Annotated in this window: 57 protein-coding genes (2 of these 57 cut by a window edge); 34 read left to right on the top strand and 23 right to left on the bottom strand. The window is 59.2% G+C overall.

All coding sequences use genetic code 11. From position 1 onward, the window contains the following. Window positions 1–745: the start of a BatD family protein gene (locus tag J4D99_RS08945; protein ID WP_208131352.1), read on the bottom strand. The gene continues 752 nt to the left of window position 1, outside the view; only the first 745 of its 1,497 coding nucleotides appear in the window; its start codon is at window positions 743–745; its stop codon lies off the left edge, out of view. Window positions 746–1,232: 487 nt separating this feature from the next. Between J4D99_RS08945 and J4D99_RS08940 the strand changes: the two genes are divergently transcribed. The 4 genes from J4D99_RS08940 (at window position 1,233) to J4D99_RS08925 (ending at window position 5,014) form a co-directional block, all read left to right on the top strand. Next, window positions 1,233–2,051 carry a ferritin-like domain-containing protein gene (locus tag J4D99_RS08940; RefSeq protein ID WP_236018586.1) on the top strand — a complete coding sequence of 273 codons (819 nt, stop codon included), beginning with the start codon at window positions 1,233–1,235 and terminating at the stop codon, window positions 2,049–2,051. A gap of 39 nt (window positions 2,052–2,090) precedes the next feature. Further along, complete coding sequence (locus J4D99_RS08935) at window positions 2,091–3,101, top strand: ferritin-like domain-containing protein (protein ID WP_208131351.1); 1,011 nt, start codon at window positions 2,091–2,093, stop codon at window positions 3,099–3,101. A gap of 302 nt (window positions 3,102–3,403) precedes the next feature. Beyond that, window positions 3,404–4,138: a ferritin-like domain-containing protein gene (locus J4D99_RS08930; protein ID WP_208131350.1), complete on the top strand. Its 735-nt coding sequence runs from the start codon at window positions 3,404–3,406 to the stop codon at window positions 4,136–4,138. Window positions 4,139–4,168: 30 nt separating this feature from the next. Continuing rightward, window positions 4,169–5,014, top strand: a complete 846-nt coding sequence (locus tag J4D99_RS08925) for a ferritin-like domain-containing protein (RefSeq protein WP_208131349.1) — start codon at window positions 4,169–4,171, stop codon at window positions 5,012–5,014. A gap of 131 nt (window positions 5,015–5,145) precedes the next feature. On the opposite strand, the gene J4D99_RS08920 is transcribed toward J4D99_RS08925, so the two are convergent. Beyond that, entirely contained in the window at window positions 5,146–6,807 is a 1,662-nt protein-coding gene (locus J4D99_RS08920) for a hypothetical protein (protein ID WP_208131348.1), read from the bottom strand. Between the two features lie 387 nt (window positions 6,808–7,194). On the opposite strand from J4D99_RS08920, the gene J4D99_RS08915 reads away from it, so the two are divergent. After that, on the top strand, window positions 7,195–7,377 hold the full coding sequence (locus tag J4D99_RS08915; RefSeq protein ID WP_208131347.1) for a hypothetical protein: 183 nt from the start codon (window positions 7,195–7,197) through the stop codon (window positions 7,375–7,377). Window positions 7,378–7,599: 222 nt separating this feature from the next. Continuing rightward, the gene (locus tag J4D99_RS08910) at window positions 7,600–7,809 is read left to right on the top strand and encodes a hypothetical protein (RefSeq protein ID WP_208131346.1); all 210 of its coding nucleotides are present in this window, start codon (window positions 7,600–7,602) and stop codon (window positions 7,807–7,809) included. Here the strand turns inward: J4D99_RS08910 and queG are convergent. From queG to J4D99_RS08890, 4 genes are all read right to left on the bottom strand, one after another. Then, the gene (gene queG / locus J4D99_RS08905) at window positions 7,806–8,756 is read right to left on the bottom strand and encodes a tRNA epoxyqueuosine(34) reductase QueG (RefSeq protein WP_208131345.1); all 951 of its coding nucleotides are present in this window, start codon (window positions 8,754–8,756) and stop codon (window positions 7,806–7,808) included. The genes J4D99_RS08910 and queG overlap by 4 nt on opposite strands. A gap of 148 nt (window positions 8,757–8,904) precedes the next feature. Then, window positions 8,905–9,957, bottom strand: coding sequence for a Holliday junction branch migration DNA helicase RuvB (gene ruvB, locus J4D99_RS08900; RefSeq protein WP_208131344.1), 1,053 nt, complete (start codon window positions 9,955–9,957; stop codon window positions 8,905–8,907). A gap of 105 nt (window positions 9,958–10,062) precedes the next feature. Next, window positions 10,063–10,401: an HIRAN domain-containing protein gene (locus J4D99_RS08895; RefSeq protein ID WP_208131343.1), complete on the bottom strand. Its 339-nt coding sequence runs from the start codon at window positions 10,399–10,401 to the stop codon at window positions 10,063–10,065. A 104-nt stretch (window positions 10,402–10,505) separates the two neighbouring features. After that, window positions 10,506–10,841, bottom strand: a complete 336-nt coding sequence (locus tag J4D99_RS08890) for a hypothetical protein (RefSeq protein WP_208131342.1) — start codon at window positions 10,839–10,841, stop codon at window positions 10,506–10,508. A 168-nt stretch (window positions 10,842–11,009) separates the two neighbouring features. On the opposite strand from J4D99_RS08890, the gene J4D99_RS08885 reads away from it, so the two are divergent. Together J4D99_RS08885 and J4D99_RS08880 are read left to right on the top strand one after the other, a co-directional pair. Next, entirely contained in the window at window positions 11,010–11,375 is a 366-nt protein-coding gene (locus J4D99_RS08885; protein ID WP_208131341.1) for a DUF4177 domain-containing protein, read from the top strand. Between the two features lie 114 nt (window positions 11,376–11,489). Beyond that, the gene (locus J4D99_RS08880) at window positions 11,490–11,861 is read left to right on the top strand and encodes a hypothetical protein (RefSeq protein ID WP_208131340.1); all 372 of its coding nucleotides are present in this window, start codon (window positions 11,490–11,492) and stop codon (window positions 11,859–11,861) included. A gap of 66 nt (window positions 11,862–11,927) precedes the next feature. Here the strand turns inward: J4D99_RS08880 and J4D99_RS08875 are convergent, their stop codons facing one another. The 5 genes from J4D99_RS08875 to J4D99_RS08855 form a co-directional block, all read right to left on the bottom strand. Further along, complete coding sequence (locus tag J4D99_RS08875) at window positions 11,928–13,163, bottom strand: acyl-CoA dehydrogenase family protein (protein WP_236018585.1); 1,236 nt, start codon at window positions 13,161–13,163, stop codon at window positions 11,928–11,930. A gap of 88 nt (window positions 13,164–13,251) precedes the next feature. Next, window positions 13,252–14,088 carry an ATP-binding cassette domain-containing protein gene (locus J4D99_RS08870; RefSeq protein WP_208131339.1) on the bottom strand — a complete coding sequence of 279 codons (837 nt, stop codon included), beginning with the start codon at window positions 14,086–14,088 and terminating at the stop codon, window positions 13,252–13,254. Between the two features lie 10 nt (window positions 14,089–14,098). Beyond that, window positions 14,099–14,776: a molybdate ABC transporter permease subunit gene (gene modB, locus J4D99_RS08865; RefSeq protein ID WP_208131338.1), complete on the bottom strand. Its 678-nt coding sequence runs from the start codon at window positions 14,774–14,776 to the stop codon at window positions 14,099–14,101. Between the two features lie 165 nt (window positions 14,777–14,941). Beyond that, window positions 14,942–15,712, bottom strand: a complete 771-nt coding sequence (modA, locus tag J4D99_RS08860; protein WP_208131337.1) for a molybdate ABC transporter substrate-binding protein — start codon at window positions 15,710–15,712, stop codon at window positions 14,942–14,944. A gap of 213 nt (window positions 15,713–15,925) precedes the next feature. Beyond that, complete coding sequence (locus J4D99_RS08855) at window positions 15,926–18,379, bottom strand: TonB-dependent receptor (protein ID WP_236018584.1); 2,454 nt, start codon at window positions 18,377–18,379, stop codon at window positions 15,926–15,928. 329 nt (window positions 18,380–18,708) lie between these two features. On the opposite strand from J4D99_RS08855, the gene J4D99_RS08850 reads away from it, so the two are divergent. Then, complete coding sequence (locus tag J4D99_RS08850) at window positions 18,709–18,936, top strand: hypothetical protein (RefSeq protein WP_208131336.1); 228 nt, start codon at window positions 18,709–18,711, stop codon at window positions 18,934–18,936. Between the two features lie 143 nt (window positions 18,937–19,079). Here J4D99_RS08850 and J4D99_RS08845 read toward each other — a convergent pair whose 3' ends face one another. From J4D99_RS08845 to pnuC, 3 genes are all read right to left on the bottom strand, one after another. Further along, complete coding sequence (locus J4D99_RS08845; RefSeq protein WP_208131335.1) at window positions 19,080–19,964, bottom strand: aldose 1-epimerase family protein; 885 nt, start codon at window positions 19,962–19,964, stop codon at window positions 19,080–19,082. A gap of 60 nt (window positions 19,965–20,024) precedes the next feature. Further along, complete coding sequence (locus J4D99_RS08840) at window positions 20,025–20,549, bottom strand: AAA family ATPase (protein WP_208131334.1); 525 nt, start codon at window positions 20,547–20,549, stop codon at window positions 20,025–20,027. 109 nt (window positions 20,550–20,658) lie between these two features. After that, on the bottom strand, window positions 20,659–21,291 hold the full coding sequence (gene pnuC, locus J4D99_RS08835) for a nicotinamide riboside transporter PnuC (RefSeq protein ID WP_208131333.1): 633 nt from the start codon (window positions 21,289–21,291) through the stop codon (window positions 20,659–20,661). Between the two features lie 53 nt (window positions 21,292–21,344). On the opposite strand from pnuC, the gene J4D99_RS08830 reads away from it, so the two are divergent. The 5 genes from J4D99_RS08830 (at window position 21,345) to J4D99_RS08810 (ending at window position 27,304) form a co-directional block, all read left to right on the top strand. Then, complete coding sequence (locus J4D99_RS08830; RefSeq protein ID WP_208131332.1) at window positions 21,345–21,668, top strand: rhodanese-like domain-containing protein; 324 nt, start codon at window positions 21,345–21,347, stop codon at window positions 21,666–21,668. Between the two features lie 59 nt (window positions 21,669–21,727). Beyond that, complete coding sequence (locus J4D99_RS08825; protein ID WP_208131331.1) at window positions 21,728–22,489, top strand: YqjF family protein; 762 nt, start codon at window positions 21,728–21,730, stop codon at window positions 22,487–22,489. Window positions 22,490–22,498: 9 nt separating this feature from the next. Then, window positions 22,499–25,099, top strand: coding sequence for an ATP-dependent helicase HrpB (gene hrpB / locus J4D99_RS08820; RefSeq protein ID WP_309509621.1), 2,601 nt, complete (start codon window positions 22,499–22,501; stop codon window positions 25,097–25,099). Between the two features lie 332 nt (window positions 25,100–25,431). Next, the gene (locus tag J4D99_RS08815; protein WP_208131330.1) at window positions 25,432–26,265 is read left to right on the top strand and encodes an oxidoreductase; all 834 of its coding nucleotides are present in this window, start codon (window positions 25,432–25,434) and stop codon (window positions 26,263–26,265) included. 187 nt (window positions 26,266–26,452) lie between these two features. Then, on the top strand, window positions 26,453–27,304 hold the full coding sequence (locus J4D99_RS08810) for an FRG domain-containing protein (protein ID WP_208131329.1): 852 nt from the start codon (window positions 26,453–26,455) through the stop codon (window positions 27,302–27,304). A 355-nt stretch (window positions 27,305–27,659) separates the two neighbouring features. On the opposite strand, the gene J4D99_RS08805 is transcribed toward J4D99_RS08810, so the two are convergent. Next, the gene (locus J4D99_RS08805) at window positions 27,660–27,833 is read right to left on the bottom strand and encodes a hypothetical protein (RefSeq protein ID WP_208131328.1); all 174 of its coding nucleotides are present in this window, start codon (window positions 27,831–27,833) and stop codon (window positions 27,660–27,662) included. Between the two features lie 166 nt (window positions 27,834–27,999). Between J4D99_RS08805 and guaB the strand changes: the two genes are divergently transcribed. From guaB to J4D99_RS08765, 8 genes are all read left to right on the top strand, one after another. Then, window positions 28,000–29,478 (top strand): IMP dehydrogenase, encoded by a 1,479-nt coding sequence (gene guaB, locus J4D99_RS08800; RefSeq protein ID WP_208131327.1) that lies wholly within the window; start codon window positions 28,000–28,002, stop codon window positions 29,476–29,478. 201 nt (window positions 29,479–29,679) lie between these two features. After that, window positions 29,680–31,794 (top strand): PP2C family protein-serine/threonine phosphatase, encoded by a 2,115-nt coding sequence (locus J4D99_RS08795; RefSeq protein ID WP_208131326.1) that lies wholly within the window; start codon window positions 29,680–29,682, stop codon window positions 31,792–31,794. Between the two features lie 21 nt (window positions 31,795–31,815). Beyond that, window positions 31,816–32,145, top strand: a complete 330-nt coding sequence (locus tag J4D99_RS08790; protein WP_208131325.1) for an STAS domain-containing protein — start codon at window positions 31,816–31,818, stop codon at window positions 32,143–32,145. Window positions 32,146–32,237: 92 nt separating this feature from the next. Then, window positions 32,238–32,654: an ATP-binding protein gene (locus J4D99_RS08785; RefSeq protein ID WP_208131324.1), complete on the top strand. Its 417-nt coding sequence runs from the start codon at window positions 32,238–32,240 to the stop codon at window positions 32,652–32,654. A gap of 223 nt (window positions 32,655–32,877) precedes the next feature. Then, on the top strand, window positions 32,878–35,253 hold the full coding sequence (locus J4D99_RS08780) for a peptidylprolyl isomerase (RefSeq protein ID WP_208131323.1): 2,376 nt from the start codon (window positions 32,878–32,880) through the stop codon (window positions 35,251–35,253). 99 nt (window positions 35,254–35,352) lie between these two features. Then, window positions 35,353–36,744 (top strand): peptidylprolyl isomerase, encoded by a 1,392-nt coding sequence (locus J4D99_RS08775; RefSeq protein WP_208131322.1) that lies wholly within the window; start codon window positions 35,353–35,355, stop codon window positions 36,742–36,744. Between the two features lie 151 nt (window positions 36,745–36,895). Further along, window positions 36,896–37,861 (top strand): AAA family ATPase, encoded by a 966-nt coding sequence (locus tag J4D99_RS08770; RefSeq protein WP_208131321.1) that lies wholly within the window; start codon window positions 36,896–36,898, stop codon window positions 37,859–37,861. Between the two features lie 101 nt (window positions 37,862–37,962). Beyond that, entirely contained in the window at window positions 37,963–38,379 is a 417-nt protein-coding gene (locus tag J4D99_RS08765; protein WP_208131320.1) for a hypothetical protein, read from the top strand. A gap of 163 nt (window positions 38,380–38,542) precedes the next feature. On the opposite strand, the gene J4D99_RS08760 is transcribed toward J4D99_RS08765, so the two are convergent. Then, window positions 38,543–39,430, bottom strand: coding sequence for an SDR family NAD(P)-dependent oxidoreductase (locus J4D99_RS08760; RefSeq protein WP_208131319.1), 888 nt, complete (start codon window positions 39,428–39,430; stop codon window positions 38,543–38,545). A gap of 107 nt (window positions 39,431–39,537) precedes the next feature. Here J4D99_RS08760 and J4D99_RS08755 point away from each other — a divergent pair, with 107 nt between their 5' ends. After that, window positions 39,538–40,101: a GNAT family N-acetyltransferase gene (locus J4D99_RS08755; RefSeq protein ID WP_208131318.1), complete on the top strand. Its 564-nt coding sequence runs from the start codon at window positions 39,538–39,540 to the stop codon at window positions 40,099–40,101. A gap of 125 nt (window positions 40,102–40,226) precedes the next feature. Here the strand turns inward: J4D99_RS08755 and J4D99_RS08750 are convergent, their stop codons facing one another. Continuing rightward, the gene (locus J4D99_RS08750) at window positions 40,227–41,366 is read right to left on the bottom strand and encodes a lipid A deacylase (RefSeq protein ID WP_208131317.1); all 1,140 of its coding nucleotides are present in this window, start codon (window positions 41,364–41,366) and stop codon (window positions 40,227–40,229) included. A gap of 327 nt (window positions 41,367–41,693) precedes the next feature. Here J4D99_RS08750 and recA point away from each other — a divergent pair, with 327 nt between their 5' ends. The 5 genes from recA (at window position 41,694) to J4D99_RS08725 (ending at window position 46,641) form a co-directional block, all read left to right on the top strand. Next, entirely contained in the window at window positions 41,694–42,785 is a 1,092-nt protein-coding gene (gene recA / locus J4D99_RS08745; protein ID WP_208131316.1) for a recombinase RecA, read from the top strand. Window positions 42,786–42,944: 159 nt separating this feature from the next. Further along, window positions 42,945–43,754, top strand: coding sequence for a DUF3108 domain-containing protein (locus J4D99_RS08740; RefSeq protein ID WP_208131315.1), 810 nt, complete (start codon window positions 42,945–42,947; stop codon window positions 43,752–43,754). A 138-nt stretch (window positions 43,755–43,892) separates the two neighbouring features. Beyond that, complete coding sequence (locus J4D99_RS08735) at window positions 43,893–44,612, top strand: response regulator (RefSeq protein WP_208131314.1); 720 nt, start codon at window positions 43,893–43,895, stop codon at window positions 44,610–44,612. Window positions 44,613–44,760: 148 nt separating this feature from the next. Beyond that, window positions 44,761–45,855 carry a sensor histidine kinase gene (locus J4D99_RS08730; protein WP_208131313.1) on the top strand — a complete coding sequence of 365 codons (1,095 nt, stop codon included), beginning with the start codon at window positions 44,761–44,763 and terminating at the stop codon, window positions 45,853–45,855. 72 nt (window positions 45,856–45,927) lie between these two features. After that, window positions 45,928–46,641: an RluA family pseudouridine synthase gene (locus tag J4D99_RS08725; RefSeq protein ID WP_208131312.1), complete on the top strand. Its 714-nt coding sequence runs from the start codon at window positions 45,928–45,930 to the stop codon at window positions 46,639–46,641. A gap of 16 nt (window positions 46,642–46,657) precedes the next feature. Here the strand turns inward: J4D99_RS08725 and J4D99_RS08720 are convergent, their stop codons facing one another. Next, window positions 46,658–48,031 (bottom strand): hypothetical protein, encoded by a 1,374-nt coding sequence (locus J4D99_RS08720; RefSeq protein ID WP_208131311.1) that lies wholly within the window; start codon window positions 48,029–48,031, stop codon window positions 46,658–46,660. A 354-nt stretch (window positions 48,032–48,385) separates the two neighbouring features. On the opposite strand from J4D99_RS08720, the gene rplM reads away from it, so the two are divergent. The 5 genes from rplM (at window position 48,386) to J4D99_RS08695 (ending at window position 51,414) form a co-directional block, all read left to right on the top strand. Next, entirely contained in the window at window positions 48,386–48,838 is a 453-nt protein-coding gene (rplM, locus tag J4D99_RS08715; RefSeq protein ID WP_208131310.1) for a 50S ribosomal protein L13, read from the top strand. 45 nt (window positions 48,839–48,883) lie between these two features. After that, window positions 48,884–49,270 (top strand): 30S ribosomal protein S9, encoded by a 387-nt coding sequence (gene rpsI, locus J4D99_RS08710; RefSeq protein WP_208131309.1) that lies wholly within the window; start codon window positions 48,884–48,886, stop codon window positions 49,268–49,270. Between the two features lie 21 nt (window positions 49,271–49,291). Beyond that, complete coding sequence (rpsB, locus tag J4D99_RS08705; RefSeq protein ID WP_208131308.1) at window positions 49,292–50,065, top strand: 30S ribosomal protein S2; 774 nt, start codon at window positions 49,292–49,294, stop codon at window positions 50,063–50,065. Between the two features lie 155 nt (window positions 50,066–50,220). Then, entirely contained in the window at window positions 50,221–51,057 is an 837-nt protein-coding gene (tsf, locus tag J4D99_RS08700; protein ID WP_208131307.1) for a translation elongation factor Ts, read from the top strand. Between the two features lie 66 nt (window positions 51,058–51,123). Continuing rightward, on the top strand, window positions 51,124–51,414 hold the full coding sequence (locus tag J4D99_RS08695; RefSeq protein ID WP_208131306.1) for a hypothetical protein: 291 nt from the start codon (window positions 51,124–51,126) through the stop codon (window positions 51,412–51,414). Window positions 51,415–51,419: 5 nt separating this feature from the next. On the opposite strand, the gene J4D99_RS08690 is transcribed toward J4D99_RS08695, so the two are convergent. The 4 genes from J4D99_RS08690 to J4D99_RS08675 are packed head-to-tail and all read right to left on the bottom strand — an operon-like array spanning window position 51,420 to window position 54,253. Further along, window positions 51,420–52,448 (bottom strand): DUF3089 domain-containing protein, encoded by a 1,029-nt coding sequence (locus tag J4D99_RS08690; RefSeq protein WP_208131305.1) that lies wholly within the window; start codon window positions 52,446–52,448, stop codon window positions 51,420–51,422. A gap of 17 nt (window positions 52,449–52,465) precedes the next feature. Then, window positions 52,466–53,200, bottom strand: coding sequence for an SHOCT domain-containing protein (locus J4D99_RS08685; RefSeq protein ID WP_208131304.1), 735 nt, complete (start codon window positions 53,198–53,200; stop codon window positions 52,466–52,468). Window positions 53,201–53,219: 19 nt separating this feature from the next. After that, window positions 53,220–53,963 carry a hypothetical protein gene (locus tag J4D99_RS08680; protein ID WP_208131303.1) on the bottom strand — a complete coding sequence of 248 codons (744 nt, stop codon included), beginning with the start codon at window positions 53,961–53,963 and terminating at the stop codon, window positions 53,220–53,222. A 29-nt stretch (window positions 53,964–53,992) separates the two neighbouring features. Beyond that, window positions 53,993–54,253: a hypothetical protein gene (locus J4D99_RS08675; RefSeq protein ID WP_208131302.1), complete on the bottom strand. Its 261-nt coding sequence runs from the start codon at window positions 54,251–54,253 to the stop codon at window positions 53,993–53,995. A 155-nt stretch (window positions 54,254–54,408) separates the two neighbouring features. Here J4D99_RS08675 and J4D99_RS08670 point away from each other — a divergent pair, with 155 nt between their 5' ends. After that, window positions 54,409–54,585 (top strand): hypothetical protein, encoded by a 177-nt coding sequence (locus tag J4D99_RS08670; protein WP_208131301.1) that lies wholly within the window; start codon window positions 54,409–54,411, stop codon window positions 54,583–54,585. Window positions 54,586–54,661: 76 nt separating this feature from the next. Here J4D99_RS08670 and J4D99_RS08665 read toward each other — a convergent pair whose 3' ends face one another. Beyond that, window positions 54,662–55,850, bottom strand: partial view of an MFS transporter gene (locus tag J4D99_RS08665; RefSeq protein WP_208131300.1) — the 3' portion only. Its footprint extends 116 nt past the window's final position; the window shows 1,189 of its 1,305 coding nt (coding positions 117–1,305); its start codon lies beyond the right edge, outside the window — the gene reads right to left on this strand; the stop codon is at window positions 54,662–54,664.

Here is a 55,850-nt window from a genome sequence, read left to right as displayed (position 1 = left end):
CGGGCAGTGGCGACGGGTCGGGGGCGGCCACTTCCCAGGTAGTGGGCTGGCGCAGCTGGCGCAGCAGCTCGGTAAGCTGGTTGTTGAAATCGTAGAAATTGAGCAGGGCCTGGTCGGCTGGCTTGAGGTAGAAATACAGGTTCACGCGCACGCCTTGGCCCACGTATACCTGGCTGCGGTCGGCTTCGAGGGCTAGCTGGCCCGCATCGGGCGGCTCGTAGAAATACTTGGGCTTGGGCTTGCCCAGCAGCTGGTCGAGCGAGCCCACGCCCGTGCCGGGCGGGGCCGCGCTGACATCGAGCGGGGGGCTAGCCGCGCCCACGTGCACCCGCCCGCCGGGGCTGCGCAGCACGTGGCCATTCACCGTTATGGTGAAAGCCGGCACTACATAATCGCCCTCTGCATAGGGGAAGTAGCGCTGCGCCACCGTGAGCTCGGTGCTGCGCTGGCCACCGGGCAGCAGCCGGGTGGTAGTGGTGGTAGTAAGGCCCGCCGCTTTGCGAAAGCCCTCTATCTCGGGAAAGGCCGAGTGGCTGGCTAGCGCCGCTCCGCGCAGCCGAAACGCCAGCGTGAAAGGCCCCGCCAGCGGCACGGTTGCGGCAGGCACCACCAAGCCCACCTCACCGCTGGCCGGGGGGCTAGCGGGCTGGGCGTGCAGGCTGCCCGCCAGCAGCCAGCTCGCCAGCCACCAGCAGCGCCACCACCTGCGCATAGTAATCGGCCACACCACTACTTCTTTATTCACCGCTAAAATCCTACCTGCTTACAAAGGTCGTAAAGCTAGCAAGCACGCTCTTTCTAAGAGGTAGCAAGGGCCTTCGAGCCTGGTAGGCCCGCTAGCTGCTACCGAAAAATAGTGCTTGTTATAAATTTCCACACGTTAATTACTTCTTAAGCTACCAGCCTGCCTCCTTTTGTAAAAAGCCAGCCTCAGGGGCTGGCTTTTCTTGTTTAACCGGGCCTCACACGCAGGCCAGCATAAAAATTACGGCCGTGGCACGTCTTTTTCAATATTATTACCTCAGCTTTTACTCAGAATCTGGCAACTATCCCTCAAGTAGTTGCTTCCGAACACGGCTGCGTCAGTGTTTTGGCACACTGTCTTTTTGCGCACCCTCGGCTTGAAAGTGCCGTACATACTAAATGAGCGCCAAATACTTAAGCCCAGTACAATCTTGTCAGCCTACAGTATTAAAAGCTTCAATTTTTTATTATCCTTCTTTTCCTTTTCCATGCCAACTTCTTTTTCTTCCGAGCCTCAGCTGCGCGAGGTTGAGCCCGACAAACCCTTACATGTGCCTATTAAGCGGCGCTCGTTTTTCATGTATGCCGGTGCCACGGCGGGCGCCACAGCCCTTGTGCTGGCTGGCTGTAGCAAGAGCGACTCCTCACCCGGCACTATCGACGTAGGCTCGGGCGATGCCGGCATCCTGAACTACGCCTATGCCCTGGAGCAGCTAGAGGCCGCTTTCTACGCCCAGATAAAAACCGGCGGCTACTACACTGGTAGTACCATCACCGCCGCCGAGAAGCAGATTTTCGACGATTTGGCGCTGCACGAGGCTATTCACCGCGACTTTTTGAAGGCCGCGCTACAGGCTAACAATATTACCCCGCTGAAAGACCTGATGCCCGATTTTAGCAGCATCAACTTTGGCAGCCGCGACCAGGTACTGGCCGCCGCCCAGACGTTTGAAGACACCGGAGTAGCGGCCTATAATGGGGCCGGCCGCTTCCTGACGAGCAACGCCAACCTGGCCCTAGCCGGCAAGATTGTCTCAGTAGAAGCCCGGCACGCGGCGCTTATCCGCGACCTGCGCAACTACAACAAGTTTGTAGACAGCGATGTAGTGAACACGTTTACGCCCTCGGCCCCTGCTACCGCGGGTGTTTACCTGGGCGAAGGCACTCCTAACTCTACCCCCAACACGCAAGGCAATGGCAACCCTGGCCCCGGCCAGGAGCGCTCGAAGCGCCCGCCGCAGATTCTGCAAGCGGTCAACAACTACCTGGCCGATGGCTCCAAGCTTTCGGCTAACAGCTTCGCTTAATCGTCGCATTGTCATTCACTAGTAATTATTTGCCTTGTTATGGATTTTTTTCAACTTTTCTCTGACTTAGAGAAAGCCGACCCTGAGTTTCTCGACCGCATTAACCCGCGTCGCCGGGTGTTCAAATACCTCGGCAATGCCGGCCAGAAAGTAACCGCCGCCGCTGTGCCTGCCGTGCTAGCCTCATTTTTCAACCGCGCTTATGGCCAAAGCGCCACGCTGACGGCTCCTGTGCAGGCAGTACTCACGCTGGCATTGCAGCTCGAATACCTGGAGTATCATTTCTACAATACCGCCCTTGGTATCAGCGGGTTGATACCACCGTCGGAAGTGAACGGCGTTACGACTATTCGCAACGACGAAGCCGGGCATATCAATGCGCTGCGTGGCGTACTAGGCTCGTCGGCACCTTCCTACCTTGTTACTGACTTCGACTACTCGGGTGGTAGTGGCTCGGGCAACGGCCCGATGAAAAATGCGCTCCTGCCCGGCGCAATGGGCAACGCAAACGGCGCGTTGTTTTTTGCGGCCGGCCAGGCTTTCTCCGATACCGGCCAGCGGGCCTACAAAGGCGGCGCTCCGGTGCTGAATACTGCGGCGACCAAAGACATCCTAGAAGCTGCCCTCAATATTCACTCGGTGGAGGCTCGCCATAACTCGCACTTTCGCAGCGTGCGGCGCGCTATCGTAGCCAATATGCTTGGCTCGGCCGGGGCCCCGGCTGTGGCGCCTTATACCGATGCTCCTAAAAGCTGGATTAGCCTCGTTGATGGTGGTGGCCCCAAGGCCCCCGATGGCAGCCAGCCCGCCAGCAAGGTGTACGGCCCCGGCACGCCCGCTACCGGCGCCGACCCCAAAGCCGCTGATACTTATTATCCTGGCGACGACAATGTATCGCAAGCCGGTGTAAACCTGACGACTATTAACAGTACCTACACGGCTGCGGCCGTTTCGGAGGCCTTCGACGAGCCGCTCGATGCGGCTACCGTTAAGAGCATTGCCTTGATGTTTACCTCAGCAGCCGGGAAAGCCAAGGGCTTGTTTAGCTAAGCGTTGCCGCTAAGACACTACCTGAAAATACAAGCCCAGGCTACTCGCCGAATGCTTTACAAGCTTAGCTGAACGCTTAATTTTTAAGCGCGCAGAATCCAAGTTAGCGCCACGCTCCGTACATGGAGCGTGGCGCTTTTGCTTTGGGGCTAGCTACATCGTTTTTCTCCCCCTAGCGTACAGGCCGGCAGTATGCGTTGCTAAACTAATTCAGGCAAAATAAATAATCAAAGTAACCTGAACAATAGTAGCAGCCGTATAGAGCCGCAGCCCCGGCAATTACTTTTTTCCCTTTTCCTTTTATGGCAACCAACCAAAACTCTGATTTGCTCTTGCAAGAGCCGCGAGTAGAGCAGCCCCTCTACACGCCCATCAAGCGTCGTTCGTTTTTTATGTATGCCGGTGCTACGGCCGGCGCCACGGCCCTCGTGCTGGCAGGCTGCAGCAAAAGCGACTCGGAGCCCGGTATGGTAAGCCTGGGCAATGGCAACCTGAGCGTGCTCAACTATGCCTATGCGCTGGAGCAGCTCGAAGCAGCTTTCTATGCGCAAGTGGTAAAGACTCCTGCTACCGACTTCCAAACCGGTGAACTGGCTTATTTTCAGCAAGTAGCTGCCCACGAAGCCCTGCACCGCGACTTTTTGAAGGCCGCCATTATCAACGTGGCCAAAGCCACGCCGCTAATGGACCTGACGCCCAATTTTAGCAGCATCACGTTTACTTCGCGCTCCTCGGTGCTTGGCGCTGCCAAGGCGTTTGAAGACCTGGGGGTAGCTGCCTATAACGGCGCCGGCAAGCTCATCTCGGCGTCGGACCCCAACGGCCCTACCTACCTGACGGTGGCCGGCAAGATTGTATCAGTAGAAGCGCGCCACGCGGCCTATATCCGCGACCTCATTACGCCCGGCTCGTTTGCCGCCGATGACCAAGTGGATGCTAGCACAGGCCTCGACAAGTCGATGACGCCTGTCGATGTTATTTCGGTCGCTCAGACCTACATCACCCAGCGCCTCGACGCCAGCCAGGTCGGCAAATAGTTCTTTTCCACTTGCAATCTATCCCTAGCCATGAATTTCCTGAATATCCTGAACCAGCTGTCGGAAGTTGACCCCGATGTATTTGACCGTCTGGATTCCCGCCGTGCTGTTTTTTCTTCGCTCGGCACTGTAGCCAAGCGCTCGGCCCTGGCCGCTACGCCGGTGCTGCTAGCCTCTTTCTTCCAAAAGGCCTACGCTGGCACCAATGCTGGCGACCCGGTTGAAATTTTCAACTATGCCTTAACCCTCGAGTTACTAGAAGCTGATTTTTACAACAAGGTAAAGGCATCCCCCTTGTTCGCCACTGCTACGGCAGCCCAGCAAGCAGCTATTAATCAAATTAGTAAACACGAAACTGCCCACGTGAACCTGCTTACCACTGTGGTGAAAGGTATCAATGGCACACCTGTTACAGGTGTCGCTTTTAAATCTAGCACTTTTGCTACTCTAACTTCTTTTGCCGCCCAACTTCAGGTTGCTCAGTTGTTAGAAGACACAGGGGTACGTGCTTACAAAGGCCGTGCTACCGACCTGCAAGGTATTGGTGATGTAAATATCACTGGTGTAGGTTCCATTAACCCGCTCGAATCGGCTCTTCGTATTCACTCAGTAGAAGCTCGTCACGCAGCACACATTCGCTATATGCGGGCTCAAACGCCCTGGATTTCGGGCAATGGCGACCTTGACTCGAACGCGGCCTATACTGGCGCTACTCCTGAAAGCAATGTTACGCAGGCTGGCTATAACCTCACGGCTGCTGGCGTACCTACTGCCGGTGTCACTTATTCGGCAGCCGATGCCGCTGCGGCTTTCGACGAAATTCTAACCAAAGCTGAGGTACTGGACGCCTCGCGCGCTGGTGGACTAGTCCAATAACAGTTTTATCTGGACGGTAATAGGGCAACAAAAAACCGCTTAGTTACTTCTAAGCGGTTTTTTGTTGCCCTATTACCGTCCAGATAAAATTGTTAAATACAATAGCTGATAAATTATATCAAAAACTTTTTTTAATATCTTATAGCCTCAACGCTAAGCGATAAGTAACCATAAGTACCACCAGTATCTATTTCATTGGTATCATATCCGTTTACATAGCTACCTGATTTTACAACGGGTCTATCAAAAGACAATACAGATTCGCCTAAAAAGTCATCCCCTAAAGAAGTGGTTAAAGTATAGGAGGCAGTACTAGTTGTAGAAAAGGAAGCTCCAAATTTTGCACTAGTTTTTGTTGTTATGCCAGCAGACACATCGAAGTTGGCACCATAAGTTGAACTATTTGAAGTGTTATAAGCCGTTGTGCCAGAGACATCGGTTTCATAAAAAACGAATTTCCATACGGAGCCATAATTGTATAAATCCCACGGAAGTAGGTCAACATTTGGCCTAAGTTCTTTTGGGGTAATAGACGAAAACGTATAAAATCCATATCCACTATAATTATAGTTAACATCATATATATCCGCAGGATTTACTGAAATTATTCTTTTATACTCGGACCCAACACTATTTTTTGCATTGGTAAGCAGCGAAATCCTAATCTCAAATCTCCCTTCAGTCCAAGGACTACCAGGTGTTGTAGTTTGTGTTTTAATGCCTGGGTCTTCAGTCTGGTCAGACATTTTATAAAAAGCATCAGCACTAAATTTCATAGAACGTATAGACTCAATATAATTCCTATCGAATGACCCTCTATTAGTTGGTGGGTTACCAGTAGGATAAACATAGGGTCTTGAGGCAGTTAGGTCATCACTTATCTGATAATATATCCAATCTCTTTGCCATTGCACATTCGGGTCTGGTCCATTGAAAAGATAAGCATCTGTATTTATTTGGTCTATTTCACTTACGCTTGCATGCCTAGACCTCCCTGCTCCAGGTTCAGCTTTAGTACTAGAAAGTGTTGTATGAACATTGTCAAAAGATTTATCAATAAATTTAAAAATAATGCCTGCTTCATTATAAAATTGAAGTGAGACATTTTCTTTTTCAGCATTTCCACCGCTTAATTCAGCAATTACCCGCTCGTTTTGTTTAACAACTAGAATAGGAAAAGCAGGAGTTTGCCCTGGTTTTATTATTCCTTGTTCTCCATTTTGGCCGTAATAAGGCACATTATTATCTACTCTAAGGCTAACGGCTATTACAGGTATCTGTTTGTTGGCGTCCCACATTTTCGGCGAAAAGCCACTAGGTAAAGTAGGTACAAATATTGTTAATAAAGGCATTTTTGCCTCTATATACGACAATTTTTCAGCACTGGAATATTTTATTAATGCATCCCTAAAAGACTCATCCTTGCCGATTATCTTATCTTTGACAATGGAATAAAGTACATCATCATCATTATCAAATTGTTTAAGTGCCTCGTCTTTCAATAACTGTCGAATTCCAGGTTCTGCTTGTATAGCTTTTGCTAAAATGTTTGCAAAGTCCTTTTGGAGAGTATTCGTTTCATTAGCTGACAATTCTATCCCTTTTGAAGGAGCAAGAATATTACCTTCCTTCTGACAGGATGGCAATGCACATATACAAGTTAAAACGATAGCGGTCCGTGCTGCATTCACGCTTAACGCATTAATTAAAGGTAATTTTATTAAATTACCCATTGCCTTTGTACCAACAAACGGCCTAATAGAGTTGAATGATGCAAATGACTTTTTTGACATGATGCAAAAATTTTTATTGTTAAAAAAATGTTTTTGATTGCACCTATAGCTAAACAATGCCAATTAATACTGACACATATAATATTTATCAGACACAATCAGATAACTATACAAATGAAGCGAACAAAAATATTTGGGAAAGGAAATATTAATGATTTATGTGATTATAATTTTATTTATATTTATTATTAATATTTGTATAAAATCTACAAAAATAGCTGATAATGTCCATTCCATGTACTTTGACTTCACCAAAAAATAGCCAAATGTGACATTACAACGTTTAATATTTGAATAAAAATTTATCGCAGAAGCTTGCCACGCGGCCCGTAGCCGCACCATGCGTAAGCAAACTGCCTATATTAATGGCGACGTGACTTAGACGGTATGGCTCCTTACCAAGGCGCCACCCCGGAAAGCAATACTAAACAGGCTAGCTACGACCTGTCGTCGGCCGGTGTGCCTACACCTGGGGTTACATATTCGTCAAAAGACGCCGCTGCCGCCTTTGATGAAATCCTAACGGTATCCGAGGTACTGGCTATTGCTGGTCCGCTTATCGGTGCCTAAGTAAGCTTGACTTCAAGCTTTACCTTAAGGCCCGGCTCTGCTTTGGCAGGGCCGGGCTTTTTGATGCCTAGGCGCAAGCTATTTTTTTGATAATGCAATGCATTGTAATACAATTGGTATCTTTATAATCTCTTTCGACACCGCCTAGTGCGGCAGCCCTAGCGGCGCATATTGCGTATAGGGCTACCCTGTAGGTTATACCCTCTCCATCTCCCACCCGCTATGTTAGACTACGTCAAAATGATTTTGCTGAAGGTCAGCTTCAGTAAAAAACTCTTTGAAAAGGAGTTGCGCAAAGCACTAAAACACGTTCAAACTCCTGATTTGCCGGACTTCAAAACGTGGTGTTACCAGCAATTTGCGCGCCTCTACCGCCGGGTACTAAAGCGCGTGTTTACGCAGCATAGCCCGTTGCCCAGGCTAGCCGCTTAGCCCCCTAGCTGGCTCTGCCCAGTTACAAATCGGATGTTACGCTTTAGCCCCTCATAGCCCGTGCGCTTGAGGGGCGACTGCTTGAACAACGCCTGAAAAACTTCGTGGGTAATCTCCTGCCAGTCGCTGACTGACAGACGTTTCAGCTCCGGATGGGGCTGAAATTGCGGTTCCTGCGTGGGTTTGGAAAACCGGTTCCAGGGGCACACGTCCTGGCAGATGTCGCAGCCGAATACCCAGTTGCCGAACTGCCCCGCCACATTTTGCGGAATCAGCTGGTCCTTCAACTCGATGGTGAAGTAGCTGATGCACTTGCTACCATCCACTACGTAGGGCTCGGTGATAGCCTGCGTGGGGCAGGCATCGAGGCACTTGGTGCAGGTACCGCAGTAGTCGCGGATGGCCCCGTCGTACTCCAGCTCCACGTCTACTATCAGCTCGGCAATGAAGTAAAAAGAGCCCGCGCCCGGCGTGATGAGGTTCGAGTTCTTACCGACCCACCCTAGCCCGCTTTTCTTCGCCCAAGCCTTGTCGAGCACCGGCGCCGAATCGACGAAGCAGCGCCCACCTACCTCGCCAATATTGGCCTGCAGGTCGGCTAGCAGCGTTTTGAGCTTGTCTTTGATGACGAAGTGGTAGTCTCGCCCGTAGGCATACTTGCTAATTTGCAGCGTGTCGTCGGGCTGCTGGTCTTCGGCCGGCGGGTAGTAGTTGAGCAGCAGCGAGATAACCGACTTGGCACCATCTACGAGCAGGCGCGGGTCGAGGCGCTTATCGAAGTGGTTTTCCATGTAGCCCATTTGGCCGTTCATGCCGCGCTTAAGCCAGTTTTCGAGGCGCGGTGCTTCTTCTTCCAAGAATTCAGCCTTGGAAATGCCACAGGCCATAAACCCTAGCTCCGCGGCGCGGCGTTTGATATAGGGTGTCCATTCGGCGTGCAGTAACATGGGTTAGCGGGCAATTGAACCACGAAGAAACGAAGAACGCGCCGCTGGGGGCGGCGCGTTCCGATTGGTTGTAGCGCGGACTTTGGAGTCCGCGTTTTGTTGAAAAGGACTGCTAGGGAAACGCGGACTATAAAGTTCGCGCTACAACCTACGCGGTAATCTCGCCGAATAAGTCGCCACTGTTGCCGCGCAGGTGCTGGGGCAGCAGGCGGCCCAGGTGCTGATAGGCGGCTTCGGTAGCCTCGCGCCCCCTAGCCGTGCGCTTGATATACCCTTCCTGAATGAGGAAGGGCTCGTAAACTTCCTCAATGGTTTCGCCTTCCTCGCCGCAGGCCGTGGCAATAGTGCTGATACCCACCGGGCCACCCTTGAACTTGTCGATGATGGTGGTGAGAATGCGCTTATCCATGTCGTCGAGGCCGCGGGCGTCCACGTCGAGGGCATTCAGGGCGAACTGCGCGATCTCGACCGTGATGGTGCCGGTACCTTTGATTTGGGCAAAGTCGCGGGTGCGGCGCAGCAGGTTGTTGGCGATGCGGGGCGTGCCGCGGCTGCGGCGGGCAATCTCGTAGGCCGCGTCTTCGTGAATGGGGGTTTGCAGAATTTCGGCCGAGCGCTGCACAATGGTAGTCAGCAGCTTCGAGTCGTAATACTCCAGGCGAGCCGAGATGCCGAAGCGCGCCCGCAGCGGCGCCGTGAGCATACCCGAGCGCGTAGTAGCGCCGATAAGCGTAAAGGGCGACAGCGAAATCTGTACCGAGCGGGCGTTGGGGCCCGAGTCGAGCATGATATCGATGCGGTAGTCTTCCATCGCCGAGTAGAGGTACTCCTCCACCACGGGGTTAAGACGGTGAATCTCGTCGATGAAGAGCACGTCGTGCGGCTCTAGGTTCGTGAGCAGGCCGGCGAGGTCACTAGGCTTGTCGAGCACCGGGCCGCTGGTCATTTTAATGCCCGCGCCCAGCTCGTTGGCAATGATGTGCGAGAGCGTGGTTTTGCCCAGGCCGGGAGGGCCGTGCAGCAGCACGTGGTCGAGGGCATCGCCGCGCTGCTTGGCGGCGGCTACGAACACCTTGAGGTTTTCCAGAATTTTATCCTGGCCCGTAAAGTCGCTGAAGCTCAGCGGCCGGAGGGCCTTGTCGATGTCCTTGTCGGTGGCATCGAAATGTTCGGTGCCGCCGGTGAGATAGGCTTCGCGCATGGTTGAAAGTGGTCAGGTGAGAGTTGTCGGCAGCCCGTCGGCAACGGGCAATTGGCTAACCAATTTAGTTAGCAAAAAGCTCCCGAGCCGGCGCCTAAAACAACGTTATTCGCGCGGCAGTAGCACTTCTATTTCGAGGTGCAGCCAGTCGTCTTCCCAGGCTTTATGGGCTAGCCGGGCGGTGAGGGGGTAGCCGGCGTCGAGCAGGCGGGCCACGGTTTCGTTGCGAATTTCGGGCAGGTACCCTAGCCAGATGCTGGCTTTGTCATCGGCCGCGCCTGAGTGGACTTTCACGGCCCAGTCGTCGTATTTGCTGTCGGCTTCGCGCTCGAGACGGAGCATCTGGCCGACTTTGAGCGACTTTTCCTGCTTGGGAAGTTCGGGGCGGTGGGAAGTGCCGGCAACCAGGCATTCCAGCAAAACGAGGGGCGTAGCGGGCTTCATGCGGGCAAATTACGCCCTGGCCCGCCAAACCGCCGAAAACAGCACCGTAAAAAAGCCCGTCGTGCTGAGCACGACGGGCTTTGATGAGGCTAGCCAGCGGCTGGCTAGTCCTTCAGGTCGCCGCCTTCCACGTTGCGCTGGTCGAGGCGGTCGGGGGCTTTGTTGCTGTTTTGCTCGGTGTCGTGGCCACGGCGGCTGGCGCCCTGGCCGCTGCTGCCAATGTGGGCAGCTACACCGTCGCTGGTGCCGTCTTCGGCCTGCACGTTGGGTTCAAAGTTGCCGTTGCCCGAGCGGGTGCGCAGGCGGTGGGCCAGGTCGGGGTCGGGGCCACCCTGGCGCATGTCGTCGCCCTGCTCGCGGTAAGCTTCTTTGTCGTGCTCGCGGCGCTCCTGGCGGCGGCTTTCGGCGTTTTCGTGGTGATTTTCGGGTTCAGTAGCCATGAGTGGAAAAGGAAAGGGTGTGGTTGAAGTGTACGGGGATGAGTACGGGCTGTTAACGTCCAGCTTATTTTGACGGACTAGCGCGGTCCGCCGCCCGTAGCCCGCCATGCCCTAGCCAGCACCCCTCTACGTTAAAGCTATTTGTCTTTTATTCTTCACTTTTGCTTCATGAAAAAGCTCATCCTTTTTGCAACCCTTGGGCTGGCGGCCATTGGCTCCTGGGCCTTTTACCCCAATACTGCCGCCCCCGGCGGCTACCTCATGGTAGTAGGCAGCGGCCGGCCGGGCACCAATTCGTACGTGCCCGAAATCACGACCATTCAGCCCAACGGCCAGGAACAGGTGCAGCGCCTGACCAACATCAAGATTGGCACCGAGCGCAACAGCACCGCCGCCGGCATCGCCCTGCACAAGGCGGAACTCTTAAAAATCAACGAACTAACGGCGCAGGGTTGGCGGGTGGTGAGCATCGCCCAGAGCACCGTGGGCGTGGGCGCCACCACCGAAACGGTATATATGCTGGAGCGGCGCTAGGGTCCGACCGGACTGTGTAGCCGATGAGTGTCAGTAGTATGCAGCGCAACCAGGGTTAATGCCTTGGCCGCTAACTTGCACCCTCATCTATATCCCTAGGCTACTACCTTAAACATGAAAAAACCGTTACTCTTTCTCGGCCTGGCGCTAGCTACGGCCAGTTCCTGGGCCTTCTATCCGAAAGCTGCCGAACCCACTGGCTACATGATGGTTGTATGCAACTTTACGCTGAACTCCTTCTCAGCTGATGCCAACGTAACAACCGTACTACCTAACGGCCAGCAAACTGAGCAGGCAGTTGATGTCAAAATTCGTAGCGCGGAGAAGATTACCACCGGCTTCATGGAAGTGCAGAAAGTAGCTCTTGCCAAAGTGAATGAGCTAACCAAAACTGGCTGGCACGTGGTAAGCACCACGCCTTCTTCCTTTGCCAAGGGCGGCACTACGTTCGTCAACCAGACGGTGTATTTGCTGGAGAAAAACTAATCTGGATTTTCTACATAAAAAAAGGCCGTCCACGCATTGCGGACGGCCTTTTTTGCACAATTTCACCTACTTAAACGCCTGAATACCCGTTATATCAGCTCCCGTAATGAGCAAGTGAATATCGTGCGTGCCCTCATAAGTCACCACCGATTCCAGGTTCATCATGTGGCGCATGATGGGGTACTCGCCAGTGATGCCCATGCCGCCGTGAATCTGGCGGGCCTCGCGGGCTACGTGCAGGGCCATCTCGACTGAGTTGCGCTTGGCCATTGAGATTTGGGCGCTGGTGGCGCGGCCTTCGTTTTTGAGCACCCCTAGCCGCCAGGCCAGTAGCTGGGCCTTAGTGATTTCGGTAATCATTTCGGCCAGCTTCTTCTGCTGGAGTTGGAAGCTGGCGATGGGCTTGCCGAACTGCTCGCGCTGGAGCGAGTATTTCAGGGCCGACTCGTAGCAGTCGATGGCTGCGCCGATGGCGCCCCAGGCGATGCCGAAGCGGGCGGAGTCGAGGCAGCTGAGTGGGCCTTTCAGGCCTTCCACGTTGGGCAGGATGTTCTCCTTGGGAATCTTGACGTTATCGAACACCAGCTCGCCGGTGATGCTGGCGCGCAGGCTCCATTTGTTGTGAATTTCGGGAGTAGTGAAGCCTTCCATGCCGCGCTCCACGATGACGCCTTTGATGCGGCCCTGCTCGTTTTTGGCCCAAACAACCGCCACCTGGCACTCGGGCGAGTTGCTTATCCAAAGCTTGGCCCCGTTCAGGATGTAGTGGTCGCCTTCCTCCTTGATATTGGTGGTCATGCCGCCGGGGTTCGAGCCGTGGTCGGGCTCGGTGAGGCCGAAGCACCCTAGCCACTCGCCGCTGGCCAGCTTGGGCAGGTACTTGCGGCGCTGCTCCTCCGAGCCGTATTGGTAGATGGGGAACATCACCAGCGAGCCCTGCACCGAGGCCGTGGAGCGCATACCCGAGTCGCCGCGCTCAATCTCCTGCATGATGAGGCCGTAGCTGATGTAATCGAGCCCACCGCCGCCGTACTCCTGCGGGATGGTGGGGCCGAACGCGCCCACCTCACCAAACTTGCGCACGATTTCACTCGGGAAATGCGCCTGCTGCGCCCACTTCTCGATGTTGGGCGAAATCTCCTTTTTCACGAAGTCGCGGATGCTCTGGCGCACGAGGATATTCTCCTCGGTGAGCAACCCGTCGAGGTCGAAATAATCGGTGAAGCCGTTGGCGTTGGTGCTGCCTTTTTGGGCAGTGTGGGCTTTGGATTCGGGCGAGAGAACGTCGGCAATGGAGGACATGGGCGGGCGGAATGGAGTTTGGACAAAGATAGGTAAGTGGCTGTAGCGCGAACTGTGCAGGTCCGCGCCTCCCCAACACAAACGTGGCCTAGAAAGTCCGCGCCACCTCCAGAGTCAAGCCTATTTCATCGCCGGGCGCGTAGGTGCGACCGGGCGGCGCGGGCACTTCGACCAGTGTGCTGCCGCTGGCTAGCCTCACTTGCAGGCGCCCACCAGGCAGCACGGCCACCACGCGGCCCAGCAGCGGCGTAGCCGTACCAGCCGGCGCGGGTGGCCCTAGCCGGCGCACCTGGCCCAGCTCCAGCTCCAGCACGCGGCCGGCTAGCCGGGTTATTTCGGCCGGGTCGTGGCTGATAAGGATAGTCGTGAGCTCGAACTGCCGGTGCACCTCGGCCAGCACTTGCTGGAGGCGTAGCCGCGTGGGCAGGTCGAGGGCGGCCAGCGGCTCATCGAGCAGCAGCAGGCGCGGGCGGCGGGCCAGCGCCCTGGCTAGGGCCACGCGCTGCTGCTGCCCGCCCGAGAGCACGGCCGGGCGGCGGTCGGCCAGCTCGGTCAGCTCCAAAGAGGCCAGCAAGTCGTGAATAATGCGCGCGGACTGGGGCTGGCCCGCAGCGGCAAAGGCCAGGTTTTCGCGCACCGTCATATTCGGAAACAGCGCGTAATCCTGAAAAACGAAACCTAGCGGACGCTGCTGCGGCGGCAGCCACTGGCGCGGCTTCTCCTGATACCAGGTTTGGCCGGCAGCCTGGATAAAACCGCCATCGGGCCGGTCGAGGCCGGCCAGCAGGCGCAGCAGCGTGGTTTTGCCCGCGCCGCTAGGGCCACTGAGAGCCAGCAATTCGCCAGGTGCCAGGGTTAGGCGCACGTCGAGAGTGCGGGGGCCGGCGGCGGTATGAAGGGCTTTGAGGAGGTGAAAATCTAGCACGGCTTTTTCTCTACGACAGGCGAGCCGCGTCGCGCTTAGTAAACCAGTATAGCGCCACTAAGATGACGAACGCCAAGCCCAGCAGTGAGAGTGCGTAGGCATTGGCCTGGTCATAATGCAGGCTTTGCACCTCGTCGTAGATGGCAATAGACGCCACGCGGGTGCGGCCCGGCAGGCTGCCACCTATCATCAGCACCACCCCAAACTCGCCCAGCGTGTGGGCAAAGGTGAGCACGAGGCCATTGAGCAACGCGGGCCGCATAGTGGGCAGCAGCACCCGCCAGAGCGTAGTGAGCCGCGACTTGCCGAGTGTGTAGGCCGCCTCGCGCAGCGAGCGCGGCACCTGCGCAAAGCCCGCCTGCAACGGCTGCACCATAAACGGCAGGCTATACACCAATGACCCCAGCAGAATACCCGGAAAGGTGAAATTCAAGCTAATACCCAACTTGTTAATCAAAAACCGCCCCAGTGCGCTGCTGTCGCTAAAGGCCACCAGCAAATAAAACCCGATGACGGTGGGCGGCAGCACCAGCGGCAAGCTCACTATGGCCTCGGCCAGCGGCTTGAAGCGGCTGCGGCCGTAGGCCAGCGCGTAGGCCAGCGGCAGGCCCAGCCCCAGCAGCAGCGCCGTGGTGCAGGCGGCCAGGGCCAGCGTGAGGCGCAGGGTTTGCCAATAATCGGGGGGCACTTTGTTTACTTATGAGTTAGAAATTATGAATTGAAACAGAACGTCATGCTCATCTGGCGTCCGCTTGCCGAAGCATCTCTCCCTCATCGTTGGGTAGTGGCCCTAGCGGCGCGGTAGAGATGCTTCGGCAAGCGGACGCCAGATGAGCATGACGTTCTAACTGTTTTAATACAGCCCAAAGCCGTATTTCTTCAGCGCCTGCCTGGCCACGGGGCTAGCCATAAACGCGGCAAATGCCGCCGCTGTAGTGTTGCCCTGCGCGCGCTTGAGCACCACAAAGCTTTGCTGCAAAGGCGTATGCGCCGTGGCCGGAACGAGGTAAAACTGCCCCGCCCGGCGCAGCTCGGGGCTGAGCGCCAGCGAGTAGGCTAGCAAACCCACATCGGCCGCGCCGGTGGCGGCGTATTGGGCCGTCTGGCCGATGTTTTCGCCAAAAATGAGCTTGGGCTTCACCTGGTCGTAGAGCTTGTAAGTGCGGAGCACTTCTTCGGCCTTGCGGCCGTAGGGGGCATGCGCAGGGTTGGCAATGGCCACGTGCGTTACCTGGGGGGCTAGCAGCGTGCTCATGCCTTGCGTGCTGGGATTCAGCTTCTTGCTCCACAGCACGAGGCGGCCCAGCGCATAGGGCTGCGGCGCGCCGGCCGTGAGGCCCGCCTGCTGCAAGCGCCGGGGGTAGTCGCTATCGGCCGAGAAAAACAGGTCGAATGGCGCGCCGTGGCTGAGCTGCTCGTAGAACTTGCCCGACGAGCCGTAGACCACCGTGGCGCGGCCAGCCGGATGCTGGCGGTTGAAAATCGTGACCAGCGAATCGAGCACGTACTTAAGGTCAGCCGCGGCGGCAATAGTAATGGGCGCCGGGCCTGCGGGGGTTAGCTGGGCCGCCCGCGCGGGCAGCCAGCCGCTCAGCAGCAAAAAGGCAATTAGAAATCGAGGCATGGACCAAGGCTGGCGGCAGCCGGGCGCTACCGTTATATACCCAAAGATACAGCCCTACCCAACGCAAGGTTTTGCCATAAAAAAGCCCAGCCGAGCTACGGCTGGGCTTTGCGGATTGTAGCGCGGACTTTTAGCCCGCGAGTACCAGGCATTTTCACTTGCGACTTGCGGACTAAAAGTCCGCGCTACTGTCTCCCGGCTATGCAGCCCGTGCTACCAGCGCAAATTCACCGAAGCCAGGAAATTCTGGCGGGCCTGCGGGTAGAAGTAATTTTGGTAATAGGACTGGCCGCCATACAGATACCCGTAGGTATAGCCGTTGTTGACGTAGGTGGCGCCCCACACGTTGTTAAGCACGGCGGCCAGCTCGATTTCGCGGAAGCCGAGCTTCTCGGGGTGCCAGAGGTAGCGGGCGCGCACATCCTGCACGTAGTAGCTTGGGATGCTGCGGCTATCGGTGGCCGTGTTGTCGAGGTACTGGCGACTGGCGTAGCGGGCCAGCGTAGCCAGGCGCAGGCCGGGCAGCAGCTCATACTCAAGCGTATAGGCGAAGGTGAGCGCGGGCGAAAAGGAAATGTCAGTCTGCTTGTACTCAGTGCCGTGCTCGACGTAATTTTCGTCGCTCAGGTAGTCGGTGTAATTATTGATTTTGTTGCGGCTGATGGTAGCCGTGGGGCTGAAGGTGAGCCCCTTAGCCAGCAGCGTGGCGGCTTGCAGCTCGATGCCGGTGCGGTACGAGTCGCGCACATTGGTGTGGATGGGATTGCCCACATCATCGAGGTGGCCGCTCAGCACGAGCTGGTCGCGGTAGAGCATCAGGTAGTAGTTAGCCGACCACTGGAAAGGGCCCGTCGTGCGGCGCAGGCCCACTTCCAAGTTGTGCAGCTTCTCGGAGGTGGGGCGGCGCCCGGCGGGCGTGTCGGTGTAGTCGGTGCGGGTGGGCTCGCGCTGCGCCAGCGCGTAGGAAGCGTAGGCCGCCACGGCGGGGGCTAGCTGATAGGTGAGGCCGCCCTTGGGGTTCAGGAAATTGAAGTTAATGGTTTGCTGGCTTTTGCCGCCGTTGGGGCTGCCATCGGGGGCAAACAGCTCATAGGCCACGTGCCGAAACTGCATGTCGCCGAAGGCCGAGAGCTTCTCGCTCAGCGCTACCGTGGCCCGCAGGTAGGTGTTCACATCGAGCTTATGGGCGTTGGGCTCCGAGTAGTAGGGCGTGCCGGTTTCAGGAATGTTGTTGCCGCGCTGGGCCCAGGTCAGCTCATCGTAGTGCTGGCCGCGGTAGCCCACTACCGCCCCGCCCAGCGTGGCCTCGCTGAGGAAGCCGCCCACCGTGGGCCGCAGCTGCAAGGCGTAGGTAGCGCCGTAGAGGTCGGTTTTGAGCCAGCGGCGGCGGATAACGTCGGTCGTCGTAAGCGTGTCGAAACCGCCACCCGCGGCTGGCTGGTACACCGGCCCGCTGATACCGTATTTGGCAAAATCCTGGTTGGCCTTGTACTCCTCGTAGTAGCCGCCGCCGCGCGTCCAGAAGGGTGTCACGCTCAGGTTCAGGTTGGGGGCTAGCTGGCGCGAAATCAGGAACTGGTAGTAGTCCTGCTGGTAGTTATCGGTCTGGTTTTTATAGGCCGGCAGGTGCTGGCCGGCGTCGGTACCAGCCTCGTTATAGCGCCGGTTTTTAGTCAATAAGGAATCCGCTAGCCCGTACCACGCCTGGTAAGTCGTCTCGTAGCCGGTGATAACGAGCGCGCGGAGCAGCGTCTTCTCATCCGAATAGGTGCCGGCCAGGTACAGCGATTTCAGCCGCGACCAGCCCCGGTCAATGTATCCTTCGCTCTGCACCCGCGAGGCGCGGGCATCGAGCGTGAAGTGGCCGTTGAGGAGGCCGGTACCGGCGGCCACAGTCGTCTTCCAGGTGCCAAACGAGCCGGCTGAGTTGTTGATTTCGGCATAGGCTTTGGGCCGCAGACCCAGCGTTTCCACGTTCAGACTGGCCCCGAAGGCGCCCGCGCCGTTGGTGCTGGGCCCCGCGCCACGCTGCACCTGAATGCTCTGGATGGAGCTGGCCAGGTCGGGCAAATCGACGAAAAATACGCCGTGGCTTTCGGCCTCGTTCACCGGCACCCCGTTGAGGGTCACATTGATGCGCGTGCCATCGGTGCCCCGGATGCGCAGGGCGGTGTAGCCCACACCGGTGCCCGCATCGGAGGTCGTGACTACGCTAGGGGTCTGGTCGAGCAGGTAGGGCAGGTCCTGACCGAAGTTGCGGGCCTGGAGCTGCTCGCGGCTCACGTTCTGGTACGTGGTGGCGGTGCGCTCGTTGGCGCGGGTGGCGGTTACTACAGCTTCGGGCGTGAGGTTTCGGGCCAAGCGCAGGGCTAGCGGGGCCAGTTGCTGGGCCTGGGGCTGGCCCAGCAAAGGCTGATTAATAGGTTCAAAACCCACAAAGCGTACTTGCAGCGTGTGCACGCCGGCCGGCACAGCAGGCAGCACAAAGCGCCCGGTGGCATCGGTAACGGTGCCGATGGTGGGCTGGTCGGTGAGGAGCACAGTAGCACCGGGCATCGCGGCGCCGGTGGTGGCATCGGTGAGCTGGCCGGCCACAGAGCCTTGCGCCCACGCCGGGGCAGCAGCCAGCGCCAGCAGCACCGTGCCCGCGAGGAGTATAGTTTTCAAAATAATAGCGACAAAAAGCAGCACACGCCCGCCCGCCAGGGGTCGGCGCGCAGACAAAATCGTTCGCGGATTGTTTGTTCCCGACGCCAGCATTACCTGGTTCCGGTTCGATGGGTGTCATCTCAGCCAGCCCGGATTCTCCCGGCCAGCACCCCTAAACAGGGCGCAAAGATACGCCCCGGCCGGGCGTGCCAAGGAATGCTTGCGTGGTTGGCTGGCTATCAGCTATCTTAGCATAGGGCGGCCACCCGCAACGCGAGCCCGGTGCTTTGCGTTGGGGGTAGGCAGCTTTCCCTCCTTATTCGTGTAGTCGCTATCGGCCTTTCGTTATGCACCAGCTTCTCTGCGCCCTGTTTTTGCTGGCCGTGTTCACCTTCTTTTTGGTGATGCCGAAGCGGCGGCACGTACCGCCGCCACCCCCGCCCTCCTCGGGCGGCGACGATGGCGGGGGCGAGCCCCACGACCCCGGCCTGCCCGATATCGACTTGCCGCCCGGCATTTCGCGCCCCATCAACGATTGGGAGCCCGACTACAACCGCCGGCCGGTGGAGGTGTAGGGAGCAACTCAGCTGTGATATACTAAAAAGAACGTCATGCTGACGAAGGAAGCATCTCTACCGCTTTTTGGGGTTAGTACCCCTAGTGGCGTGGTAGAGATGCTTCCTTCGTCAGCATGACGTTCTTTTTGCTTTGTAGTAGGTTACCCGATTTCAATAGTGTAGCTGGCATCAAACATCTGGCTCGGCGCCAGCGTCAAAATGCCCTCCTTCTCGCTCAGCTCCTGCGGCGGGCCCACGGGGCTAGCCACGCCGTGCCAGGGCTCGATGCATACGAAGTTGGCGCCGGGGCCTTTGGTCCAGAGGCCGAGGTAGGGGAAGCCGTTGAACTGCATGCGCACGAACGGGCCGGTTTTATCGGCTTTTTGCAGGGTAATACGGGTAAAGTCGAAGTGGCTGAACACCAGCGCATCGTCTTTGAATAACTCATAGCTGAGCGGCAAAGCGGCTTGATTTTCCAGAACGGGGGCCGTTTCACCGCTACGCAGGCCGCTGCTCAGCAGCTGGCGGGGCAGCGTGACGGGGTGGTCGAAGTGGAAGGCGTAGTCGCTAAACTGCTCGCCTATCTCAGGCTGCAAGGGGCAGTTGAAGGCCGGGTGCGCGCCGATGCTGAATAGCAAATCGTGGCCAGCGGCGGCCGGGTTGCGCACATGCCAGCCCACCGTGAGCACGCGGCCGCGCAGCTCGTAGCGCACGCGCAGCTCAAACTCAAAGGGATACTCGGCCTTGGTGCTTGGGTTGGCCATGAGCTGAAACGTGAGGCTAGCCGCGTCGTGCTCAATGACGGTAAATTCCTGGTCGCGGGCAAAACCGTGCTGTGGCAGGTTCAGCGGCTGGTCGTGGAGCAGGTAGGTATTCTCGGGCAGCTTGCCCACTATCGGGAATAGCAGCGGCGCGTGGCGGGCCCACTGCGCGGGGTCGGCCTGCCAGAGGTATTCGCGGCCACTGGCCAGGTCAACAAAGCTGGTAAGCTCGGCGCCGTGGGTAGAAATTTGGACGCGGGTAGTGGCGGAGGTTAGCGTAGGCATGAGAGAGTTTAAGCTGAAGCTTGCCGGAAGGATACGGAAAACTATACGGGAGATAGCTGGCTAAAGCTTTCCTGGCAGCGTTGCTACGGCCGCCACGGCCTGCGTCAGGCGCTGCTCAGGCAGCCCATTGATTTCGACAAACGGCCAATTACGCTGCGCTAACTCCTGCCGGTATAGCTCATAAAAGTGCCAGCGCTGTGCCGGGTCGGGGTGCTCGCGCAGAGGGTCGGGCGTCCAGGGCAGGTCGGGGGCCAGCAGCAGCGTGAGGGCGTAGCGCGGGCGCGCCAGCTCTTCTAAAACCCAGCCGGGGCAAGTGCCGAAAGCATTCTCGGCCCAGATTTTAATGACCAGCAAATCAGTATCACAAACAAGCAGGCCCGTGGCCTGGCTAGCCGCTGCGTCTTCGGCGGCGAGCTGGCCGTGGGCAATGGCTTCGAGGTCGGCTAGGGTATAGCCAGGGCCGTTTTCTTCGAGATACTGCCGGGCGTACTCGGGCACGAACACGGTGCCGTAGTGCGCGGCCAATTGCCTGGCCAGGGTGCTTTTGCCCGACGATTCGGGGCCGGTGAGGGAGATACGGCGCATGGGTTGTTTCGGTCGGGGTGCCAGGCGTAGAGACGCATCTTTGCGTCTCCAACGTTGTGCTAACCGCGCGGCAGTAGGTTGTCCAACGACGAGACGCAAAGATGCGTCTCTACACGGCGCCTGCTGGCTTGGTCCGCATGTCGCGCCGCCATTCCCAGTAGCCATAGGCCGCTAGCCCCAGGTAGAGCGCGTAGAGGAGGCTAGTCGGGTACAAATGCTTGGCCCAGAGAATGGGCACGTAAATGACATCGACTAGCAGCCAGAGCCACCAGTTTTCGAGGCGCTTGCGCATGAGCAAGAACTGCGCGGCGATGCTCGTGCCGGTGGTGAAGCTGTCCCAGTACGGAAACGTGGAGTCGGTGTGGTGGCCCAGGTAGTAGCCCGAGCCCAGCGTGTAGGCCAGCACGAAGGCGGCCGTGAGCCCCCACTCGGCGGGCGTGACGTGCGTTACGGGCAGCTCGGTATCGCCGCGGCCGCCGTAGCGCCAGGTGTACCAGCCGTAGGCGCTGAGCGCGATGAAGATGCCCTGCAAGCCGCTATCCGAATACAGCCCTTGCTGGTAATAGATAACTACGTAGAGCAGGCAGCTAAAAATGGCCACCGGAAAATTGAGCAGCGACTCGCGGGCCGCCAGCCACACGCAGGCAAAGCCCGTGAGCACGGCCGCCCATTCGAGGCCGGTGGTGGCGCGCATGGCGGCCAGAATGTCGGCGGGCAGGCTAGCGAGGGAGAACAACAGCATACGGCAAGGGCAGAAAAGCCGCGCAAGGTAGCCGGCCAGGGTACTTTTGCCTTATGCTGCCAGACCTCACCCCCACCGACCTTCACGCCCGCCTCGCCGCCGGCGAAGACATTCAGCTCATCGACGTGCGCGAAGAAATGGAGTTTGACTACTGCCGCATTGCGGGCAGCGTGCTCATTCCGCTGGGCGAGATTCCGCGCCGGGCCACTGAAATCCGCACCGAGGGGCCGGTGGTGCTCATCTGCCACCACGGCGTGCGCTCGGCGCAGGCGCTGGGCTACCTGCAGCACCGGCTAGGCTACCAGAATTTGCTTAACTTGAGAGGCGGCATCGACGCCTGGAGCCTGCAAGTAGACCCTAGCGTGGCGGTGTACTAGCCCTTTCTGTCATTGCGCGCAACGCCAAGTAATGACTGCCGGTTATTTTTCCTTTCCACATGCCTTCCCCCACCCTAGCCAGCCGCCTGGCCCTGCGCGAGCGCCCCAGCGGCTCGCCGCTTATGCACCAGGAATGGGGCGACCTGCTCTTCATGCACTGGCCCGTTGCGCCCGAGCTCATTCAGGCGCAGCTGCCGCCCCGCTTGCAGGTTGATACCTTCGAAGGCCAAGCATGGATAGGTGTAGTACCCTTTCGGATGTGGGACGTGCGCAGCCGCGTGACGCCGCCCGTGCCCGGCGTGCGCGAGTTTCTGGAGCTGAACGTGCGCACTTACGTGCACCTCGACGGCGTGCCCGGCGTGTGGTTTTTCTCGCTCGATGCCAGTAACCCGCTGGCTGTATGGGCGGCGCGCACGTTTTTTCACCTGCCCTACTTTCGGGCCCAGCTCAAGCTGGAGCGGCCCGCGCCTGGGCGGCTGCACTACATCGGCCACCGCGTGCACAACGGCGCGCCCGAGGGCCACTTTGCCGCCACCTGGCAGCTGGGCGAAGAATTGCCACCCACCGAGCTCGACTCGCTCGCCTTTTTCCTTACCGAGCGCTACGCCCTGTACGCGGCCGGCGGCATGGGCCCGGGGCGTGGCAACAAACTCTACCGGGGCCGCATTGCGCACCACGCCTGGCCCCTGCGCGCGGCCGAGCTGCTCCACTACGGCTCCGATTTGGTAGAAGGCCACGGCCTGCCCACACCCGTTGGCGCGCCGGTGCTGCACGCCGGCGGCCCGCTGAGCGTGGATTTGTGGCGCCTGGAGCGGGTGTAATTTTGGCGGGTGTCCGCTGCCTTCCGCCTTCCGCCCCTGCCCGATTTACCCGTTGTAGCTGCGCTGCCCGAGCTGCTGGCGGCCCTCGCCGCTAGCCCCCGCGCCGTGCTCGAAGCCCCACCCGGCGCGGGCAAAACCACCGTGGTGCCACTAGCCCTGCTGGCCGCCGAGTGGCGCCCGGCCCACCAAAAAATACTGGTGCTGGAGCCGCGCCAGCTAGCTACCCGCGCCGCCGCGGCTCGCCTCGCCCAGCTGCTGGGCGAGCCGGTGGGCCGCACCGTGGGCTACCGCGTGCGCCTCGACAGCAAGGTGAGCGCCGACACCCGCATTGAAGTCATCACCGAAGGCATCCTGACCCGGATGCTGCAAGACGACCCCGCGCTGGAAGACGTGGCCTGCGTGGTGTTCGACGAGTTTCACGAGCGCAGCCTCAACGCCGACCTCGGGCTGGCTCTGGCCCTCGATGCCCAGGCCGTGCTGCGGCCCGAGCTACGCATCCTGCTGATGTCGGCCACCTTGGAAGCCCAGCGGCTGGGCCAGTGGCTGCCCGCGCCGGTGGTGAGTAGCGCCGGCTTTTTGTTTCCCATCGAAACGCACTACCTCGACCCGCGCCGCGCCACTAGCCTGCCCAATAAGCCCAGCGAGCGGCTAGCGGAGCTGGTGCCCAGCCAGGTACGCGACGCCCTGGCCCAGCACGAAGGCGACGTACTGGTCTTTCTGCCCGGCGTGGCCGATTTGCAGCGCGTGGATAGAAAGCTAGGCGACAGCCTACCCGTCGATACCGACCTGCACCTGCTGCACGGCGAGCTGCCGCTCGAAGCCCAGGACGCCGCCCTGCGTCGCGCCCCCGCCGGCCGGCGCAAGGTCATCCTGGCCACCAGCATCGCCGAGACCAGCCTTACTATTGAGGGGGTTCGGGTTGTGATTGACGGAGGCTTTGCCCGGGTGCCGCGCTTTGCGCCGCGCACCGGCTTTACCTCGCTCGAAACCGTGCCCGTGGCCCGCGCCGCCGCCGACCAGCGCCGCGGCCGCGCGGGCCGCCTGGCGCCCGGCACCTGCTACCGCCTCTGGACCGAGGCCGAGCACCACTTGCTGCCAGCCCACCGCCCACCCGAAATCCACACCGCCGACCTCAGCGGGCTGGTGCTGGAACTGGCCCTGTGGGGAACTACCGACCCGGCCAGCCTGCGCTGGCTCGATGTGCCGCCAGCCGCCGCCGTAGCCCAGGCCCGCGAGCTGCTAGGGCGGCTGGGGGCACTCTCTGGCGATAATGCGCAGCCTACGCCCCACGGCCGCCAGCTAGCCAAGTTGGGGCTGCCGCCGCGCCTGGGCCACCTCGTGGTACGCGGCGCCGAGTTGGGCCACGGCCCAACGGCGGCCGCGCTGGCCGCCCTGCTGGCCGAGCGCGACCTACTGCGCTGGGCCACTCCCAACGACCCGCGCCCCCTGCCGCCCGACCTGCGCCTGCGCCTTGAAGCGCTGGCTAGCGGCCGGCCGCCGCTGCCAGGCCTGGCCCTGCACCACGCCACGTTGCAACGTGTGCGCGACGTGGCCCGCCACCTGCAAAGCCGCCTGCCCAAGGCGCCTGCTGCTAGCCCCAGAAACCAGGAATTTGCCAACGCGCCCATTGGTCTGCTCACGGCGCTAGCCTACCCCGACCGCCTGGCCCAGCGCGAGGCGCCCGACCGTCTGCGCCTCGTGACCGGCCAGCGCGTGAGTCTGCGCACCGAAGACGTAGACCCGCAGGCCGAGTTTTTTGCGGTGGCTTACTTAGCGGGCACGGCTAGTCAGCCCCGCGCTACCCTAGCTGCCCCGCTCGACCGCGAGGAGCTGGCAGCGGCCTTCAGCGAGCAAATCACGACGACCGAGGAAGTGCGCTTCGACCCCGCTACCCAGCGCGTGTCGGGCCGCCGCGTGCGCCGCCTGGGCGCGCTGCTGCTCGAAGAAAAACCCATCGGCCAGCCCAATACCGAGCTGGTCGCGCAGGCCCTGCTGGGCTATTTGCAGGAAGCCGGGCTGGCCAAACTCAACTGGACCGACGCCGCGCGTCAGCTACAGCAGCGCCTGGAATTTGTGCGGCAGCATGTGGGAGAGGCCGGCGCCGAAAGCTGGCCCGCTTTTGATGACGAAGCGCTGCTGGCCGACCTACCCGCCTGGCTAGGCCCCCACTTGAACGGCCTGAAAAGCCTCGACCAAGTGCAGCGCCTCGACCTCACCGAGCCGCTGCTGGCGCGCCTACCCGGCGCCTGGGCCCAGCGCCAGGAGCTCGACCGGCTAGCCCCCGCTGCGCTCGAAGTACCCAGCGGCTCCTTCATCACCCTCGACTACGCCGACCCCACCGCACCAGTCCTAGCCGTGAAGCTTCAGGAGCTTTTTGGCCTCACCGAAACGCCGGCCGTAGCGGGCGGGCGCGTGCCGCTGCTGCTGCACCTGCTCTCGCCCGGCGGCCGGCCAGCCCAAGTGACGCGCGACCTGCGCAGCTTTTGGGAGAAGGGCTATTTTGAGGTGCGCAAGGACCTAAAGGGCCGCTACCCCAAGCATCCGTGGCCCGATGAGCCAATGAAACACATTCCAACCAAACTCACTAAAAAACGCCTTGGAACGTCCTAGAAATAGTTATACTAGCACAAGGAGTTCATATGGAAGCACAAAAAAAGTTGTGCTAGTACAAAGCAAACCTGCGTTTAAACAGCGCTAGGGCACCTATTGCTTGAAATAAAAGGAAAAGGCCGGTTATGCCGCGGAGAAAGCTGCTGTACTACACAAGTGCAGTTGCATTTGGTGTGCACTTAATAAAGGGCAAGTAGTCTGTCGTATTAGCGTGGGTTCGACTTGGCTTACTTAGTGGCATCGCGGTTAGCCATTCACTAAGCTAGGGCAAACAATTGTCCCGGCTTAGGCGTCTTAGGCCCATTGTTTTTCCTTTCATTTCTGACTTTTCTATGACCAAGCACTGGTTTATTACCGGCGTTAGCACCGGCTTCGGCAAGCACCTGGCCGAGCTAGCCCTCGCGAAAGGCGACAAGGTAGCTGCCACTTTTCGCCAGCAGCAGCAGGCCGACGAGTTCACCCAAAAAGCGGGCGCCAACGCCATCGGCCTAGTAGCCGATGTGGCCGACGAAGCCGCCGTGAAGCAGGCCGTGGCCGACGCCATTGCCCGGCTCGGCCACCTCGATGTGGTGGTGAATAACGCCGGCTATGGCTCCATGGGCCCCATTGAGGAAGTGCCCGATGCCGAGGTGCAGCGGCAGTTCGACATCAACGTATTTGGGCCACTGCGGGTACTGCGGGCCGTGCTGCCCCACCTGCGCGAGCGCAAGAGCGGCCACATTCTCAACATCACCAGCATCGGCGGGCTACGCGCGTTTCCGGGCGTGGGCATCTACAACGGCTCTAAGTTTGCCCTCGAAGGCATTGGCGAAAGCCTGGCCGCGCAGGTGAAGCCCCTCGGCATCCACGTTACGAATGTGGAGCCTAGCGGCTTCCGCACCGACTGGGCTGGGCGCTCGGCCACGTTTACCGAGCCCGCAATTGAAGATTACCGCCCCACGGCCGGCAAGAACATGGCCGATATTCAGGGCTATAGCGGCCAGCAGCCCGGCGACCCCGAGCGCGCCGCCCAGGCTATGTTCGACCTCGTGCGCATGGACAATCCGCCGCTGCATCTGCCGCTAGGCAAGGCCGCCGTAAAAGGCGCCCTCGACAAGTTTGCCACTATCACTAAGGAAGTGGAGCAGTACGCGCACATCGGCAACGGGGCCGATTTTCCGAGCTAGCCCGCTTTTTAGGCTAGCCCACGCTCACGCTTGATTTTTAGCAGAACGTCGTGCTGCGCTTGTCGAAGCATCGCTACCGCATCGTTAGGTAAACAACCCTAGCGGCGCGGGCGCGCCGCTTCGACAAGCGCAGCACGACGTTCTTTTTTAGGAGTTATTCCCTGTTCCGGCCTGTACCTTCACTGCCATGGCCACCGCGACTTCTCCCACTGCCAACGACTTCGTAGCCCAGAGCTGGCAGCACCTGCAAGACCTGCTGTTTCGCGAAACCTGGGATGCCCGGCTGGGGCGCTACCGCTCGCCATTTGTTTACCGCGGCATGCGCAGCTTTGGCTACACGCTCAGCACCAGCCTGCAGCGGCTAGGGGGTAATTACGACACGCTGGAGCACCATCTGCTGCGCAACTTCCGCAAGTATGCCCGCGACACCACCACGCCGCCCAGCGCCACCACCTGGGACTGGCTGGCCCTGGCGCAGCACCACGGCCTGCCCACGCGCCTGCTCGATTGGACGTACTCGCCCTACGTGGCCCTGCACTTCGCCACCGACGACCTCAACGCCTACCACCAGGACGGCATTATCTGGGCCCTGAACTACGTGAAGGCCGCCGAGCACCTGCCGCCCATTCTGCGCGAGGCGCTGGCGGGGGAGGGCTCCAACGTGTTTACCACCGAGCTGCTGGCCCCTACCCTGCCCAGCCTGCTCACCCTGTCAAATTTGCAGGCCGAGCCCTTCGTACTATTTCTGGAGCCGCCCTCGCTCGATGCCCGCATCGTGCACCAGTATGCGCTGTTCTCGCTCATGAGCACGCCGCAAGCCATGCTGCACACCTGGCTCATGCAGCATCCCGAATTGTACTTTCGCATTCGCCTGCCCGCCCGGCTCAAGTGGGAGGTGCGCGACAAATTAGACCAAGCCAATATTACTGAACGGGTGCTGATGCCGGGGCTGGAGGGCCTGAGCCGGTGGCTGCACCGCCATTACTCGGCCGCGCAAGGGCGCCCCGCCACGGGCGAAGGAGCCGAATTACCGGGCTGATTTTACTCGTTCAGTAGCCTGGCGCCATCGTTCAGCGAGAATAGTCGGGCACTGAGCGATTTTTATAGCTTGATTCTAGCCTCTCAATGTTAATTTTGTATTGTAAATGTTGCGCAACGGTCCGCTTTTTGCTACTTACCGCTCTGTAACAGGCCTAGCCGGCGGAACCTCGTTCCGCGCTTAGCCACCAGTATCGCCCGGCCTAGCCGGCGCAATGACTTGGTTTTCTTGTGGAAAAGGAACCTGTTGGAAAGGCTCGTCCCGCGTGGGGCGAGTCTTTTTTGTTTTACAAAAAAGCGGTGCCGCCGAGCCGGCGACACCGCACGTCTGAGCTGTATTCTAGCAAAATACCGGGCTAGCGGCGGTAGCCATAGCCGTAGCCATGTCCCCGGCCATGGTCATGGTCGCCGCGGTAGCCGCCGTGGCCATAGCCCCGGCCGCGGTCGTGTTCGTGAATAACACAGGAGCTAAGCGTGAGCGAGCCGAGCAGCAGCACCGGCAAAGCGCGGAAAAGCAGTTTCTTAAACATGAGTGATAAGACGTTAGCGTGAGAGAAAGTGTGGGGGCTCTTCCTTAAGGAAACGAAGGCAGGACGGGCATAGTTGATGGCTTGGTCGATAAAAAGAAGGCGTTGCTGGGCAAACGCACCGTATATTTGTCTGGCAATAAGGTTTTCTGCTAAACCCCCTGTTGCTATGGCCGACCACGCCGCCCCCAAAATCGCCTTCGAGGCCCTGACCTACGACGACGTCCTGCTGCTGCCCGCTTACTCGGAGGTCCTCCCCCGCGACTGCGACCCCGGCACCCAGCTCACCCCCAGCATTCGGCTGCACCTGCCCCTCATCTCGGCCGCCATGGATACCGTGACCGAGGCCGAGATGGCTATTGCGCTGGCCCAGGCCGGCGGCCTCGGCATCATTCACAAGAATATGAGCATCGGCAAGCAGGCCGAGCAGGTGCGCCGCGTCAAGCGTTCCGAGTCGGCGCTGATTCAGGACCCCTTCACGCTGCCGCCTACCGCTAGCCTAGCCGATGCCCGCAACCTGATGCGCAAGCATAATATCGGTGGCATTCCGGTAGTGGAGGCTGACCATCGCCTGGTGGGCATCCTCACCAGCCGCGACCTGCGCTTTGAGAAAGACTTTTCGGCGCCTGTTACTACCGTGATGGTACCGCTCGACCGCCTCGTGACCGCCCCCGCCGGTATCGACCAGCGCGCCGCCGAAGACATGCTGCAAGACCGCAAGGTGGATAAGCTGCCCCTAGTAGATGCCGACGGCCGCCTCACCGGCCTGATGACTTATAAGGACATTCGCAAGCGCCGCCGCTCGCCCCAGGCCAGCAAAGACACCCTGGGCCGCCTGCGCGTGGGCGCTGCCGTGGGCGTCACCGCCGACCTGCTCCAGCGCGTAGCGGCCCTAGCCGAAGCTGGTGTTGACCTCATTAGCATCGACACGGCTCACGGCCACAGCAAGGGCGTACTCGACGCCGTGCGGCTGGTCAAAAAAGAATATCCTAGCCTGGCCGTCATGGCCGGCAACGTGGCCACTGCCGCCGGCGCCCGCGCCCTGGCCGAAGCCGGCGCCGAGGTAGTGAAAGTTGGTGTGGGCCCGGGCTCTATCTGCACCACGCGCATCATTGCGGGCATCGGGGTGCCGCAATTGTCGGCGGTGCTGGAGGCCGCCCGCGGTGTAGAAGGCACCGGCGCCACTATCGTGGCCGACGGCGGCATCAAGTTTTCGGGCGACATCGTGAAGGCCCTGGCGGGCGGCGCGGCAGCCGTAATGGTAGGCTCGCTGCTGGCCGGCACCGAGGAAGCGCCCGGCGACCTCATTATTTACGAAGGCCGCAAGTACAAGAGCTACCGCGGCATGGGCTCGGTCGAGGCTATGGAAGACGGCTCGAAGGACCGCTACTTCCAGGATGCCGAAGACGACGTGAAGAAGCTTGTGCCCGAGGGCATTGTGGGCCGCGTGCCGTTTAAAGGCGGCGTGGGCGAGGTGCTCTACCAGATGGCCGGCGGCTTGCGCGCCGGCATGGGCTACGTGGGCGCTCCCAACCTGGCTGCGCTACAAGCCGCTCAGTTTGTGCGCATCACCGGGGCCGGCCTGCGCGAAAGCCATCCGCACGACGTGCAGATTACCCGCGAAGCACCTAATTACTCGAGCCGCTAGCCAATCAGCGCGCTACTTCCTGGGCCCTAGCTGCACAGTGTCAATACGTTGACCTGCCAGCTAGGGCCTTTTTAGGGAAAGAGCCTACCCCTAGCCGGACCTAGCGGGCTCCGTTGTAGTTTTGCGCTTTGTCTTTTTTGGCCAGGTAACGAAGGCGAGGGGAGCCCGAAGCCGCTTCACCTTCTTTTTGCCGTTTGTTTTATGCCCACATTTCGCCGTTCGGTTTGGCTGCTAGCTGGCGCTACCGGGTGCTGGCTGCTGCTGCTGCTAGGCACCCTCAGCCAGGGCCGCACTGTGCTGGGCCTGCCGGCCGACTGGCCGCGCTGGCTACTGCTGCTGGCGCAGGGCGGCTTTGCGGCCAGCGTTTTTCTCTATGCCCGCCTGCAGCCCAATCCGCTGGTAGGGCATGGCTTTTTAGTAGTGCTGCGACGGTTGTTTTGGCGCGGGCTAGTGCTTACGGGCCTGCTGGTTGGTGTTCAAACGTTTGTGCAGCTCACCGCAGCGCACGCCCTCCCGCTACCGGGCGATAGTACCGCCACTGTTGGGTACACCATCAGCCTCGCCTTATTTATCATCCTACTTGCGCAAACGCTCTACGTGTGGCGCTCGCTCGTCAGCTTTCGCGGCAGCTCCCGGCTGCAGCGCGAGTGGACGGCTTTCGAGCTGCTGCTAGGAGTAGCGCTGCTGTTTCAGCTGTTTGTATGGAACGCGCCCGACTTCGTGCGAGTGGCCGTCATTACCGGGTTAGGACTGTTTGGGGTGTATTTGAGCGGCCACCAGCGCTGGGTAGCCTACCTAAGTCAGGGGCAAAAGCTGCAGGCTATTTTGCTGCAACTAGGAGTACTGGGCTTTTTGCTGCTGTTTCTATTTTACCTGCGCGGTGCCCAGACAAACCCCGTCTTATTAGCGCCGCCTACACAGCAGGCATTTTTGGTGCTGACTTCATTTTTCGCGGTTTTCTACGCCGTGGCGGGCCTGGCCGTCACGCTCTTCAACCTGCCCATTGCAGATGTCTATGAGCAGCGGCGGGCCGAAATCCTGAGCCTGCAGCAGCTCAGCCAAATTATTCAGCGCGGGCAAACGGCCGCCGAGATTTACCAGGCGCTTTTCACGTCGGCAGTGCAAACCATCCATGCCGATACGGCCTGGCTCTGCGTACAGTCTCAACGGGCCGATGTGGCTAGCCCCCAACCGGCCCCAATGCCGGTCCTAACGCACGAACTAGCCTCCGCCGACCTGGCGGCGCTGCAAACTCAGGTGCCCGCGCTGCTGGCGGGCAAACAGGACGAGATTGTCGATAACGACCTGCTGCGCTCGCAGCGCCTTACCGGTTTGAGCCAGCCCTTTGGCTCGGTGGCGGTGCTGCCGCTGCATAGCGCCACGCACCACTACGGCGTGCTGGTGCTGCTGAAGAAAGAGCAGGCCGGCTTCGACCCCGAAGACCTGAGCATTCTGCACACCTTCACCACCCAAACGGTGCTGAGCCTCGAAAACCTGCAGCTCGCCCAGGAGGCCCGCATCAGCCAGAGCGCGCAGGATGAGCTGCGCATTGCCGCGCTGGTGCAGGAGCGCCTCATTCCGAAGCACCTGCCTACCGATAACTGGTTTGAAATCAGCACCTACGCACAGGCGGCCAAAGAGGTGGGCGGCGATTTTTACGACTTTCTGCACCTGCCGGGCCAGCGGCTGGCGGTGCTCATCGGCGATGTGTCGGGCAAGGGCGTTACGGCGGCTTTCCACACCGCCCAGATGAAGGGTATCTTCCACGCCCTGATGCAGCCCAACCCGCTGGCCAAAAAAGACCGCGACCGCTACCCCGACCCGCAGCGCTTTATGATGAAGGCTAATGAGGCGCTCACCCACTGCCTCGAACGCTCGTCATTTATCACCGCCGCCTTCTATCTAATTGACTATGAGGCGGGTGGCTTTAGCTTTGCCCGCGCCGGCCACTGCCACACGCTGTACTATCACTCCATTAAAGAAGAGGTCAGCTACTTCCGCAGCGAGGGCCTGGGCCTGGGCATCCTGCGCGACGGCAGCTACGGGCGGCACGTCAAAAACCAGTTCTGGGACTATAACCCCGGCGATGTCATGGTCGTGTACACCGATGGCATCCTGGAGGCGCGCAATGCCGAGGGCGACGAGTATGGAGAGGAGCGCCTGGCCCAGATGCTGAGCGAGTCGTTCTACCAATCGGCCGAGGAAATCAACCGCCACATCCGCCACGATGTGCAGGAATTTAGTAAGGGCCTACCCCTGCACGACGACCAAACGCTGCTCGTTATCAAGTTTAAAGCCGCCCAACCTCAAAGCTAGCCCCATCGTATGGGGCCTATTATGAAAGTAACCGCTCAACCCGCAGATACCACTCTTACGCTCCTGCTCGACGGCGAGCTGGATGCCTCCTCGGCAGTTGTGCTCGACACCGAGCTCAACAAGCCCGAGCTGCTCAATTATAAGAGGGTTCTTATAGATTGCCAAAAGCTTAGCTACATCTCATCGGCTGGCCTGGGCGTATTTATCTCCCACTTGCAGCGCCTGCAGGACTCTAATGTAAAACTGGTGTTTTACAATATGCAAGAAAAGGTCTTCAACGTATTTGAGATTCTCGGGCTTGACTCGCTCATGACCATCGTACCGACCGAGCAGGAAGCTCAGGCCGCTTAGCACTAGTAAGTGAGCAAACGAGCAACTGCGTAGGTTGGGCCGCCGCTCAACCTACGCAGTTACCTGGTTACTCATTGGCTTTTTCCTTCCCCATGCAAGACCGCATCCGCATTAGCTGTTCGCGCCAGAACCTCCAGCAGGTGCGCGACTTTGTGCGCGGTTTTTTGCTGGAAGCGAAGCGCAACGACCTACAAGTCAACCAAGTGGTGCTGGCGGTGGATGAAGTGGTCGCCAACTTTATCATCCATGCCAATAATGAGGATGCCAGCCAGTTTCTGGACTTACTACTGGTACTGGCTGGCCCACGCCTCGACATCGAGATTGAGGACCACGGCAACACGCTCTTTCTGCCCCCTGGCAAAGCGCCCAACCCCGACCTGCGAGCCTACATTCAGCAGGGGCGCAAGGGCGGCATGGGCATGGCCCTGGTTTCGCGCATCATGGACCAAGTCGAGTTTTTTGAGCGCAACTCGCACACCGTTTGCCACCTGAGCAAAGTGCTTACGTAGCGCCTAGTTAAGCAGAATCAGACTACATAATCGCAGCGGGCGGACGGCACCATAGGCCATCCGCCTGCTGCGTTTGAGGGCTAGCCGCCGCGCTCGCTAGCCCGCCCCACCGCGGCAGGGCGGGGCAAGCCGAGGTTTTATTCGTAAAATTGCACCAGTATTGTGCCTGAAGCGTTGCGCGTTGTCTAACACGTCATTTAGGTCGATTCCTGTTCCTTTGTCTATGCACTCCCGCCTTCCGTTGGCTGGCGCCGCTGCAGCCACGCTGCTTCAGCTGGCCGCCTGCCAAACCAGCAAGCCTGCCACTGCCACCACTACCCCCGCCAGCTCGGCGCTGGGCGCGCCGGTAGCCACTGGGCCCGCTATCGAAACGCTGGGCACCTACCCGGTATCGGCCCGCGAGTTTGCCTATGTGTATAAGAAGAATAACAGCACCGCTGCCGATTATGGCTCGCGCGCCAGCGTCACCGATTACCTCACGCTGTATACCAACTTCCGGCTGAAGGTGCTCGACGCCGAGAAGCACGGCCTCGACACTACCCAGGCTTTCCGGCGCGAGCTCGACGGCTACAAGCAGCAGCTAGCCCTCCCCTACCTCACCGAGAAGGGCGTGACCGACCAGCTCGTGCGCGAGGCCTACGACCGCATGGGTCAGGAAGTGAATGCCTCGCACATCCTGATACGCGTGGCGCCCGATGCTACCCCGGCCGACACCCTGGCCGCGTACCAGAAAGTAGTGGCCGTGCGCCAACGTGTGACTAGCGGCGAGGACTTTGCCACCGTAGCGCGCACAACCAGCGAAGACCCCTCAGCCAAGGAAAATGCCGGCAAGCTCGGCTACTTCACGGCCATGCAGATGGTGTATCCGTTCGAAACGGCCGCCTACCGCACGCCCGTGGGGCAGGTAAGCCAGCCCATCCGCACGCGCTTCGGCTACCATATTATCAAGGTAAACGACCGCCGCGCCGCCCAGGGCGAAATCAAGGTGGCCCACCTCATGGTGCGCGTAACGCCCCAGGCGCCCCGCGCCGACTCGGTCGCCGCGCACAAGAAAATCGACGAGCTCTACGCCCGCCTGCGCAAGGGCGAAAACTGGAATAAGCTCGTAGCACAGTTTTCGGAAGACGCCGGCTCGGCCCCCAATGGCGGCGAGCTGCCGCCCTTCGGCACCGGCCGCATGATTCCGTCGTTTGAGGAGGTAGCTTTTAAGCTGCAAAAGCCCGGCGACATCTCGGCCCCGGTGCAAACACCCTACGGCTGGCATATCATCAAGCTGATTGAGAAGCAGCCCCTGCCGCCCTTCGCTACGATGGAGCCCACCCTGAAAAGCAAGGTGGCCAAGGACTCGCGCTCGGAGCTGAACCGCGCCGCTTTTCTCAAGCGCATCCGGCAGGAAGACCAGTTTGTGGAAATTCCGGCCGCCAAGCAGCTAGCCTTTGCCCAGGCCGACACGGCGCTCGTGAAAGGTCATTACAAGTTCAACGCCTCCAACATGACGGCTAGCGGGGCCAAGGCCTCGAAGACGACCAAGAAGGCCGGCGGCGACAAGCTGCCGCTGTTCACCATCATGGGCAAGCCCTATCCGGTGGCCGATTTTCTGACCTTTGTGCAGCAAAACCAGCGCCCCCGCCCCACGGCCACGCCGCAGTTTGCCATGCAGCAGCTCTACGACCAGTACGTAGACCAGAGCCTGACCGACTTCGAGAAGGCTAGCCTGCCTGCCAAGTACGAAGACTACCGCATGCTCGTGCAGGAATATCGTGATGGCATCCTGCTCTTCCAGCTGATGGACGAGAAAGTGTGGAGCAAGGCCATTGAGGACACGGCTGGCCTGCGCAAGTTCTTTATGGCCAACCAGGCCAACTACCAGTTTGGGCAGCGGGCGCGGGGCACGGTTATCTCGGCTGCTTCGCCGCAGCTGCTGGCCCGCGCGCAGCGCCAGCTAGGGGCTAGCCCCTACGCCGTGGCGGGCAAAGCCGGTACGGCCCTCGTGCACTTCAAGCCTGGCACGGCCACGCCCGCCAACAGCGATGGCTCGGCCGTGCTCGATGAGGTGGCCCGCCGCCTCAGCCAGGATACGGCCCTAACGGTGACGGTGGCTGGGCACATCCGCAAGGGTGAAAGCCCGGCCCTAGCCCGCCAGCGCACCACGGCCGCCATTGACTACCTGGCCAAGACCGGTAAAATTGAGCGCCGCCGACTCACTGCCGCTTCCGCTGTCGCCGCTACCACGGCCACCGGCGACACGCGCATTGCCTTCTTCAGCAACTCGCCCGCAACTCTCGAAGCCAACCTGAACCAGCAAAACCCGCTGGCCATGCAGATTCAGCAGCGCACCTTCCAGAAGGGCGATAATAAGGTGATGGACGACTACCTCACCCGCCCGGCCGGCACCTACACCGTGCAGCGCGACGGCCGCTACTACGCCATCATCGTGAAGCAGACCCTAGCGCCCGGCCCCAAGGCCTTGAGCGACGCCCGCGGCCAAGCCACCAGCGACTACCAGAATTACCTCGAAAAGCAGTGGATAGAGCAATTGCGTCAGCAGTACCCCGTTAAGATAAACGAGGACGAGGTGAGCAAGCTCGTGACCAAATAAGTGCCTTTACCCGGCGGGCAGCCGAATTTTCTACCCGCTCCTCAACGTTATCGCTGCACCAGCGGCAACCCTTTCGGCCGCCTCGTGCCTCTCTAGTTTATGCAACGTATCGCTCGGCGTTTATCCGCCCTTTCTATCGTCGTTTTTGGGGCCTTGCTGGCGTTGCCGCAGGTTAGCCACGCTCAGCTTGGCATCAGCCGGCCGGTGGGCCAGCAGCTGCTCGATGGCATTGCCGTAAAAGTTGACAATCAGATTATTCTGCGCTCCGAAATCGAAGGCATTATGGCGCAGGAGGCCGCTCGTGCGCAGGGCAAGCCTTTGCCGCCCGACCTGCGCTGCAAGATTGTGCAGAGCCTGGTGCTCAATAAGCTCATGATAGCCCGCGCCGAGGTAGACTCGGTGACCGTGACCGACGCGCAGGTAAACGGCGAGCTCGACCGCCGCATGAACTACTTCGTGCAGCAAGTAGGCTCGGAGAAGAAGCTGGAAGAACTATACAACAAGCCGGTGCGGGTGCTCAAGGAAGACCTGCGCCCGCAGGTGCACGACCAGCTGGTGCAGCAGAAAATGCAGGAGCAGATTTCGGGCAAGGTGGCCATCACGCCGCGCGAGGTAAAGGAATACTTCGACAAAGTGCCCAAGGATAGCATTCCGTACTTCTCGACTGAAGTAGAAGTGGGCCAGATTGTGATTCCGGCGCAGGTGAATGACGCCGCCAAGCAGGCGGCCATTGCGCAGCTCAACGACCTGCGCGCCCGCGTGCTGGCCGGTGAAAGCTTTGAGGCCCTAGCCAAGCAATATTCGCAAGACCCCGGCTCGGGGGCGCAGGGTGGCTACCTCGGCTTTTTCAAAAAAGGCGAGCTGGTGCCCGAGTATGAAGCCGCTTCGCGCAAGCTGGAGCCCGGCCAGATGTCGCCAGTGGTCGAGTCGCAGTTCGGCTTTCACCTCATCCAGTTCATTGAGCGCAAAGGTGATTCCTATTCGACGCGCCACATCCTGCTGAAGCCCGTGACGGGCACCGCCGATGCCAGCGTGGCCGCTACCAAGCTCACCCGCATCCGCAGTCAGATTTTGAAGGATAGCATTTCGTTCTCAAAAGCAGCCAAGGAATTCAGCACCGATAAAATGACCGCGGCCAACGGTGGCCTGCTCGCCAACCGCCAGGACGGTGGCTCGCGCCTGCCACTCGACAAGCTCGACCCGGCTATCTTCTTCATCATCGACACGATGAAGGTGGGCCACATCACGCCGCCCCTGCCCTACCGCACCGACGACGGCAAGGAGGCCATGCGCATTCTCTACCTCAAGAGCAACACACCACCCCACCAGGCCAACCTGCTCGACGACTATCAGAAAATATCGCAGGCCGCGCTGAGCCAGAAAAAGAGCCGCGCGCTCGACGACTGGTATGAGAAAAACCGCGACACCGTGTACCTGGAAGTGGCACCAGAATACGCACAGTGCAAGGTGCTGGCTAGCAACGGGCAGTAATACTTGTAAAACCATAAGCTTCTACTAGAGAACGTCATGCTGAGTGCAGCGAAGCATCTCACTCGCGCCGCTAGGGTCTTTACTCCAACGATGCGAGCGAGATGCTTCGACAAGCGCAGCCTGACGTTCTTTTGTGTATCATACCTATCTAATGGCTCAATTCCAAAACGATAAAGAAGCGGCCGACTCGCTGGCCCGCGCCTACCAGCAGCTGCGCCAGGAAATCGGCAAGGTTATCGTGGGGCAGGATGAGGTGGTGCGGCTCGTGCTCACGGCCGTGTTTGCGCAGGGCCACTGCCTGCTGGTGGGCGTGCCGGGCCTAGCCAAGACGCTGCTTATCCAGACCATTGCCGACTCGCTAGACCTCTCCTTCAACCGCATTCAGTTCACGCCCGACCTGATGCCCAGCGACATTGTGGGCTCGGAGACGCTGACGCAGCAGCGCGAGTTTCAGTTTGTGAAGGGGCCGATTTTCGCCAACATCATCTTGGCCGACGAAATCAACCGCACGCCGCCCAAAACCCAGGCGGCCCTGCTCGAAAGCATGCAGGAATACGCCGTGACGGTAGCGGGCCAGCGCTACCCGCTAGCCCGGCCGTTCTTCGTGCTAGCCACCCAAAACCCCATCGAGCAAGAGGGCACCTACCCGCTGCCCGAGGCCCAGCTCGACCGCTTCATGTTCAACATTCAGCTAGGGTACCCTAGCTACGAGGAAGAGCTGAACATCGTGAAGAACACCACGTCTGACCGCAAGCCCAGCGTGAACAAAGTGCTGCACTCGGATGATATTCAAGCTTACCAGGCCTTAGTACGGCGGGTACCGGTGGCGGATAATGTGGTAGAGTACGCCGTGGGCCTCGTGCACAAAACGCGCCCCAATACAGCTCGCACTGCGCCGCGCGCCCAGCAATTGCTGGAGTGGGGCGCCGGCCCCCGGGCTAGCCAGTACCTGGTAGTGGCCGCCAAGTGCAATGCCCTGCTCAACGGCAAGTACTCGCCCGATATAGAAGACGTGCGCGCCGTAGCTTTGCCCATCCTGCGCCACCGCATTGTGCGCAACTTCAAGGCCGAGGCCGAAGGTGCTACGGTGGAGCAGATTGTGAAAGACCTACTTTAATTGAGTTATGAATTATGAGTTAGAAGTTATGAGTTGCTACCTGCCACTCTCATACCCCTCAACTCATAACTCATAACTTCTAACTCATAACTCAACCTAAGTTGGAAGTTCAAGCTTACTATCAGCAATTTGAGCGCAACGTGCGCATCATCCTCGACGCCCTAGCCGCTGGGCTCGACCTGCGCACCACGGCTCTCGAAACCAGCCTGCCGCTGGAGGTTTATGTGCTGTGCGAAGTGCTAAACCAGGGCGCGGACGAGCACTTCACGCTCACCGCCACTGGCGTGGCGCGGCTAGCCGAGTTTCAGCAGCAGTTTATGAAGCACGAAGACCAGGCGCTGGCCGCCATGAAGCGCGTGCTGGAAGACAAAAAGTCTTTCATGCGCACGCCCGAAGGCCGCGTTTTCACCAAGGAAATGCTCATTCGCCGCCTCGAATTTTTCAACGAGGCCGCTCGCCAGGTGAACGTGATGCGCACCCAGCAAGCGCTGGGCAGCCCCCGCCAATACGCCGTCTGAACCACGGATTCGGCCGGATTTTTCGGATTACTCGGATTGTGTAGGCAATTATTTTCCTAGCCTGAATATGTAAAAAGGCCGCCCAGTTGGGCGGCCTTTCTCATTGCTAATCATCCACAAAATCCGATTAATCCGAAGAATCCGTCCGAATCCGTGGTTCAGACTAATGCCCCATCATGTGCCCGGCGTCCTGATTGCGGATTTCAGTATGGCCATCTTTGCTGTGCTCCAGCTTCAGCTCGCCAGCGGGCTCTTTTTTAAGGTCGCTCGGCACCTGGGCACCTGAGCTGCTCTTGGAAATCGTGACGCCGCCATCGGCAAAGTAAATAGCCCCGGTGACGTAGCTAGCCTCATCGGAAGCCAGAAAGAGGTACACGTTGGCCACTTCTTCGGGCGTGCCCCGGCGGCCCATTGGTACGCCTTCTACGGTTTGCTTTTCCATTTCGGCCGTCATAGGGCCGGTTTCTTTGTGTGTCCAGGCCGTGTCGATGGGGCCCGGCCCCACGCAGTTGGCCCGGATGCCGTATTTGGCCTGCTCGCCCGCAATGCCCCGCATGAACGCGTGCACGAAGCCCTTGGTGCCGCCGTAGGGCGTGTTCATGGGCTCGCCCATGTGCCCGGCTTCCGAACCCGCCGACACAATATTGCCCCGCGTTTTCTTGAGCTCGGGCAGCGCAGCCCGGCTCATGTGAAAGACGGTGTAAATATTGTTTTTTATCATGTACTCAAACGCCTCTACTGGGTACTCACCCAGTTCCTTAGCCGCCGGAAAAGTACCCGCGTTGTTGACCAGAATATCAAGCTGGCCAAACGTACCCACGGCCGTTTGCACGCAGGCCTTAGCCATTGCTTCCGAAGCTAGGTCGCCCTCAAAAGCTACCGCTCGGCCGCCGCTAGCCTTAATTTCGTCTGCCACGGCCTGCACTGGGTCCTCGGGAAAGCCGGCCACGACCACCGCCGCGCCTTCTTTCGCAAATTTTTTGGCAATGGCCTCGCCAATGCCGGCCCCACCACCCGTCACGATGGCTACTTTACCTGCTAATCTATTCATACTAGTGCTTGTGGAAAAGGAGATATTGAGCTTTTGCCTAACGACCGCTGCCCGCTAGGGTTATGGCCGACGTTAAATCTTCCTGACTGCTTTCCTGTTTTTAGTCTGTGCTTGAAACTACCCGCCTGCTTCTGCGCCCCTACGAACCCGCCGATGCCGAGGCTTTTTTTGCTTTGCTCGACCGTAGCCGGGCACGCCTACAGTTTTCTTTCCCCGACCGTCTGCGCGCCGTGCCGACCCTAGCTGCCGCCACCACGCAGCTCGCGTCCTTTGCCGACGACTGGCGCACCGGCCGCTTCTACGTGCTCGGCATCTGGCTGCGCGACACGGGCGCCTACATCGGCGATATCTGCCTCATGCCCCAGCGCAATGGCCAGGCCGAAATAGGCTACTACCTGGCTGCCGAGGCCGAAGGCCACGGCTACGCCCGCGAGGCCCTAGCGGCGATGTGCCGCTTTGGCTTCGGCCGGCCCGTCGACGCCCAGCGGTTGCTCATCCGCTGCTTTGCGGATAATAAAAAGGCCCAAGCCGTAGCGCGGGCGCTGGGCTTTACGCCCCAGGGCCCCGAAAAGCTCGAGCAACCGGCATGGCTGCGCCTCAGCTTCTGGGACAGCCGCCCGCCGCAGCCACCCATTCTGCACTTCGTGCGCCACTGGGCCGCTGGCGACTAAAATATTACGGAACGTACGTCTGTCCTTGCGAGCACACCGAGGCAATCGCAGCTGAACTGCCCTTAGCGGAGCGAGTCGTATAGGTACCGTGTGGTTTGCCTAGCTGTGCTCGCAATAAGCATTTTTTACTGTCCTACCCGCACGTGCCGGCCAATATTGCCGAGCAGCCACTCCTGCCGAAAGTTGAGGTAAATGCCGAATGAAAAGTCGAGCAGGCTGCGGTTGAAGTCGTACACTGGCTCGACGCGCACCGTGAGGGCCGCCGCGTCGGAGATGCGGAAGTCGCGCAACAGGCGCACCAGCAGCAGCCGGCGCTCGGCGTCGGTGTAGCCGGGCGTGCCGTAGCGCGAGGCGATAGATTGGTAATAAGTGCCCCCTAGCGGTGCGTAAAACTGGTGCCCCTGCCAGTAGCTCAGCATCAAATCTACGTACTTGGTTTCGAGCGTGCCATTGAGATACAGCCCTTTACCAGCCTGAAAAGGCAGGCGATAGTTGGAGAACGAGTGGTCGTCGAAGAGCAAGCCGTAGGCATTGAGCCGCACGGCCTGGAAGGTGCTACCACCCAGCGGCACCCTAGCCACTACACCGCTGGCATAATTGAGCAGCGTTTGCACCGGCCGGTGCAGCGTATCAATTTGCCCGCCGAAGTGCCGAGCGGTGAATTGCAGCGGAATCGAGAGCTGCACCGGGCTATTATCGCCCGTAATTCGGAAGCTGCTGCTGAGGCCGCCCGCAATCTGTTCCTGATAATCCACGCCCGGGTATTCCTGCTTCAGCCAGTCGACCCACGTATCCAGAAACACGCGCTTGGTGTTCAACCGGTACTGCAAGCCTTCCTCCAACGGCTTTAGCATCACGCGCTCAAAGTCCATCAGCGGCTCGATGTAGCCGTGGTTGAGATTGGCCTTAATATTACCCAAGATGAACTGGCTAGCCCCGTGCGTCCAGGTAGCACGAAAGGTGGGCCGCACTTGCTTCAGCTGCGGGTTGCCAAAGTCTTTCCAGAGAAAAACGCCACCTTCCAGCCGCAACTCTTTAGTCGGGTAATAGACGAGTTGTGGGTTCAGCTGCGTGCCAAATAGCGTGTAGCCTTCGACGATATCGTTGAAATATTCGTTGTCTTTGAAGAAGGTGAAGGCGTTGAGCGAAAGGCGCAGGTCGCCCGCGCTAGCAATAATGCGATTAGGCCTTCTATTAAGCCTAATGTTTAAACTATCAATCTTTCTATTCGTGCTATCAAGTTGCTTGTGGTATCGCGCATCCATTCCAGCAATAGCCCCGACATGAAGCAATGACAACGTATCATTTCTATATGAGCCCGGAGTAGGCGACGTGAACGCACGATTATCTAACTGCGCCTGGGCGGGCGCGGCTGCAACTAACACAGCTCCAAGGCTAACTAAAATTTTTAGAAATTTCCCCATAAATTTGTGCTTCCTCCGGCACAAAACCGGGGTGCGTTGCGTTACAAATGGCCGCCGCAAAACAGAACGGTAGCGAGGCCTAGCGGCCTGCTACGCTGCCTGGCGATGGCAAGCCAAAACATCGTACTTTTACTCAATTCAAGTTTCTTTTCAATCCCCACTTCCGTAATGGCAGCAGCAACTGAAAAAGCCGAAAAAAACGCTCCCGCTAACCCCGCCGCCGAGAAAGCCAAGGCCCTCGCGCTGACGATGGAAAAGCTCGACAAAGCCTTCGGCAAAGGTACCGTGATGAAGCTCTCGGACCAGAAGGTGAACGATATTCCGGCCATCAGCACCGGCTCGCTGTCGCTGGATATCGCCCTCGGCATCGGCGGGCTGCCCCGTGGCCGCGTTATCGAAATCTACGGCCCCGAATCGAGCGGTAAGACGACCCTGACGATGCACGCCATCGCCGAGGCGCAGAAAGCCGGTGGCACCGCCGCCTTCATCGACGCCGAGCACGCCTTCGACCCTACTTACGCCAAGAAGCTGGGCATCGACGTGGATAACCTCCTCATCGCGCAGCCCGACAACGGCGAGCAAGCCCTCGAAATCGCCGACCAGCTTATCTCATCGGGCGCTATCGACATCATCGTCATTGACTCCGTAGCAGCTCTCGTACCGAAAGGCGAACTCGAAGGCGACATGGGCGACTCGAAGGTAGGTCTGCACGCCCGCCTCATGAGCCAGGCCCTGCGTAAGCTCACCGGCACGATTAACAAGACCAACTGCTTGTGCATCTTTATCAACCAGCTGCGCGAGAAAATCGGCGTGATGTTCGGCTCGCCCGAAACCACCACCGGTGGTAACGCCCTGAAATTCTACGCTTCGGTGCGCCTCGACATCCGTCGTATCGGCCAAATCAAAGAAGATAAGGACAACGTAACCGGCAACCGCACCAAGGTAAAGGTGGTGAAAAACAAAGTAGCGCCGCCCTTCAAGGTGGTCGAGTTTGACATCATCTACGGCCAGGGTATTTCGAAAGTCGGGGAGATTGTCGACCTCGGCGTTGACATGGGCATCATCGGCAAGTCGGGCTCGTGGTTTAGCTACGATGGCAACAAAATCGGCCAGGGCCGCGAAGCCGTGAAAACCCTGCTGCTCGACAACCCCGAGCTAGCCGAGCAGATTGAAGCCAAAATCCGCACCATGGCCAAGGGCGACGACGACGTTATCCCCGTGGACATGAGCGGCCCCGAAGACGGCGACGACACGCTGTAAGCACTCCTCTGCAAACTGTATGTTGCTAGCCCCGCTGCCCTGGTAGCGGGGCTTTTGCATGGTATAGGGCTAGCCAAGTGGCCGCTGGGGCAGTGTATTTTTGTCGGCTGGCATTTCGTTTGTAAATCCGCTTTCGACTTCGACCTCGTTTCTGCTTGTATGCGCCGCTGGCTACTTGTTCCGCTTCTCCTGCTTTGCGTTGCCTGGACGCAGCCTATCGGCACTACCGAACCGGTGCGCGTGTGGCCCAACCCCAGCTTTAAGGCCGGCGAAACCATTCGCTACAAGGTGCACTACGGTGTGCTCAATGCGGCCGAAGCCGTTATCGAAACCTCGGGCAGCCTGGAGCGCATTGCGGACCGCCCTTGCTACCGGGCCACCGTAAGCGGGCGCACCACGGGCTCATTCGACTTCTTTCTGCACGTGCGCGACCAGTGGCGCTCCTACATCGATACGGCCAGCGTGCTGCCGCTCCGCTCCTCGCGCGACATTGAGGAAGGCACCTATCGGAAGAAGGAAGTAGTGGATTTTGACCAGACGCACGACATCGTAAACGTGCTCCAGACCCACACCAAAGAGCCCATTCGCTACACGTTTAAGGTGCCCAACAACGTGCAGGAGCTCGTGAGTGGCTTCTACTTTCTGCGTACCCTCAACTACGACCACATGAAGCCCGGCGAAACTATTCGCATGGGTGGCTTTTTCGACGAATCGACGTTCAATCTGGAAGTTGTCTTCAAAGGCCGTGAGATAGTTGACACCAAAGCCGGGCCCATTCACGTGTTGAAGCTGGTGCCCAAAATGCCGAACAACCGCATTTTCCGGGGCGAAGACGCTATCAAAGTGTATTTATCAGACGACCGCAATAAGATTCCGGTTCTCTTTCAGGCCGAAATGTTTGTGGGCTCGGTGAAAGTAGATATGTACAAATACGAAGGCCTGAAAAGCCGCCTGAACCTCGCTCGCTAGGGGGCAAATCGCAGGGAAGGCCTAGCGAGCCGGCTTCATTTCCGGCCGCTGCGTTGACATCACATAAACGTAACACGCTAGCCCGACCAGCGCGGGTAATTTTGCAGCGCGAAAGTTCTTCCCTTTCGCTTCCGCGCCGTGGCTACTCATCCCAGTCCCAAGTCAGCGTCGGCCAAAGCCGCTGCTTACAAGATTTTAGTAGTAGACGACGACCCTGATATTGTCGAGCTACTCGAGTTTAACCTTAAGAAGGAAGGCTACCTCACCGCCTCTGCCGCCGATGGCCGCCAAGCTCTAGCTGCGGCTCAGGAGTTCAGCCCCGACATCATCCTGCTCGACGTGATGATGCCGCACCTCGATGGCATTGCCACCTGCCGCGCCCTGCGCGAGCTGCCCAAGTTCAAGGATACCTATATCCTGTTTCTCACGGCCCGCGCCGAGGAGTTTTCGGAAGTGGCTGCCTTTGAGGCCGGCGCTGACGATTTTCTCTCCAAGCCCATCAAGCCCCGGGCTTTGCTGAGCCGGCTGGCGGCTATTGTGCGCCGCGACCAAGACCCGCACGCCGGCGTCGAGGCTATCGATATCAACGGCTTGCGCATCGACCGCACCGCCTTCGCCGTGTACCAGGACGGCCGTAAAATCACGCTGCCTAAGAAGGAATTTGAGTTGCTGGCTTTCCTGGCCGCCACGCCGCACAAAGTGTTCAGCCGCGACGAGCTGCTGCAAAATATCTGGGGCAACGACGTATTTGTGCTAGCCCGCACCGTGGACGTGCACGTGCGCAAGGTGCGCGAAAAAGTAGGCGACCATCACATCCAAACTATTAAGGGTGTGGGCTATAAGTTTAACTTGGACTAACGGATTGCCTAAACCTGAACGTCATGCTGCGCTTGTCGAAGCCTCTCTACTGCGCCGCTAGGGTGTTGTGCGGTAGAGCTGCTTCGACAAGCACAGCATGACGTTATTTTATAAATTTCTACTTTTAGCCCCCCTAGCACAGCGCCATATGAACCTGTCTTCCCGCACCATTGCCGTACTGATTGCGCTCGTGGTGGCGGGAGTGCTGACTACCTGCACTTACTGGGTGCCACGGCTGCCCACGCACCAGGCCTTTCTGGCCGGCGGCATCACGGTGGCCGCCTGCTTTTTACTGATATACTTGTCGTTCGAGGCCCTTATTTTTCGGGAGATAAACGGCATCTACTCGCGTCTGGAGCATATTAAGCGCAAGGAATTTAAGCGCCTGAGCAACAAGTTCTTGTTTCGACCCGAACCACTTCGCCGCATTGGCGACGAAATAGTAGAAATGGCCGAGCGCCGCCAGCAAGAGCTCGACGAGCTGAAGCGCCTGCAAGCCCTGCGCCGCGAGTTTCTGGCCGATGTGTCGCACGAGCTTAAAACGCCGCTTTTCGCTGCCCAAGGCTTCGTACACACCATCTTGGACGAAGAAGAAGACAACGCAGAAAACGGCATGGAGCCTGCCATCCGGCGCAAGTTTTTGCAACGGGCCGCCGCTAGCCTCGATGCGCTTGATGCCCTGGTGCAGGACCTGGTCACGATTTCGCAGCTCGAAAAAGGAGTTATCCGTATGCGCCGCCAACGCTTCGACTTGGTGGCGCTGGTGCAGGAATTATTTGAGTTGCTGGAGCAGCAAGCCGACCGCCGCGGCACCACGCTTGAGCTGTTTCCGCCGCATTTGGCGGAGCGCGAAATGCCCGTCATTGCCGACCGCAACCGCATTCGCCAGGTACTTATTAACCTGATTGATAACGCTATTAAGTACGGCCGCGAACAGCAGGGCCACGTGGTAGTAGCCCTTACTCCCGGCCGCAGCGGGGTGCGCATTGCGGTGCGCGACAACGGCGCCGGCATCGCACCCGAGCACCAGGCCCGCATCTTCGAGCGCTTCTACCGCGTCGACAAGAGCCGCTCGCGCTCGGCCGGCGGCTCGGGGTTGGGGCTGGCCATCAGCAAACATATTGTGGAGGCGCACAAGTCGACCATCCATATTAAGAGCGTGATGAGCGAGGGCACTACCATGGAATTTAAATTGCCCCGGCCGAAGGCCAATGGGCGAATGAGTGAAGGGCCGAATGGGTAGCTAAGGCTGCTTATTCACCCATTCGGGCCTTCACTCATTCGCCCATTGCTAAGCCGTACCTTTGTGCCTCGCATGAAGCCACCCAAGTTCCAAGACCTCATTCTGTTTGAGAACGACGATTATATTGTCGTCAACAAGCCCCCGTTTCTCTCCACGCTCGACGAGCGCATCGGCGTAGCGGCCAGCCTGCTGCGGCTAGCCCGCGAATATGCAGACGATGCCCAGGTAGGCCACCGCCTCGACCGCGACACCAGCGGCGCGCTGGTATTGGCCAAGCATCCGGAGGCTTACCGCCACATCTCGATGCAGTTTGAAAACCGCGAGGTAAATAAAGTCTACCACGCCGTGACCTGGGGCGCCCCGCCGCTGGATAAGTTTGTGGTAGAGCGCAATATCGAAACCACCAAGAGCGGCAAGGCGCGGCTGGCTTTCAAGGGCAAGCCCGCCGAAACCCGCTTTACATTGCTCGAAACCTACGCTCGGCACGCCCTCGTGCAGTGCGAACCCGTGACGGGCCGCATGCACCAGATTCGCCTGCACCTGGCCTATGTCGAAACGCCCATCGTGGGCGACCACCTCTACGGCGGCGAAGATTTTTTTCTCTCCTCACTCAAGAAGAAGTTCAATCTGAAAGAGGGCGAAACTGAGCAGCCGTTCATCAAACGCTTTGCGTTACACGCCAAGGAGCTCGGTTTTACGGGGCTCGATGGCATGCCCATTAAGATTGATGCGCCTTATCCGAAAGACTTCCGGGTGCTCGTTGAGACGCTGCGGCAGTATCGCTAGGGGTGGCAAGAAGCTATCAGTATTGCTTTACCTTCTCGAACACAATCAGTTGGCATGTGCCACTGTTGGGGTCATTGGCATGCCCATAGGCGCTACCCGCCCAGCGCTGCCGAAAGTGCGCGTCGTTTTGCAGGCGGTCGAGCGGCAAGCCACCTTCCATAGGACTAAACCAGCTATCCCAGAAAACGAGGGTGCCCACGGGCAGTTGCTCTAGCTGAAGCTTGCCGCCGATGGAAGCCAGGGGACGCGCTTGGTAGTCAAACATATCGAGGTCGAGCGCCCTAGCAGCAGCAGCACTCTCTAGCGATACGGGCCGCCTGGGGCCCGGCAGCTGCCGATACCAGGTAGCTGCTTGTTCAGCCAGCGTTACATCGCCGGGCGACCCAAAATCGCGTACCCACTGCATTTCCATGCGCAGGCCCGTGAACAAAAAGGCCACCGCAAGGCCTGCTACCGCCAGCGCAATGCGCTGCTGCGCCTGTACCGTGTGCCCAAGCGCTAACAAGCCGCTAAGCCCACGCAGGGCAATAATGGCTAGCAAAGGAGTTAACACCGTTAACACTCGCGTGAGGCCTGCCGAACCGAACAGGCCAAAGACCCAAAACAGCGTGTGAGCCGCTACAAATACGGCCACCGCCCCGTACACAACCAGTAGCTCAGCCCTGAAAAGAGAGTCGGCCCAGCTGGCTTTACGGCTAGCCCTCCACACTAACTGCACGCCGCCCAACGCTACCAGCACTGCCATAATCCATCCCATAAGATACAGCAAACCAACCAAATATGTCTTCCAGTCCCCGTGACCATAGGTCGAGATGGTAGGGTAGGCATTGCGCCCAAAAACCCAACCAAAGTCCCCCAGTACAATGCCCCCCACAATACTATATAGCACGTAGCCTAATAGCAACCCAGGCAAGGCTCGCCATTGACGCTGCCAGACTAAGTATACCACCCAGAGCCCTAGCAGAATAAAGCCTTCGGAACGCACAAAGGGCAGCCACGATACCAGTGCCGCCGACCACCCCGGTTTCTGCGCTACCAGCAGCGCTACACTCGCAATAAGCACAAACCCAAACAGCGGCTCGGTCAGCCCCGAGAACTGAATGCGGAAATAATCGGGGGCCGTGTAGCATAGCAAAATTGCCAGCGCTGCATAAGGAACGCCCAAGCGCTCGGCCACTCGGTAACTGAGCCACGCCGAAGCCGCCACCAAGCCGCACTGCCACAACATAATGCCCCGGTAGCCAAGCTGCGCCGGCCCCATCGCTAGCAGTGTAAAGAGTGGCTTGGCCCACGAATGCATCAGGTTCAGGGGGTGTTTTGGGGCGAAGCGAGCATACAAGTAATGCATGATGCTATCGCCGGTGTCGTAAGGGTTTTTGGTAATAAACACGAAGCTGACTGAGACTACTACTCCCAGGAGCAATAGGCATTGGGCTAGCCGCTTAGTATTGTTAGAAATGGCAAGTAGTGCGAAATTCATTTGTCTGCATTCTTGGCGATAGGTATTTCAAAGAGGGCGTAAAAGTACATGTCTATCTAGGACCTCATCCGTAAGGCAGAAACCGAGTTTAAGCTTTTGGTCGGCAACACTGCTTTTCCCATAAGTATCATTACTGGCACTAATCCCTGTCCCTAGTTTGGTTATCTGTCAGAAAACCCGTACCTTTGTGTCCGTTTTTCCCCAAGCTCGAACGGCTTGGGGTTTATTGTCAATTGTTTAGCCGGTAATTTTTACCAAATCCGCATGGACCACCTGAGCTTCAAGACGACCCACGTCAACAAGGCCAACGCCCAGAAAGCCTGGGTTATCATCGACGCCAGCGTGGCCCCGCTGGGCCGCGTGTGCAGCCAAATTGCCAACGTACTGCGTGGCAAGCACAAGCCTTCGTTCACTCCCAACTCTGACTGTGGTGATAACGTGATTGTTATCAACGCTGACAAGCTGCGTGTGACTGGCAAGAAACTGACCGAGAAGGTGTACATCAGCCACTCGGGCTACCCCGGCGGCCAGAAGCAGCGCACCCTGCGCGAGCAGATGAACCGCGACTCGCGCAAGGCTATCGAACACGCCGTAAAAGGCATGCTGCAAGGCAACCGCCTTGGCGCCGAGCAGTTCCGCAACCTCTACGTATACGCTGGCAGCGAACACCCCCACGAGGCGCAGCAGCCCAAAGTATACGAGCTGAAAAACCTGTAAATCATTGCTTTACGGCCGATTTTGGCCGCATTATTTTTCCACTAAATGGCAGCTACTAACACCTCTGGTAGAAGAAAAACCTCGGTGGCTCGCGTGTACATGCAAGCCGGGCAAGGGAATATCACTATCAACAACCGGGACATGAAGTCCTACTTCGCCAACGAACTGTTGGAGAACATCGTGAACCAGCCGTTGGCTATCCTCGAGCAGGTAGGCCAGTACGACATCAAGGTGAACGTGAGCGGCGGCGGCATCGCCGGCCAGGCTGAGGCCATCCGCCTCGCCATCTCGAAAGCTTTGGTAAGCGACAACGCAGAAGTGAAGTCGTCGCTGCGCAAGGAAGGCTTCATGACGCGCGACCCCCGCATGGTGGAGCGTAAGAAGTTCGGCAAGCGCAAGGCTCGTCGCTCGTTCCAGTTCTCTAAGCGCTAATCGTTTAACCGTAGTAGTATCATGGCTCAGTCCACCACTTATAAAGAGCTGCTTGACGCAGGTGCCCACTTTGGTCACCTTACGCGCAAGTGGGACCCGAAAATGGCGCCGTACATCTTCATGGAGAAGAACGGCATCCATATTATCGACCTGAACAAGACGCTGGCTTCGCTTGACTATGCCGCCAATGCTATTCGCAACATCGCGAAGAGCGGCCGCAAAATCATGTTCGTAGCCACCAAAAAGCAGGCCCAAGAGATTGTGCAGACCGAGGCGCAGCGCCTCAAGATGCCTTTCGTAACGGACCGTTGGCTGGGCGGGATGCTGACGAACTTCGCCACCATCCGCAAGTCGCTTAAGAAAATGGCTACCATCGACAAGATGGTGAAAGAAAACACCGCTTACGCGGCCCTAGCTAAGCGCGAGAAACTCATGATGAATCGTGAGCGCGAGAAGCTGGAGCGTGTAATGGGTGGTATCTCGGACCTGAGCCGCCTGCCCGCTGCCCTGTTTGTGGTAGACGTGAAGCGCGAGCACATTGCCGTGAAAGAAGCGCAGAAGCTGGGCATCCCGGTTTTCGCTATCGTAGATACCAACTCGAACCCCGAGCTGGTGCAGTTCCCCATCCCGGCCAACGACGACGCCTCGAAGTCTATCCAGCTCATCATGAACGTGATTGGCAAGGCTATCGAAGACGGCCTGTCGGAGCGTAAAGTTGACAAGGAAGACGCTGACCGCAAAGAGGCTGACGAAGCCGCTATCGCGGAGAAGACGGAAGCTGACAACGAAGGCTAAGCCGCTCGCTTTTAAAGCTTGACGAAAAAGGGAACGGTCGAGGCAAGTGCTTGGCGGTTCCCTTTTTCTATGTGTCGCGGACTTTTAGTCCGCGACACTAAACGTAAAAATCCTTCTTACCCCCAATTCGCGGACTAAAAGTCCGCGCTACAACTATGGCCGCTATCACCGCCGCAGACGTAAACAAGCTCCGCACCATGACCGGCGCGGGCATGATGGATTGCAAAAAAGCCCTGACCGAGGCTAATGGCGACTTCGAAGCCGCCCGCGACATCCTGCGCAAGCAGGGTCAGAAAATCGCTGACAAGCGCGCTGACAATGCTACCTCGGAAGGCCTCGTGCTGGTAAACGTGAGCGCCGATGGCACCAACGGCAAGCTGGTAGCCCTAGCCTGCGAAACTGAGTCAGTAGCTAAAGTAGCTGACTTCCGTATGCTGGTACAGCAAATCCTGGACACGGCCGTGAAAACGAACGTGGGCACCAAGGAGGACCTGCTGGCTGCCAAAGAAGCTGATGGCCGCACCGTACAGGAGCACATCACGGAGCTGACCGGTAAAATTGGCGAGAAGCTCGACCTCACCTATACCACCCTCACCGCTGAGAAAGTGGCTTCGTACATCCACTCGGACAACAAGAAGGGTGTACTCGTAGGCCTGAAGAACGTGGGCAGCGCCGACGTAGCCGCTATCGGCCGCGACGTAGCTATGCAAATCGTAGCCATGAAGCCCGTTGCCGTTGACAAAGATGGTGTGGACTCGGCTACGGTAGAGCGCGAAATCGAAATCGGCAAAGAGCAAGCGCGCGCTGAAGGCAAGCCCGAGGCTATGCTGGAGAAAATCGCTCAGGGCAAACTCAACAAATTCTACAAGGAGAACACCCTGCTGAACCAGGAATTTGTAAAAGACAACTCGCTGACCATCGCCCAGTTGCTCGACAAAGAGTCGAAAGGCATGACGGTATCGGACTTCAAGCGCGTGGCCATCGGCGCGTAACTTGTAGCCTGACCTCGCGTTAGCAAAAGAAAGCCCGCTGGCAATGCGCCAGCGGGCTTTTTATTTGTGGCTATAGATGAAAAACGTAAGGTTGCCTATCGGAAAATCCTATACAATTTTCTGATAGGAATCAAAGCCCCCGAAATACCTAATGATACTAGCGCGATTGCTACTGGCCGTTACGCGGCACTAGTCGCTTATGCTCTTCACAATTTCGCACTATCATTGGCTAACGATTTCGTGAATTTCGATGAGGAAGCCTTTTGGAGAGGCATAGCTAGTTGGGATGCCCATTATCCGGAAGTTGGTTTCAGTAACATCCGAAAAATGTTTGAGTGGGACTTAGCAGAGGATTGAAGCGGCTAACGCTCCCTCACCCACGCCCGCACCCTAGCCCGCGCATTCTGGCGCACGTTGAGGTAAAAGAGGTTATAATCGACGATGTGGTAGGAGGCGCTTAAGTCCTTTTCGCCGGGCACGTGCAGGTGGCGGTAGCCGGGCGGATGCTGGGCGTCGGCCCAGAGCAAACCGCGATGAGCTTGCGCACCAGTGACGTGTGGGTCGATACGCTTGAAGGTGAGCGGCACGCCGCCGCGGTTGAGGCTAGCGGGCGCGGCGCCTGAGTCGAGTGTCCAGGTGAGGGGGTTGGTGACGAGCAGGCCGTGGTAGGGCAAAAAATCGGTACCAGACGAAGCCGTATTCCAGCCGATGATGCCGCCGGTTTGCAGAGAGTCGCGCAGGGGCGGCAGGTTTTTGTATTCGTGGGGCGTCACCTTACGACCAATTAAATAGGCGGCAATCAGCTGTTTGCGCAGCTTTGGGTTTTCATCAACCAATTCGTGCAGCAGGCGCTGGGCGTGGGTGGTACCCTGGCTGTGGCTTGCCAGGATGAACGGCCGCCCGTGGTTGTAGTGTGCGAGATAATACTCGAAGGACGCCTTCACATCGGCATACGCCAGGTCGAGCGCGGGCTGGGTATTCGGGTCTTTGGGCGCAAAAAAGCTATAGAGCGTGGCTTGGCGGTAGCGTGGGGCGTAGAGCCGGCCAGCATCGTAGAACAGGCTGGCTTGGTTGCGCAGGCAAGTGCGGTCGGTGAAGCGGCGCAGGCGCTTAAGGCGCATGGGCGCATTCCAATACCCTAGCCGCCAGAAGTAGGTGGTGGGATGGATATAAACGTCGGCTACTGTATCGGCCGGTGTAGGCGCGGGCCGGGGCAGGCCGGGCGGGCGCAGCTGCGCGGCGGTGTAGTGGCCGGGCAGCGCAGCCCAGGCCGTGCTGTCGGCGTAGTCGGGCGCGGGGCCAGCGTTCTCGGCCGAGAACCGGTGAATGGGCTTAATGATGGCGAGGCAGCTACTGAGCAGCAGGCAAGTGGCTAGCCCCAGCCAACGCATAAAAGCTAGCGGCACAACTACGGCTTTTTAATGGCAGCAGAATCGGCAGAACTGCTAGTCGTTTCAGATGGGATGGTAGTGGCAGCGGCCGGTGCCTTAGCGGCCGGGGCAGGCGTAGTCACTGAATCAGTCTTGAACTGGCTAGCGGCCGGGGCGGGGGCAGGCTGGGTACGAGGCACCTCACGCACGGTATCGGGGGCGGTGGCGGGCGGCAGGTTGAGCTGCTCGGCCTGGGGGCCTACCTCGGGCACGGCGGCCGTCGAGTCGGCGGCGGTCTGGGTGCCGCTGGTCAGGTGCTCATCGGGCCGGGCGGGGCGGCCTATCATTAAGTAAGCCACCACTCCCAGAAAAACGAGCAAGCCGCCGATGGCGAATATCAGGTTGAGGGGATTGCGGCGCTCCTCCAGGGGCGGCAGGTCCGACTCGTTGGTGATGGGGAGGTGGGGAGCCGCAGCGGCCAGCCAGTCGGGGCTAGCGGGCGGCGGAGGCGGCAGCTCGGCTGGATTGGGGGCGGCGGTGTCGTAGGCGGCAATGGTTGCCTCTGGCACGGGGGCCGGTGCTTCGGGCGCTGCGAAGGTAGGCGTCTCGGCTAGGCCCTCGGTGGGCGGCGTAAGGGGCAAAGCGGGTTCGGCACCAAAAACCACCTGGCGCTTGAGGGTTTCAAACTCCTGGGGGGTGATGGTGCCCGCATCCAGCATTTCCTTGAGCTGGCGCAGGGCGGCGAGAGACGAATGCGGGTCGGACGGGCTCATGGCAACAAAAAAGCAGAAATTACTTGGCTACAACGCCGGCCAGGCGCGTTTTGCGGCGCTCCACTACCTGGCTTTTCACCTCGCGCAGCTGGCCGTTGCTGATGAGCCGCACGCTGTCCTGGCTCAGGCTCTGGGCGTTAGCTTTATTCTGGCGCAGCAGCTCCTCGATGCGCCGGAGGTTGGCGGCGGTATTGGCGCGGGTGTTGTCCATATTGTGGTTAATCTTCTCCTTCTCCTTGTCGATAGCCGCTACCTCGGCCTCGGCCTCGAGCACCTGCTGGCGGAAGGCATTGACGCGGGCGGCCGGCGCGTAGCGCTCCAGCATGGCTTGCAGGCGCTTAAACTCGGTGGTAGTGAGGTCGGGCGAGAAGAACGTTTTCTCGCCAAAGCCGCCGAAGAGTGCCACCTCGGTGGTCGAATCGGTGAGGGCCGTGGTGGCGGCGTAGATGTCGACCGGCCGGCTTGAAATATTGGTGCCGGCCACCTGCTTGGCCGAAAGCACGCCGTTTTTCTTGGTCACCATGTTCACTAGCCCGCTTTTCAGGGGCACGCGGTAGGTATCCTTCATAAAGCTTTGCAGGAAGTCGCGGGTCTTGTCCTCGTTGCCATCTACCACCACGTTTACGCTGTACTGAGTGCGGCCGGCATAGGGCAGCTGGCCCTGGCGCACCACGTAGTTCTGCCCCGGCTCGTAGGCCTGGGAATGGGCAGCGGGGGCTAGCAAAACACTGAAAAGCAACAGCAAAGAAAGTTGGCGCAGCATAGCGAAAGCAAGGGTAAGGGAGAGGGGTATTAGCGGAGGTCGTGGCGGGCGAAGGCGGCGCGCAGGTCGTCGCGCATGAGCTGGAAGCGCGCCACGGCGGCCGTCAGAAACTCGTCGTCGAGCAGTTGGCGAATTTCCACATCGGGCGCGGCCACGCCGGTCAGGTCCAGCTCGGCCACTTTGTAGGTCTGCTCCAGCGGGCCCTGCTCCAGCTTGAGCAGGTACTTGCCGTTCCAGGCCAGCAGCGTGATTTTGACTTGTGGATACGGGATGTCGGCAACGTGGCGCATAGGTGGCTAGCGGAGATTCGGCCGAAGATAGCGCCCCGGCCCCACCCCGCTCGTTAAGCTCCGCTTTAACGCCCGCCGCCGCCGCGTCGTATAAAAACCGAGGCTAGCCCCGCGCTGGCCCGCGTTTTTCATCCACCCTTATTCCTTTTCCAGCCATGCCCCAGGGAGATAAGTCGAAATACACCGACAAGCAGAAGCGCCAAGCCGAGCACATTGAAGAAGGCTACGAAAAAAGAGGCGTATCCGAAGAAGAAGCCGAAGCCCGCGCCTGGGCCACGGTAAACAAGCACGATGGCGGCGGCAAAAAAGCCGGTGGCTCGGGCCACAAATAAGCCACCCCTACCCCTTAGCGACTGCCCCGGCGGCCCAGGCCCTTAGCGGGCGTGGGCTGCCGTTTTTTATGCCTGCTTAAGCCGCCCCGGGCTGCGGTGCCACTGCCGGGTGCGGCCCCGCCCGGCGCAGCGCCCCCACCAGCCCTAGCAGCAACAGCCCACACCCCAGCCCGATAACGGGCGCCGACGTGAGCTCGAGCAGCCAGCCATTGAGGTAGCTGGCCGTGACGGTGCAAAGGTTTACCAACGCCATGTACGTGGTGAACTGGGAGCCTTCGATGCGCGGCCGGCAGAAGGCCATGAGCAGCGGCATGGCGGCAGCACTCAGCAGTGGGTCGGCCAAGTTCATCACTACCAAGCCGGTAAAGCCAACTGCCTTTAGGGCCCAGAAAGCGCCCAGACTGCAAAAAGCCAGCAGAAACCCCGCTAGCCCTACCAGTACCCAGTATTGTAGCCGGGCCGCGCCGAGGCGGTCCACGACGATGCCGCCCCCGAGCAGCACCACAAACGCAACGGAACTACCCAGCGCGCCCTGCTGCGCCGACACCTCGGCATCGGCCCAGTGCAAGGAGTGGATGAGGTGAAAGGTGTAGGCGTTGTTGAACAGCGAGCCGGCCAGGTAGGCCAGGAAAATGATGCCGAACGCCCGCAGGCTGTGCTTTTCAATCATGCTGCGCCACAATTCGGCGAAAAGCCACCTTAGCGGCGGGTTCACTTCGGCTTCCGTTTGGCCTTCGGCTACCGGGCGCACCCCGCCGCCAAAGCGGGGCAGCAGGCGGTCGGTGCGCTCAAGCTTGATAAAAAAAGTGAGCACCGTGAATAGCAGCAGGGCTACCGACTGCGCCAGGGCCGCCCGGCCAAAGCCGCCGTGGTGCAACACCCACGAGAGCACCGCGCCGCCTACTGCCCAGCCCAGCAAGAAACCGCCCCGCATGAAGGCATTGACGCGCCCACGCTCGGCCACCGGCACCACCGAAATAGCAATGGCATCGACGCTGGCATCCTGGATGGACGCAAACACGCTGTGGATAAAGAACACCGCGCCCATGAGCCCTAGCTGAGCCACCGGCTGGCGCACCAGCAGCAGCGAGAGCGAGGCCAGCGCCGCCACCAGCTGCGTGAGCACAACCCACTGCTTGCGGTGCCCGATGATGGAGTACTGGTATTTGTCAATGAGCGGCCCCCACACAAACTGGAACGTCCAGGGCAGGCCCACAATGGCTGCAAACGAGCCCACGGCATGCGCCGATAGGCCACTGCCAATC

It is taken from the genome of Hymenobacter sp. BT559 (assembly GCF_017571525.1).
GTDB lineage: Bacteria > Bacteroidota > Bacteroidia > Cytophagales > Hymenobacteraceae > Hymenobacter > Hymenobacter ginsengisoli.
This window is presented reverse-complemented; position numbering and strand designations above follow the sequence as displayed.

Bases quoted from the DNA above. Each gene is read 5' to 3' on its own strand.
- J4D99_RS08940 (WP_236018586.1), top strand. From the start codon at position 1,233: ATGCCAACTTCTTTTTCTTCCGAGCCTCAGCTGCGCGAGGTTGAGCCC.
- J4D99_RS08935 (WP_208131351.1), top strand. From the start codon at position 2,091: ATGGATTTTTTTCAACTTTTCTCTGACTTAGAGAAAGCCGACCCTGAG.
- J4D99_RS08930 (WP_208131350.1), top strand. From the start codon at position 3,404: ATGGCAACCAACCAAAACTCTGATTTGCTCTTGCAAGAGCCGCGAGTA.
- J4D99_RS08925 (WP_208131349.1), top strand. From the start codon at position 4,169: ATGAATTTCCTGAATATCCTGAACCAGCTGTCGGAAGTTGACCCCGAT.
- J4D99_RS08920 (WP_208131348.1), bottom strand. From the start codon at position 6,807: ATGTCAAAAAAGTCATTTGCATCATTCAACTCTATTAGGCCGTTTGTT.
- J4D99_RS08915 (WP_208131347.1), top strand. From the start codon at position 7,195: ATGGCTCCTTACCAAGGCGCCACCCCGGAAAGCAATACTAAACAGGCT.
- J4D99_RS08910 (WP_208131346.1), top strand. From the start codon at position 7,600: ATGTTAGACTACGTCAAAATGATTTTGCTGAAGGTCAGCTTCAGTAAA.
- queG (WP_208131345.1), bottom strand. From the start codon at position 8,756: ATGTTACTGCACGCCGAATGGACACCCTATATCAAACGCCGCGCCGCG.
- ruvB (WP_208131344.1), bottom strand. From the start codon at position 9,957: ATGCGCGAAGCCTATCTCACCGGCGGCACCGAACATTTCGATGCCACC.
- J4D99_RS08895 (WP_208131343.1), bottom strand. From the start codon at position 10,401: ATGAAGCCCGCTACGCCCCTCGTTTTGCTGGAATGCCTGGTTGCCGGC.
- J4D99_RS08890 (WP_208131342.1), bottom strand. From the start codon at position 10,841: ATGGCTACTGAACCCGAAAATCACCACGAAAACGCCGAAAGCCGCCGC.
- J4D99_RS08885 (WP_208131341.1), top strand. From the start codon at position 11,010: ATGAAAAAGCTCATCCTTTTTGCAACCCTTGGGCTGGCGGCCATTGGC.
- J4D99_RS08880 (WP_208131340.1), top strand. From the start codon at position 11,490: ATGAAAAAACCGTTACTCTTTCTCGGCCTGGCGCTAGCTACGGCCAGT.
- J4D99_RS08875 (WP_236018585.1), bottom strand. From the start codon at position 13,163: ATGTCCTCCATTGCCGACGTTCTCTCGCCCGAATCCAAAGCCCACACT.
- modA (WP_208131337.1), bottom strand. From the start codon at position 15,712: ATGCCTCGATTTCTAATTGCCTTTTTGCTGCTGAGCGGCTGGCTGCCC.
- J4D99_RS08850 (WP_208131336.1), top strand. From the start codon at position 18,709: ATGCACCAGCTTCTCTGCGCCCTGTTTTTGCTGGCCGTGTTCACCTTC.
- J4D99_RS08845 (WP_208131335.1), bottom strand. From the start codon at position 19,964: ATGCCTACGCTAACCTCCGCCACTACCCGCGTCCAAATTTCTACCCAC.
- J4D99_RS08840 (WP_208131334.1), bottom strand. From the start codon at position 20,549: ATGCGCCGTATCTCCCTCACCGGCCCCGAATCGTCGGGCAAAAGCACC.
- pnuC (WP_208131333.1), bottom strand. From the start codon at position 21,291: ATGCTGTTGTTCTCCCTCGCTAGCCTGCCCGCCGACATTCTGGCCGCC.
- J4D99_RS08830 (WP_208131332.1), top strand. From the start codon at position 21,345: ATGCTGCCAGACCTCACCCCCACCGACCTTCACGCCCGCCTCGCCGCC.
- J4D99_RS08825 (WP_208131331.1), top strand. From the start codon at position 21,728: ATGCCTTCCCCCACCCTAGCCAGCCGCCTGGCCCTGCGCGAGCGCCCC.
- J4D99_RS08815 (WP_208131330.1), top strand. From the start codon at position 25,432: ATGACCAAGCACTGGTTTATTACCGGCGTTAGCACCGGCTTCGGCAAG.
- J4D99_RS08810 (WP_208131329.1), top strand. From the start codon at position 26,453: ATGGCCACCGCGACTTCTCCCACTGCCAACGACTTCGTAGCCCAGAGC.
- J4D99_RS08805 (WP_208131328.1), bottom strand. From the start codon at position 27,833: ATGTTTAAGAAACTGCTTTTCCGCGCTTTGCCGGTGCTGCTGCTCGGC.
- guaB (WP_208131327.1), top strand. From the start codon at position 28,000: ATGGCCGACCACGCCGCCCCCAAAATCGCCTTCGAGGCCCTGACCTAC.
- J4D99_RS08795 (WP_208131326.1), top strand. From the start codon at position 29,680: ATGCCCACATTTCGCCGTTCGGTTTGGCTGCTAGCTGGCGCTACCGGG.
- J4D99_RS08790 (WP_208131325.1), top strand. From the start codon at position 31,816: ATGAAAGTAACCGCTCAACCCGCAGATACCACTCTTACGCTCCTGCTC.
- J4D99_RS08785 (WP_208131324.1), top strand. From the start codon at position 32,238: ATGCAAGACCGCATCCGCATTAGCTGTTCGCGCCAGAACCTCCAGCAG.
- J4D99_RS08780 (WP_208131323.1), top strand. From the start codon at position 32,878: ATGCACTCCCGCCTTCCGTTGGCTGGCGCCGCTGCAGCCACGCTGCTT.
- J4D99_RS08775 (WP_208131322.1), top strand. From the start codon at position 35,353: ATGCAACGTATCGCTCGGCGTTTATCCGCCCTTTCTATCGTCGTTTTT.
- J4D99_RS08770 (WP_208131321.1), top strand. From the start codon at position 36,896: ATGGCTCAATTCCAAAACGATAAAGAAGCGGCCGACTCGCTGGCCCGC.
- J4D99_RS08760 (WP_208131319.1), bottom strand. From the start codon at position 39,430: ATGAATAGATTAGCAGGTAAAGTAGCCATCGTGACGGGTGGTGGGGCC.
- J4D99_RS08750 (WP_208131317.1), bottom strand. From the start codon at position 41,366: ATGGATGCGCGATACCACAAGCAACTTGATAGCACGAATAGAAAGATT.
- recA (WP_208131316.1), top strand. From the start codon at position 41,694: ATGGCAGCAGCAACTGAAAAAGCCGAAAAAAACGCTCCCGCTAACCCC.
- J4D99_RS08740 (WP_208131315.1), top strand. From the start codon at position 42,945: ATGCGCCGCTGGCTACTTGTTCCGCTTCTCCTGCTTTGCGTTGCCTGG.
- J4D99_RS08730 (WP_208131313.1), top strand. From the start codon at position 44,761: ATGAACCTGTCTTCCCGCACCATTGCCGTACTGATTGCGCTCGTGGTG.
- J4D99_RS08725 (WP_208131312.1), top strand. From the start codon at position 45,928: ATGAAGCCACCCAAGTTCCAAGACCTCATTCTGTTTGAGAACGACGAT.
- rplM (WP_208131310.1), top strand. From the start codon at position 48,386: ATGGACCACCTGAGCTTCAAGACGACCCACGTCAACAAGGCCAACGCC.
- rpsI (WP_208131309.1), top strand. From the start codon at position 48,884: ATGGCAGCTACTAACACCTCTGGTAGAAGAAAAACCTCGGTGGCTCGC.
- rpsB (WP_208131308.1), top strand. From the start codon at position 49,292: ATGGCTCAGTCCACCACTTATAAAGAGCTGCTTGACGCAGGTGCCCAC.
- tsf (WP_208131307.1), top strand. From the start codon at position 50,221: ATGGCCGCTATCACCGCCGCAGACGTAAACAAGCTCCGCACCATGACC.
- J4D99_RS08690 (WP_208131305.1), bottom strand. From the start codon at position 52,448: ATGCGTTGGCTGGGGCTAGCCACTTGCCTGCTGCTCAGTAGCTGCCTC.
- J4D99_RS08685 (WP_208131304.1), bottom strand. From the start codon at position 53,200: ATGAGCCCGTCCGACCCGCATTCGTCTCTCGCCGCCCTGCGCCAGCTC.
- J4D99_RS08680 (WP_208131303.1), bottom strand. From the start codon at position 53,963: ATGCTGCGCCAACTTTCTTTGCTGTTGCTTTTCAGTGTTTTGCTAGCC.
- J4D99_RS08675 (WP_208131302.1), bottom strand. From the start codon at position 54,253: ATGCGCCACGTTGCCGACATCCCGTATCCACAAGTCAAAATCACGCTG.
- J4D99_RS08670 (WP_208131301.1), top strand. From the start codon at position 54,409: ATGCCCCAGGGAGATAAGTCGAAATACACCGACAAGCAGAAGCGCCAA.